49 protein-coding genes and 2 pseudogenes (2 of these 51 running past the window's edge) are annotated in these 57,671 nt (G+C 54.0%); 19 read left to right on the forward strand and 32 right to left on the reverse strand.

Translation table 11 applies throughout. The features are described 5' to 3' along the window. The 3 genes in view from opp4C to ACMHLI_RS18735 are tightly spaced (each overlapping or abutting the next) and all read left to right on the forward strand, a layout consistent with a single transcriptional unit that may run on beyond the window. A protein-coding gene (gene opp4C, locus ACMHLI_RS18725) for an oligopeptide ABC transporter permease (RefSeq protein ID WP_413530771.1) crosses the window boundary here: on the forward strand, positions 1 to 715 show its 3' portion. Its footprint begins 233 nt before the window's first position; 715 of the gene's 948 nt are visible here — the last part of the coding sequence; its start codon lies off the left edge, out of view; it ends in the stop codon at positions 713 to 715. Further along, positions 712 to 1,716, forward strand: coding sequence for an ABC transporter ATP-binding protein (locus ACMHLI_RS18730; protein WP_413530772.1), 1,005 nt, complete (start codon positions 712 to 714; stop codon positions 1,714 to 1,716). Before opp4C ends, ACMHLI_RS18730 begins: the two co-directional genes overlap by 4 nt. Further along, entirely contained in the window at positions 1,713 to 2,678 is a 966-nt protein-coding gene (locus tag ACMHLI_RS18735) for an ABC transporter ATP-binding protein (RefSeq protein ID WP_413530773.1), read from the forward strand. The genes ACMHLI_RS18730 and ACMHLI_RS18735 overlap by 4 nt, the downstream gene beginning before the upstream one ends. A gap of 28 nt (positions 2,679 to 2,706) precedes the next feature. Here the strand turns inward: ACMHLI_RS18735 and ACMHLI_RS18740 are convergent, their stop codons facing one another. After that, complete coding sequence (locus ACMHLI_RS18740; protein WP_413530774.1) at positions 2,707 to 3,678, reverse strand: LysR family transcriptional regulator; 972 nt, start codon at positions 3,676 to 3,678, stop codon at positions 2,707 to 2,709. A gap of 111 nt (positions 3,679 to 3,789) precedes the next feature. Between ACMHLI_RS18740 and ACMHLI_RS18745 the strand changes: the two genes are divergently transcribed. Next, a complete protein-coding gene (locus tag ACMHLI_RS18745; protein ID WP_413530775.1) occupies positions 3,790 to 4,662 on the forward strand; it encodes a fumarylacetoacetate hydrolase family protein in 873 nt (290 codons plus the stop codon). Positions 4,663 to 4,667: 5 nt separating this feature from the next. On the opposite strand, the gene ACMHLI_RS18750 is transcribed toward ACMHLI_RS18745, so the two are convergent. Then, on the reverse strand, positions 4,668 to 6,056 hold the full coding sequence (locus ACMHLI_RS18750; protein WP_413530828.1) for a PTS transporter subunit EIIC: 1,389 nt from the start codon (positions 6,054 to 6,056) through the stop codon (positions 4,668 to 4,670). 328 nt (positions 6,057 to 6,384) lie between these two features. On the opposite strand from ACMHLI_RS18750, the gene ACMHLI_RS18755 reads away from it, so the two are divergent. Further along, positions 6,385 to 7,584, forward strand: coding sequence for an enolase C-terminal domain-like protein (locus ACMHLI_RS18755; protein WP_413530776.1), 1,200 nt, complete (start codon positions 6,385 to 6,387; stop codon positions 7,582 to 7,584). On the opposite strand, the gene ACMHLI_RS18760 is transcribed toward ACMHLI_RS18755, so the two are convergent. Next, positions 7,581 to 8,291, reverse strand: a complete 711-nt coding sequence (locus ACMHLI_RS18760) for a GntR family transcriptional regulator (RefSeq protein WP_413530777.1) — start codon at positions 8,289 to 8,291, stop codon at positions 7,581 to 7,583. The genes ACMHLI_RS18755 and ACMHLI_RS18760 overlap by 4 nt on opposite strands. A 370-nt stretch (positions 8,292 to 8,661) precedes the next feature. Between ACMHLI_RS18760 and ACMHLI_RS18765 the strand changes: the two genes are divergently transcribed. Further along, positions 8,662 to 9,645, forward strand: a complete 984-nt coding sequence (locus tag ACMHLI_RS18765; protein WP_413530778.1) for a DUF1852 domain-containing protein — start codon at positions 8,662 to 8,664, stop codon at positions 9,643 to 9,645. Positions 9,646 to 9,671: 26 nt separating this feature from the next. Continuing rightward, entirely contained in the window at positions 9,672 to 10,703 is a 1,032-nt protein-coding gene (locus tag ACMHLI_RS18770) for a methionine synthase (RefSeq protein ID WP_413530779.1), read from the forward strand. Between the two features lie 229 nt (positions 10,704 to 10,932). Here ACMHLI_RS18770 and ACMHLI_RS18775 read toward each other — a convergent pair whose 3' ends face one another. The 16 genes from ACMHLI_RS18775 to ACMHLI_RS18850 form a co-directional block, all read right to left on the reverse strand. Beyond that, a complete protein-coding gene (locus tag ACMHLI_RS18775) occupies positions 10,933 to 11,862 on the reverse strand; it encodes a DMT family transporter (protein ID WP_413530780.1) in 930 nt (309 codons plus the stop codon). 64 nt (positions 11,863 to 11,926) lie between these two features. After that, positions 11,927 to 13,711 (reverse strand): ABC transporter permease subunit, encoded by a 1,785-nt coding sequence (locus tag ACMHLI_RS18780; RefSeq protein ID WP_413530781.1) that lies wholly within the window; start codon positions 13,709 to 13,711, stop codon positions 11,927 to 11,929. Next, positions 13,711 to 15,219: an ABC transporter substrate-binding protein gene (locus ACMHLI_RS18785; RefSeq protein WP_413530782.1), complete on the reverse strand. Its 1,509-nt coding sequence runs from the start codon at positions 15,217 to 15,219 to the stop codon at positions 13,711 to 13,713. The genes ACMHLI_RS18780 and ACMHLI_RS18785 overlap by 1 nt, the downstream gene beginning before the upstream one ends. A 13-nt stretch (positions 15,220 to 15,232) precedes the next feature. Further along, on the reverse strand, positions 15,233 to 16,471 hold the full coding sequence (locus ACMHLI_RS18790; RefSeq protein ID WP_413530783.1) for an MDR family MFS transporter: 1,239 nt from the start codon (positions 16,469 to 16,471) through the stop codon (positions 15,233 to 15,235). Positions 16,472 to 16,475: 4 nt separating this feature from the next. After that, positions 16,476 to 17,297, reverse strand: a complete 822-nt coding sequence (locus ACMHLI_RS18795; protein WP_413530784.1) for an ABC transporter ATP-binding protein — start codon at positions 17,295 to 17,297, stop codon at positions 16,476 to 16,478. Beyond that, positions 17,297 to 18,100: an ATP-binding cassette domain-containing protein gene (locus tag ACMHLI_RS18800; RefSeq protein ID WP_413530785.1), complete on the reverse strand. Its 804-nt coding sequence runs from the start codon at positions 18,098 to 18,100 to the stop codon at positions 17,297 to 17,299. Before ACMHLI_RS18800 ends, ACMHLI_RS18795 begins: the two co-directional genes overlap by 1 nt. Positions 18,101 to 18,300: 200 nt before the next feature. Continuing rightward, the gene (locus ACMHLI_RS18805) at positions 18,301 to 18,675 is read right to left on the reverse strand and encodes a methionine-R-sulfoxide reductase (RefSeq protein WP_413530786.1); all 375 of its coding nucleotides are present in this window, start codon (positions 18,673 to 18,675) and stop codon (positions 18,301 to 18,303) included. 107 nt (positions 18,676 to 18,782) lie between these two features. Next, a complete protein-coding gene (locus ACMHLI_RS18810) occupies positions 18,783 to 20,153 on the reverse strand; it encodes an efflux transporter outer membrane subunit (RefSeq protein ID WP_413530829.1) in 1,371 nt (456 codons plus the stop codon). 6 nt (positions 20,154 to 20,159) lie between these two features. Next, positions 20,160 to 23,270 (reverse strand): efflux RND transporter permease subunit, encoded by a 3,111-nt coding sequence (locus tag ACMHLI_RS18815; protein WP_413530787.1) that lies wholly within the window; start codon positions 23,268 to 23,270, stop codon positions 20,160 to 20,162. Then, a complete protein-coding gene (locus ACMHLI_RS18820) occupies positions 23,270 to 24,430 on the reverse strand; it encodes an efflux RND transporter periplasmic adaptor subunit (protein ID WP_413530788.1) in 1,161 nt (386 codons plus the stop codon). Before ACMHLI_RS18820 ends, ACMHLI_RS18815 begins: the two co-directional genes overlap by 1 nt. A gap of 147 nt (positions 24,431 to 24,577) precedes the next feature. Beyond that, a complete protein-coding gene (locus tag ACMHLI_RS18825; RefSeq protein WP_413530789.1) occupies positions 24,578 to 25,072 on the reverse strand; it encodes a PadR family transcriptional regulator in 495 nt (164 codons plus the stop codon). Between the two features lie 271 nt (positions 25,073 to 25,343). Beyond that, entirely contained in the window at positions 25,344 to 25,934 is a 591-nt protein-coding gene (locus ACMHLI_RS18830) for a membrane integrity-associated transporter subunit PqiC (protein WP_413530790.1), read from the reverse strand. After that, a complete protein-coding gene (locus ACMHLI_RS18835; RefSeq protein WP_413530791.1) occupies positions 25,931 to 27,526 on the reverse strand; it encodes an intermembrane transport protein PqiB in 1,596 nt (531 codons plus the stop codon). The genes ACMHLI_RS18830 and ACMHLI_RS18835 overlap by 4 nt, the downstream gene beginning before the upstream one ends. Further along, on the reverse strand, positions 27,519 to 28,142 hold the full coding sequence (locus ACMHLI_RS18840; protein ID WP_413530792.1) for a paraquat-inducible protein A: 624 nt from the start codon (positions 28,140 to 28,142) through the stop codon (positions 27,519 to 27,521). The genes ACMHLI_RS18835 and ACMHLI_RS18840 overlap by 8 nt, the downstream gene beginning before the upstream one ends. Next, positions 28,139 to 28,828 (reverse strand): paraquat-inducible protein A, encoded by a 690-nt coding sequence (locus tag ACMHLI_RS18845; protein ID WP_413530793.1) that lies wholly within the window; start codon positions 28,826 to 28,828, stop codon positions 28,139 to 28,141. The genes ACMHLI_RS18840 and ACMHLI_RS18845 overlap by 4 nt, the downstream gene beginning before the upstream one ends. After that, complete coding sequence (locus ACMHLI_RS18850; protein ID WP_413530794.1) at positions 28,770 to 29,432, reverse strand: DUF3313 domain-containing protein; 663 nt, start codon at positions 29,430 to 29,432, stop codon at positions 28,770 to 28,772. Before ACMHLI_RS18850 ends, ACMHLI_RS18845 begins: the two co-directional genes overlap by 59 nt. Positions 29,433 to 29,693: 261 nt before the next feature. On the opposite strand from ACMHLI_RS18850, the gene ACMHLI_RS18855 reads away from it, so the two are divergent. The 3 genes from ACMHLI_RS18855 (at position 29,694) to ACMHLI_RS18865 (ending at position 32,717) form a co-directional block, all read left to right on the forward strand. Continuing rightward, positions 29,694 to 30,812 (forward strand): ABC transporter substrate-binding protein, encoded by a 1,119-nt coding sequence (locus ACMHLI_RS18855; RefSeq protein ID WP_413530795.1) that lies wholly within the window; start codon positions 29,694 to 29,696, stop codon positions 30,810 to 30,812. Between the two features lie 73 nt (positions 30,813 to 30,885). Then, positions 30,886 to 31,938 (forward strand): FecCD family ABC transporter permease, encoded by a 1,053-nt coding sequence (locus ACMHLI_RS18860; protein ID WP_413530796.1) that lies wholly within the window; start codon positions 30,886 to 30,888, stop codon positions 31,936 to 31,938. After that, positions 31,935 to 32,717, forward strand: a complete 783-nt coding sequence (locus tag ACMHLI_RS18865; RefSeq protein ID WP_413530797.1) for an ABC transporter ATP-binding protein — start codon at positions 31,935 to 31,937, stop codon at positions 32,715 to 32,717. The genes ACMHLI_RS18860 and ACMHLI_RS18865 overlap by 4 nt, the downstream gene beginning before the upstream one ends. 37 nt (positions 32,718 to 32,754) lie before the next feature. On the opposite strand, the pseudogene ACMHLI_RS18870 reads toward ACMHLI_RS18865, so the two are convergent. The 4 genes and pseudogenes from ACMHLI_RS18870 to ACMHLI_RS18885 all read right to left on the reverse strand — a co-directional run. Continuing rightward, positions 32,755 to 32,958 (reverse strand): annotated as a pseudogene (locus tag ACMHLI_RS18870) (hypothetical protein); the annotation flags it as partial. A gap of 193 nt (positions 32,959 to 33,151) precedes the next feature. Then, positions 33,152 to 34,351, reverse strand: coding sequence for an MFS transporter (locus tag ACMHLI_RS18875; RefSeq protein WP_413530798.1), 1,200 nt, complete (start codon positions 34,349 to 34,351; stop codon positions 33,152 to 33,154). An 80-nt stretch (positions 34,352 to 34,431) separates the two neighbouring features. Then, a complete protein-coding gene (locus tag ACMHLI_RS18880) occupies positions 34,432 to 35,583 on the reverse strand; it encodes an MFS transporter (protein WP_413530799.1) in 1,152 nt (383 codons plus the stop codon). Positions 35,584 to 35,695: 112 nt separating this feature from the next. After that, on the reverse strand, positions 35,696 to 36,826 hold the full coding sequence (locus tag ACMHLI_RS18885) for an alkene reductase (RefSeq protein WP_413530800.1): 1,131 nt from the start codon (positions 36,824 to 36,826) through the stop codon (positions 35,696 to 35,698). A 180-nt stretch (positions 36,827 to 37,006) separates the two neighbouring features. Between ACMHLI_RS18885 and ACMHLI_RS18890 the strand changes: the two genes are divergently transcribed. Continuing rightward, positions 37,007 to 37,936, forward strand: coding sequence for a LysR substrate-binding domain-containing protein (locus ACMHLI_RS18890; protein ID WP_413530801.1), 930 nt, complete (start codon positions 37,007 to 37,009; stop codon positions 37,934 to 37,936). A gap of 138 nt (positions 37,937 to 38,074) precedes the next feature. Here the strand turns inward: ACMHLI_RS18890 and ACMHLI_RS18895 are convergent, their stop codons facing one another. After that, positions 38,075 to 39,571: a sugar porter family MFS transporter gene (locus ACMHLI_RS18895; protein ID WP_413530802.1), complete on the reverse strand. Its 1,497-nt coding sequence runs from the start codon at positions 39,569 to 39,571 to the stop codon at positions 38,075 to 38,077. A gap of 350 nt (positions 39,572 to 39,921) precedes the next feature. Between ACMHLI_RS18895 and fabV the strand changes: the two genes are divergently transcribed. Then, positions 39,922 to 41,118 (forward strand): enoyl-ACP reductase FabV, encoded by a 1,197-nt coding sequence (fabV, locus tag ACMHLI_RS18900; protein ID WP_413530803.1) that lies wholly within the window; start codon positions 39,922 to 39,924, stop codon positions 41,116 to 41,118. Positions 41,119 to 41,712: 594 nt separating this feature from the next. After that, positions 41,713 to 42,300, forward strand: coding sequence for a GNAT family N-acetyltransferase (locus ACMHLI_RS18905; protein WP_413530804.1), 588 nt, complete (start codon positions 41,713 to 41,715; stop codon positions 42,298 to 42,300). A 77-nt stretch (positions 42,301 to 42,377) separates the two neighbouring features. On the opposite strand, the gene ACMHLI_RS18910 is transcribed toward ACMHLI_RS18905, so the two are convergent. The 3 genes from ACMHLI_RS18910 to ACMHLI_RS18920 form a co-directional block, all read right to left on the reverse strand. Next, entirely contained in the window at positions 42,378 to 42,638 is a 261-nt protein-coding gene (locus ACMHLI_RS18910; RefSeq protein ID WP_413530830.1) for a helix-turn-helix domain-containing protein, read from the reverse strand. Between the two features lie 509 nt (positions 42,639 to 43,147). Further along, on the reverse strand, positions 43,148 to 43,453 hold the full coding sequence (locus tag ACMHLI_RS18915) for a DUF1471 domain-containing protein (RefSeq protein WP_413530805.1): 306 nt from the start codon (positions 43,451 to 43,453) through the stop codon (positions 43,148 to 43,150). 452 nt (positions 43,454 to 43,905) lie between these two features. Continuing rightward, the gene (locus ACMHLI_RS18920; RefSeq protein WP_413530806.1) at positions 43,906 to 45,180 is read right to left on the reverse strand and encodes a glycoside hydrolase family 10 protein; all 1,275 of its coding nucleotides are present in this window, start codon (positions 45,178 to 45,180) and stop codon (positions 43,906 to 43,908) included. Between the two features lie 169 nt (positions 45,181 to 45,349). Here ACMHLI_RS18920 and ACMHLI_RS18925 point away from each other — a divergent pair, with 169 nt between their 5' ends. The 3 genes from ACMHLI_RS18925 (at position 45,350) to ACMHLI_RS18935 (ending at position 48,884) form a co-directional block, all read left to right on the forward strand. Further along, positions 45,350 to 45,685, forward strand: coding sequence for a hypothetical protein (locus ACMHLI_RS18925; protein ID WP_413530807.1), 336 nt, complete (start codon positions 45,350 to 45,352; stop codon positions 45,683 to 45,685). A gap of 207 nt (positions 45,686 to 45,892) precedes the next feature. After that, complete coding sequence (locus ACMHLI_RS18930; RefSeq protein ID WP_413530808.1) at positions 45,893 to 47,545, forward strand: methyl-accepting chemotaxis protein; 1,653 nt, start codon at positions 45,893 to 45,895, stop codon at positions 47,543 to 47,545. Between the two features lie 19 nt (positions 47,546 to 47,564). Next, complete coding sequence (locus ACMHLI_RS18935) at positions 47,565 to 48,884, forward strand: ABC transporter substrate-binding protein (protein ID WP_413530809.1); 1,320 nt, start codon at positions 47,565 to 47,567, stop codon at positions 48,882 to 48,884. A 68-nt stretch (positions 48,885 to 48,952) separates the two neighbouring features. Here ACMHLI_RS18935 and ACMHLI_RS18940 read toward each other — a convergent pair whose 3' ends face one another. Then, positions 48,953 to 50,326 carry an aldehyde dehydrogenase family protein gene (locus ACMHLI_RS18940; RefSeq protein ID WP_413530810.1) on the reverse strand — a complete coding sequence of 458 codons (1,374 nt, stop codon included), beginning with the start codon at positions 50,324 to 50,326 and terminating at the stop codon, positions 48,953 to 48,955. Between the two features lie 101 nt (positions 50,327 to 50,427). Between ACMHLI_RS18940 and ptrR the strand changes: the two genes are divergently transcribed. Both ptrR and ACMHLI_RS18950 read left to right on the forward strand, forming a co-directional pair. Beyond that, the gene (ptrR, locus tag ACMHLI_RS18945) at positions 50,428 to 51,312 is read left to right on the forward strand and encodes a putrescine utilization regulator PtrR (protein WP_413530811.1); all 885 of its coding nucleotides are present in this window, start codon (positions 50,428 to 50,430) and stop codon (positions 51,310 to 51,312) included. 515 nt (positions 51,313 to 51,827) lie between these two features. Continuing rightward, the gene (locus ACMHLI_RS18950) at positions 51,828 to 52,241 is read left to right on the forward strand and encodes an H-NS family nucleoid-associated regulatory protein (RefSeq protein ID WP_112163934.1); all 414 of its coding nucleotides are present in this window, start codon (positions 51,828 to 51,830) and stop codon (positions 52,239 to 52,241) included. Positions 52,242 to 52,626: 385 nt separating this feature from the next. Here ACMHLI_RS18950 and panE read toward each other — a convergent pair whose 3' ends face one another. Next, positions 52,627 to 53,550, reverse strand: coding sequence for a 2-dehydropantoate 2-reductase (gene panE, locus ACMHLI_RS18955; protein ID WP_413530812.1), 924 nt, complete (start codon positions 53,548 to 53,550; stop codon positions 52,627 to 52,629). Positions 53,551 to 53,707: 157 nt separating this feature from the next. On the opposite strand from panE, the pseudogene ACMHLI_RS18960 reads away from it, so the two are divergent. After that, a pseudogene (locus ACMHLI_RS18960) lies at positions 53,708 to 54,165 on the forward strand (Fic family protein); the annotation flags it as partial. Positions 54,166 to 54,236: 71 nt separating this feature from the next. Here ACMHLI_RS18960 and ACMHLI_RS18965 read toward each other — a convergent pair. The 3 genes in view from ACMHLI_RS18965 to ACMHLI_RS18975 are tightly spaced (at most 44 nt apart) and all read right to left on the reverse strand, a layout consistent with a single transcriptional unit that may run on beyond the window. Next, positions 54,237 to 55,199, reverse strand: a complete 963-nt coding sequence (locus ACMHLI_RS18965; protein ID WP_413530831.1) for an ABC transporter permease — start codon at positions 55,197 to 55,199, stop codon at positions 54,237 to 54,239. Positions 55,200 to 55,243: 44 nt separating this feature from the next. Beyond that, positions 55,244 to 56,257, reverse strand: coding sequence for an ABC transporter permease (locus tag ACMHLI_RS18970; protein ID WP_413530813.1), 1,014 nt, complete (start codon positions 56,255 to 56,257; stop codon positions 55,244 to 55,246). Beyond that, positions 56,254 to 57,671, reverse strand: partial view of a sugar ABC transporter ATP-binding protein gene (locus ACMHLI_RS18975; RefSeq protein ID WP_413530814.1) — the 3' portion only. The gene runs 94 nt beyond the window's last position; the window shows 1,418 of its 1,512 coding nt (coding positions 95-1,512); its start codon lies off the right edge, out of view; the stop codon is at positions 56,254 to 56,256. The genes ACMHLI_RS18970 and ACMHLI_RS18975 overlap by 4 nt, the downstream gene beginning before the upstream one ends.

Below are 57,671 nucleotides of genomic sequence, written 5' to 3' on the forward strand. Positions count from 1 at the left end.
CAATGCGGAGCACTGGCTGGGGACGGATTTTCTCGGGCGTGACGTTTACACGCGTCTGCTGCTGGCGGGGCGCATCTCGCTGATCATTGGGCTGCTGACGATGTTGCTTTCGGTGTCACTCGGCTATCTGCTGGGCGCTGTGTCCGGCTATCTCGGCGGCGTGGCGGATAAAATCATTATGCGTTTTGCCGATCTGGTGATGACTATTCCGAGCCTGCCGTTACTGATTGTGATGGGCGCGATGCTGTCGGAACTGGATTTCTCGCCGGATTCACGGGTCTACATGGTGATTGTCATGCTTAGCTTGCTTGAGTGGCCGAAGCTGGCGCGTCTGGTTCGCGGCCAGATCCTGTCACTGCGCGAACGTGATTTTATGCTGGCAACGCAGGTGCTCGGCCTGTCATCGCGCCGTCGCTTGTTCGGCCATTTATTGCCGAATACGGTTCCGATTCTGGTGGTGATGGCCACGATGGCCGTCGCAAATGCCATCCTCAGCGAATCGGCGCTCAGCTATCTGGGTCTGGGTGTGGTGCCGCCGACGCCGTCGTGGGGAAATATGATGGACGCGGCCAATAGCCTGATCGACTTCCAGCGCCGTCCGTGGCTGTGGATGCCACCGGGTATCGCGATTTTCATCACCGTGGTAGCCATTAACGTACTGGGTGATGGCCTGCGTGATGCGCTCGATCCTAAAATGAAACGGAGCAAAAAATGACTCAGCCGTTGATCCGTTTCAATCAGCTTTCTCTCTCGTTTTCCAGCGATCAGGGGCGCGTGCGTGCGGTGCAGGACGTTACGTTCGACGTTAAGGCCGGGCAAATCGTCGGCATTGTTGGCGAATCTGGCTGCGGCAAAAGTGTCACCGCCATGTCGTTGATGGGGCTGTTACCGCCTCAGGCGGCGCGCATCGACGGCGGCGAAATCTTGTTTCAGGGGCGTGACCTGCTTAAATTGCGTCCGTCTCAAATGGCCGATTTACGCGGCAATCAGCTGGCGATGATCTTTCAGGAACCGATGACGGCGCTGAATCCGGTGCTGACGATTGGCGAACAGCTGGTCGAGCCGCTGATCCGCCATCGGGGTGAGTCACCGCGTTCGGCGTGGACGCTGGCGACGCAAATGATTACCGACGTCGGGCTGGCGCGCGCCGAAAGCCTGATGAAGAGTTATCCGCATCAGCTATCCGGCGGTATGTTGCAGCGCATCATGATAGCGATGGCGCTGAGCTGCAAACCGCAGCTGCTCATCGCTGACGAACCGACGACCGCGCTGGACGTCACCGTGCAGGCGCAGATCCTGCGTTTATTGCGCGAACAGGCACAGCGCCATCATATGGCGCTGATGCTGATCACCCATGATTTAGGTGTGATCGCGCAGATGGCCGACCACGTGGTGGTGATGTACGCCGGTAAAATCGTTGAGCAGGGCGCGACGGCTGAAGTGCTGCGTAACCCGTTGCATCCGTACACGCAGGGGCTGATTGCCTCCAGGCCGACGCCAGGCGAACGTCGCCGCCGGTTATATTCCATCCCCGGTCAGGTGCCTGATTTGGCCGCACTGCCGCCGTACTGCGCGTTCACCGATCGCTGTGACCGTGCGACAGACCGCTGCCGTCAGGGCATTCCGCCGCTGGAAGGACAGACGCGTCAGGCCGCGTGTTTTTACAGCGGACTGAGTCCGGCGAATAAAATGAAAAGCAGGGAGTTGCAGCCATGAGTGTGGAATATCTGATTCAAGTCGAGGGTCTGAAAAAACATTTTCCGATCCGCGATGGCCTCTTCGGGCAGAAAACCGGCCAGCTACGCGCGGTGGATGGCGTCAGCTTTAACATCCGCAAAGGCACGATCTTCGGCCTGGTGGGAGAATCCGGCAGTGGCAAAACCACCGTCGGGCGCACGTTGCTTGGCCTGTATGACAAAACGGCGGGCAGCGTGAGGTTTCGCGGCGAAGATCTGCAGCTGCTGAAACCCAAACAGCTGAAAGCGCTGCGGCCAAAAATCCAGCTGGTATTTCAGGATCCGTACAGTTCGCTGAACCCGCGGATCCGTATCGGTGATGCCATTGGCGAAGCCATGCTGGAACACAAGCTGTGTACGCGCGCGGCACTGCGCGACAAAGTGCTGGAGGTGATGAAGATCTGCGGTTTGTCGCCGCTGCATTACAATCGCTTTCCGCATGAGTTTTCTGGAGGTCAGCGCCAGCGTATCGGCATTGCGCGCGCGCTGATCCTGCAACCGGAATTTATTATTGCCGATGAACCCATTTCTGCGCTGGATGTGTCGATCCAGGCACAGATCATTAATCTGTTCTCGGATTTACGTGACGATCACGGTGTAACCTTTTTGTTCATCTCCCACGATCTGGGCGTGGTTGAGCATCTTTGTGATGATGTGGCGGTGATGTATCTCGGCCAGTTGGTGGAAACCGCCAGCCGTGACGCGCTGTTTCGCCAGCCTTTACATCCATACACGCAGGCGCTGCTGGCCGCGGTGCCGACCCTTGATCCTGACAGCGAACCGGCGGCAATGGTCAGCGGTGAAATTCCGGATCCCTCCAGACCGCCTGATGGATGCCGTTTTCACACCCGCTGTCCGCTGGCAACCGCACGCTGCCGTGCGGAAATTCCGGTGCTGCGTGAAGTTGAAAGCGGCCACCGCGTGGCCTGCCATCTGGTCTGATTCATTTTACCCCGCGCCGGTGAGGAGGTTATTCCTCCAATACCCGGCGGCTTTCCATCTGCATTTTCTTGCCGACGGCTTTAGTCACTTCGATCACTTTCTGCGTGGCGGGTGATAGAAATGCTCCTTCCAGCCACGTGATCCCTACGCGGCGCTCCATCACCAGCTGATCGTTATCGATGCGGATCAGACGCGAAATAAACTCTTCTTCCGCCAGAATATTTTCAGAGAGAAAACTCAGCAATCCGCTTTTGGCGATCAAACCGGGAACGGACGCCAGCGAGCTGATTTCTACTTTGACGTCCGGCGGCGGGCAGTGGTTCTCGTAAAAGATCCCGTCCAGCCACTGGCGCATCGATACGGTTTTAGCCGGTAAGATCCAGCCAAAGCGGCTGAGTTCGCGCAAAGACGTGGGTTTGCCGGCCAGCGGATGGTCACTGGAGGCGCAGACCACCACGCGGTCGGCGGTGACCGGAATCTGTACGACCGGGCTTTCGTAATTCACCAGCGGGCCAATAATAATATCTATCGCGTGGCGTTCCAGCAGGGTGAACAGTACGTCGTTCATGCCGATCTGAATTTCCAGCTTCATGTTCGGCACCTGCGACTGCAACATTTTGCAGATTTCCGGTAACAGGAACTGGGTAGACGAACCCGAAATACCCACGCGCACAATACCGCCCGCGCCGCTGCTTAGTTCGTTCATCACTTCGGTGATTTCATGATACGAACTTTGCAGCGCCAGACCGCGCTGATAAAGAATGCGACCCGCCTCGGTGAGCTCCAGCCCGCGACCTGCCCGTTTGAACAGTTTTATGCTGAGTTCTTTCTCCAGACGGGTGATAGATTTGGAAAGCGCGGGCTGAGTTATATTTAAATTTTGTGACGCAAGTCTCAAATTCATTATCTGCGCAGCCGTCACAAAGTAGTCCAGGTCTCTGTTATTTATCATGTATTCCTGAAATTCATCGGTTTGGTAAAAAAATATAGTAGAAGGCATGAGAGGCAGGGTCAATAATCTCGCGATCTTCGAGACCGCAGGCCATGTGTGGCCCTTTTTTGCGGCAAAGAATCCGCCTGTTTTAAGTAAAATAAGAATCTGAGTGCATCTATGAAAATTGTTAATTTCGTCATCAATAAAGAACACACAAAAAGTTTTGGCATCCTTAACGCTGACGGCATCGTCGACGTTGGCCTCCGCTCCGGATGCCGGGATATTAACGAATTCATGGCGCATCATCCGCTCGACTCATTGCAAGGCTACGTCGCACTGTCTGCCGATCTCCAGTTGAACGACATAAGTTTTCTGCCGGTCATTGACCGTCCAGGCAAAATCTTCGGCGTGGGCATGAACTACGCAGAAAAGCGTAAAGAATTTAACGAAACGAATCCGGCGCCAACGTTGTTTATCCGCTTTGCGGATTCTCAGGTAGGGCACAACGACATCGTGATTAAACCGGCATCGACGAATGAGTTTGATTACGAAGGCGAGCTGGCGATTATTATCGGGCGCACAGGCCGCAACATTTCAGCGGAAGATGCGCTTGATCATATCGCGGGCTACAGCTGTTATATGGATGGCTCGGTGCGTGACTGGCAGCATAAATGGTACACCGCCGGGAAAAACTGGCCGTCCACCGGCGCGTTTGGCCCGTGGCTGGTGACTGCGGATGAAGTGGGTGACCCGCAGAATCTGAAAATTAAAACCTGGCTGAATAACCGTCTGGTGCAGGACGACACCACCGCCAACATGATCCACACCATTCCGCAGATCATCGCTTATATCAGCACTTTTACTCAGCTTTCACCGGGCGATGTGATCATGACCGGTTCACCTGGAGGCGTAGGTAAAACCCGCGTTCCTCCGCTCTTCCTGCATCAGGATGACGTCATCGAAGTGGAAATTGAAAACATTGGCCGTCTGACCAACCGTATTCAGGATTCGGCGCTGACTGAGGTTATTCCGTCCCAGACAGCGGCCTGAACACATTAACGTATTTGATTTACCAGAGGCGCCGTCTGTTCGGTGCCTTTTCCTTTTACTACCATCAGATACGTCAGCGTAAATGACAGCCCCAGAGACAGCGTCACGCCCATCAGAACATAGATAAAGTACGGGCCAATGTAGGCGGGCAGGCTGAAAATGCTCGACAGAATATAGCCGTACAATCTCACCCCGAAGAACGCGATGAACGCCGACGCCACCGAGCTGCTGATGGTCGTCGCGATAAACGCTTTTTTGTAGCGCGTCAGTACGCCAAACAGCGCCGGTTCGGTGATCCCCAACAGCCCTGAAATCGCCGCCGAAAGTACCACGGATTTCTGTTCGCGAGTTTTGACGTGGAAGTAAATCGCAAAGGTTGAACCGGCAATCGCCATGTTGGCCATAAACATCATTGGCATCAGCATGTCCCAGCCCTGATCGGTGAAGTTTTGCAGCGCGATCGGCGTCATAGCGTGATGCATCCCGGTGAGGATCGCCACCGGCCGGATCGCCCCGACGATAAAGCCCGCAAACACGGCCGAAACGTCAAATAATCCCTGGATCCCGTACGCCAGCAGTTTACCGAGGTAAATCCCTGCCGGGCCGATAACCGTGAGTGAAACCAGCGCGGCAATAAACAACGTCAGGGTAGGTGTGAAAACGGTTTTCAGCACGTCCGGCATGATTTTATCCACCCAACGGTGGATGTAACTCAGCGCCAGTACCGAGAAAATTACCGGGATCACGCTGGCCGAATAGTTGAAGACCGAAACCGGCAGCACATCCATAAAATACAGCGCGGTCGGTGCGCCGGCGGTATGGCTGGCCAGCGCTTTGGCGGCGTCGATGAGCGTCGGGTACATCAGGCAGGCGGCAACCGCGGCGGCGAGATATTCGTTGGTCTTGAAAATCCTTGCGGCAGAGACTGCCAGAAAGAAGGGCAGGAAGTAGAAAACACCGCTGGCGATCAAATCAATGATCATCACCGTTTCGCTTTTTCCCGAAATGATTTTCAGCGCAATCAATCCGGCAAGTAACCCCTTGATCATCCCCGCACCTGCGATGGCCGGAACGATCGGCCCGAACACGCCGGAGACTGTGTCCATAAACAGCGAGACCAGGCTTTTGCGTCCTTTTGTGGAAACATTTCCTGTTGCTCCGGCGACCGGTTCCAGCTGTGACACGATAGCTTCGTACCACACATTGACCTTTGGGCCGATGATAATCTGTACCTGGCTGCTTTGGCTTTGTGCACCTAAAACGCCCGGCAGATTTTTAATCTCTTCCCACGCGACTTTATTTTCATCGGCTAAATCAAAACGCAGGCGCGTCATGCAATGCCAGACTTTATTTATATTTTCTGCACCGCCAACCAGTTTAATGACTGACTGCATTGTTTCTTTATTCACCCTGGAACTCCGTGACGAAAGGTTTTGTCAGATGGGAATGAAGTGTAATGACGCCCGTTTTTAAAAACAAACCAATAAAACCCGATCTCCATCACATAACATTACTGCAAAGCCACACTATCAGCGAGAAAAGTAAAATTGGTACGGTTTTAATGCGTTATTGGTGTCGCTTTCAGACCAAAATAAATTCATTAATTTAAGGTTTACAAGCAGGATGAAAATACGTTGAAATAACCTCAATACGAATATTCCTTTGCCATTTTCTTCTGCTGGCAAGTCAGACTTTCATCATGAAAAGTATTAAGGATTTCTCATGCAGCCTGTGCTGATTACTAATATTGAATGCCAGATTACGCGCCCGGATCGCCATAATTTAGTGGTGGTGAGAATTGAAACCGACGGCGGTGTTTTCGGGCTGGGCTGCGCGACGTTCCAGCAGCGCCCTCTTGCGGTCAAACTTATGGTCGATGAATATCTTAAGCCGTTGCTGGTTGGGCGCGATGCGAATCATATCGAAGATTTGTGGCAGATGATGATGGTCAACGCTTACTGGCGCAACGGCCCGGTAATTAACAACGCTATCGCAGGCATTGACATGGCGCTGTGGGATATTAAAGGCAAACTGGCGAATATGCCGTTGTATCATCTGTTTGGCGGTAAATCGAAAGATGCGGTGACCGCCTACAGCCACGCGGCCGGGGAAACGCTGGAAGAACTCTATGGGAAAGTGGACAGTCTTCTGGCCGAAGGTTACCGTCACATCCGCTGCCAGCTGGGCTTTTACGGCGGTAATGCACGTGATTTCCACAGCACGCGTGAACCGTCGGCAGGCGCGTATTACGACCAGGATCAATACATAGATAACACGCTGGCGATGTTCAAAGCGCTGCGTGAGAAATATGGCAATCAGTTCCACATTCTGCACGATGTTCACGAACGATTGTTCCCGCAGCAGGCGGTGCAGTTCGCCAAAGCCGTCGAGCAATATCGCCCTTACTTTATCGAAGATATTCTGCCGCCGGATCAAAACGAATGGCTGGCGCAGATCCGCAACCAGACCGCTGTTCCGCTGGCGACCGGCGAGCTGTTTAACAATCCGGCCGAGTGGAGAGATCTGATTATCAACCGCCGGATCGATTTCATCCGCTGCCACGTTTCGCAAATCGGCGGCATCACCCCGGCGCTGAAACTGGCGCATTTCTGCCAGAGTTTCGGCGTACGGCTGGCGTGGCATTGCCCGCCGGACATGACGCCCATCGGCGCTGCGGTGAATACGCATCTGAACGTCCATCTGCATAATGCTGCGATCCAGGAGTTTGTGGCCTATCCGGCGAATACGCAGCAGGTCTTCCCCGGCGCGCAGGCACCGGAGAACGGCTATTTTTATCCGAGTGAAGAGGTAGGGATCGGAGTAGGTTTTGACCAGTCGGCAGCGGATGAGTTTCCGGTGGTCTATCGCCCGCATGAATGGACGCAAAGCCGCCTGCCGAACGGCGTGATCCACACGCCTTAAGTCTGGCGGAAGGCCAGATTGTCCTGATTAAACGGGATGACGTAAGTGCAGGAATAATCGATATCTACGATATCGCTGAACGCATACACCCGTCCGCCCTGCAAAATGCCTCTGTTGGTAATGTGCATGGCGGCGATGCCTTTTTTGCAACCGAGCGTTTGCGCCTGCTCTTTACTGACCGTCACCGCCTGATAGCGGGTGAGGGAATGCGAAATCGCATAGCCTTTGCTCAGTACGTATTGCTGGATAGAATGCTCAATCGTTGTCTGATTCAGATCGGCAAACCCCTCTGCTGGCATGCGTGAGTATTCGATCTGCACATTGCGCTGATTAATGCGGCGCAAGCGGGTGAATGCCCAGATAAAATCGTCGCGGGTTAATCCGAAGACCTGCTGCTCTTCTTTGTCCGGCCGCCGTTTGTGCAGCTCGAGCATTTTGAAACTGATATCGGTGAATTTCTTTTCAGTGATCGAGTTGTATACCAGCGGATTACTGCTGACGCCCGGATTAATGTAAATCCCCGAGCCCTGTACGATCCGCACCGCCCCGATGCTCACCATTTTTTCCAGCGCCTTACGCACGGTGAAACGCGAAACCCCATACTCTTCTGCCAGCTGGCGTTCCGGCGGTAATTTTTCAGGGAGTGATCCGCTGTGCTGATAAATCTTGCTCAGCAGATCCTGAGCGATAAATTCACTTTTTTTCATCGGCGCTTCTGTGAAAACGGGCAAAAGAGTATTTGAACATGGGGGAGCGGGGAGGGCAAATCGCGGTTTTATCCCTTTTAGGGATTAAGAGCATCATCAATCCTCTTATTCATTGCTTTACTACAGGTGTTCAGTGAGTCACGCTGAACATCTCCCTGCCGCTATCCTGATCCTATACCCGATCATGAATATCGTTCATGTTCAGTGAAATTAAATCACTTTTCCTCAATCAACGACTCAGGCATAAATTGTACATCGTCGTTAACCTAATAAAACATGAAGACTGCTAAAAAACCAAAAAAACGGGGAAGCCCTGAAAAGCAACCAATAAAATCAGGTTTTATATCAGAAGTCGGGAAGTCAAATTACAATGAATAAAGAATTTACTTTTACTCTTAAGAGCATTCGTTTCGACGAAAATTATAACCCCTCGGAAAGTACGCGTATTACAACCAACTTTGCCAATCTGGCAAGGGGTGAGAAGCGCCAGGAAAACTTGCGTAACACCCTGGTGATGATTGATAACCGCTTCAATTCCCTGGCACATTGGGATAATCCGAAGGGTGATCGTTATTCAGTCGAACTGGAAATCATTACTGTTCAGTTGAATATTCACATTGAAGGAAAGGCCGATTCCTTCCCGGTGATTGAAATATTGAAAACCAATATTGTTGATAAGAAAACCAACGAACGCTTTGACGGCATTGTGGGAAATAACTTTTCCTCTTATGTACGAGATTTTGATTTTAGCGTATTACTGCCAGAGCACAATAAAAAACAAACTGAATTTAGCCTGCCGGACAATTTTGGCGAATTCCACGGTAATATATTCAAATGCTTCCTAAACTCAGATGTTTATAAAGACAATTTCAATAAAACACCGGTCATTTGTCTGAGTGTTTCAAGTAAAAACACCTATTATCGTACGGGCAATGAACATCCGGTATTGGGTATTGAATATCAGCAGGATGAACTTTCCCTGACTGATGAGTATTTCTCAAAAATGGGATTACGTGCCCGTTATTTCATGCCTGAAAATAGCGTCGCGCCTCTGGCTTTTTATTTTTCTGGCGACTTACTCAGTGATTACACTAATCTTGAGCTGATAAGTACCATCAGCACGATGGAGACTTTCCAAAAGATTTACCGACCTGAGATTTATAATGCTAATTCAGCAGCAGGAAAAGAGTATCAGCCAAGCCTGAATTTCCAGGATTATTCTTTAACGCGAATTGTTTATGATCGAGAGGAACGTAGCCAATTAGCTATTGAGCAGGGGAGGTTTACTGAGGAAAACTTCATCAAACCATACCAACGTGTTCTTGAACAGTGGACTGCTAATTCCGTTCTTTGATTAACAAAATTACAAGGTCATCCATAATGAAAAAGTTATTACCTACGTCGACGGCTGGCAGCTTACCTAAGCCTTCCTGGCTTGCGCAACCTGAAGTACTTTGGTCACCCTGGAAATTGCAAGATCAGGAATTAATTGACGGCAAAAAAGATGCCCTGCGTTTGTGCCTGGAAGATCAACAACAAGCCGGTATTGATATTGTCAGTGATGGCGAGCAAACGCGTCAGCATTTTGTCACTACGTTTATTGAGAATCTCAACGGCGTTGATTTCGAAAAACGTGAGACGGTTAAAATTCGTAATCGCTATGAAGCCAGTGTACCGACAGTCATTGGCCCGGTAAGTCGCCAAAAATCCGTTTTTGTTGAAGATGCCAAATTTTTACGCCAGCAAACCCGTCAACCTATTAAATGGGCTCTGCCAGGGCCGATGACGATGATTGATACGCTGTATGATAATCATTATAAAAGCCGCGAAAAGCTGGCCTGGGAATTTGCTAAAATTCTCAACGAAGAAGCCAAAGAATTAGAGGCCGTGGGTGTCGATATTATCCAGTTTGATGAGCCCGCATTTAATGTTTTCTTCGATGAGGTGAATGATTGGGGGATTGCCACGTTAGAGAGAGCCATTGAAGGGCTTAAATGTGAAACTGCGGTACACATTTGCTACGGCTATGGCATCAAAGCCAATACAGATTGGAAAAAAACGCTCGGGACAGAGTGGAGACAATACGAAGAGATTTTTCCAAAACTGCAAAAATCGAATATCGATATTATTTCACTGGAATGTCAAAACTCTCATGTTCCGATAGAGCTTCTGGAGCTTATTCGCGGGAAAAAGGTGATGGTGGGCGCCATTGACGTGGCGACTAATACCATCGAAACCCCAGAAGAAGTCGCGGCGACGCTTCGAAAAGCCCTGCAGTTTGTCGATGCCGACAAGCTCTATCCTTGCACCAACTGCGGGATGATCCCATTACCTCGTTCAGTTGCAAGAGGCAAGCTTGATGCGTTAAGCGCAGGGGCAGAAATCGTGCGAAAAGAACTCCTGGCTAAATAACTTCGCCAAAAGCGTTCACTAAACGAGAGTTCTGTCCGGGTTGAGCGACCAGACCGGTCGCCAACTATCCCCGGTTGAGCGATGAAAGATTTATAGAGATTCCATAATTTCCGCCAGCACATCCGCCGGTCTTTCTAGTAGCGCCAGATGCGTTCTGGCGTTCTTCAAACGTTTCACCTTAAAAATTCATGCGTCATTACGATGCGTTAATCGCTCTGCTCCTTCCGGCTCACCCGCGTCGCTTCGCCACCCACTGCTTCAACACGCTTTCGGCGCTGACCGTCAAAATGCCGAGCATAATAAGCAGGGCACCGATAATGAAATTCACCTTCAGTGGTTCGTGCAGGAAAACAACACCGGCGATAATGCCGAACACCGGTGTCATAAATGACAGGATCCCCAGTCTTGAGGCGTGATATCGGCGCATCAGGCTAAACCAGGCAAGATAGCTGGCGAAGGTAACGACCACGCTCTGAAACACCATGCTGGTGACCGACACCGGCGTGAGATGAAAGTGGGTCTGGCCAGTCAGCACCGCCAGCCCGCCGAGCAGCACGAAAGCGCCTGCCAGCTGATAGAACAGTGTCATGGTCGCGCTGCCTGAGGAAAGTTTACTGCGGCGCACCACAAGAGTAGTCATACCCCAGAATGCTCCGGCAAGCAGCCCGAAGAAATCGCCGAGCAGCATGTTGCTGGCCTGCGGTGAATTCGTGGCGTGACTGCCAAACAGAAACGCTACAATCACGCCAATGAACGTTACGCCCACGCCTGACCATTGCAGCCCGCTCAGCCTTTCTTCCGGTACCAGAAAATGCAGCCCCAGTGCGGCAAAGATTGGCGCGGTATACAGGAATACGGCCATGTGCGCCGCCGTGGTGAACCGCAGGCCTTCGGCGACAAACATAAACTCGATGGAAAACAGCAGGCCGACCAGCAAACCGGGGCCGATATTTTCGGCGCTGAAAGGAATTTTACGCTGGCGCACCAGCAACAAAATCAGTACCGCCAGTCCGGCGATGCCGGAGCGCAGCGCGACCTGCAATAACGGCGTGATGTCAGCGGCGGCACTTTTGATAGCCACCTGCTGCACGCCCCAGATTACACACAACACCACCATTACACTGCTGGCGAAGCCGTCCAGCGGTTTACGCGCATCCATTTCCTGTCACCCGTTAAAAAATCGAGCCGACAGCTTAGCGCGATTTAGCGATTCAGATAACGGTTCAATGTGCGGCGGCGGATTTTTTCCCTCTCAGGCTGCTCAGCGTGACCGCCATGACCGATAACACGCCCAGCGCGACGGCAGGAGCCAAGACGCTCCATCCGGCGCGTTCGATATAGGGCATCCCTTCAGCCAGAACGCGCCCCCATTCCGGCACAGGCGGCGGTGCGCCCAGCCCCAGAAAGCCGAGTGATGCCAGCGCCAGAGCGATGCCCGGCAGGCGTAACATGGCGTGGCGCAGTAAGGGGCCGGAGAGGGCAGGCAGCACATAAAATACCGTGCGGCGTAACGTCCCCGTGCCCACCACCGGCAGCATTTTCATATAAGGACGCGCCTGAATTTCTGCCACCAGCGCGGCGGTATGCGCGGCGAGCGGGGCCCAGCTGACGGCCGTAACTGCGATAATCGCACCGGTCGCGGTCGGGCCGCTGACCGCAGCGACCACTAATCCGGCGATCACCGGCGGTAGCGCGTTGGTCACTTCGATAGGACCGGTCATCGCCCGCGGGAAAGCACCGACGGCCATGCCAATAACCAGACACATTAACGATACGGCCAGCGCCTGTAAGCAGGTATTGAGCGTGCCGTGCGCGACGCGGGCAAGAAGGTCACGCCCCATCGCATCCGCCCCGAAAGGCAGCGCCAGCGACGGCGGCTGTAAACGCAGATACCCGGACGTCAGCGGGTCGCGCGGTAAACCGGCAATCACCATCGCCACCAGAATTGCCAGACACAGCAAAGGGATCCACGCCCGTTGTTTATGCGCTGGCGCGGCCTGCACCGGAACCGGCACAGCGCCGAGCGACAGCGCACGTCCAAGCAACAACCGTCGTGCGCCGCCTGCCAGCATGCCGGTGACGGACGCCAGCAGCAGCAGGATCAACACGCCGGTCTGCAACGCCGGTAAGTCACCGGCTGCGGCTGCGCCGAGCGTAGCGCGACCAAGACCGGGGATGGCGAACACTTTTTCTACCGCGACAGCACCACCTGTCAGCGCCACCAGCACCAGACCGGTTAACGGCATCACGCCCGGCAGTGCGCGCATGATGACCGCCAGCGCCGTGTGGCGGCGTTTGATGCCGAGCACGCTCCACGTCGTCAGCCAGCTTTCGTTAAACGTGCCGGTCAGTGCATCGGAATAAATACGTCCGAGGTAGCCGCCCGCAGGCAAACCCAGCGCCAGCGAGGGCAGCACGGCGTAATGCCAGCCGAGCCAGCCGTAGGGTGGAAAAAGCGACAGCCAGACCGCACCGACGATCAGCAACAGTGAAGCCAGTAAAAACTCTGGCAGCGCAGTCAGCAGCGCCGCCAGAAAACCCGCCGGACGCGGCGTACCGCCCTGCAATCCACGCTTAAGCGTTCCCGCACAGAGCAACAATGCAATGATCATCGCCACCAGCGCCGACGACGCCATCAGCGTCAGTGAAACTCCGGTTGCCCGTAACATGCCAGGCAACACTGGCATTCCCGATACCCACGATATCCCGGCATCACCGCGTAACAGACCGCTGAGCCAGTGTACAAGCGCGTGCCACGGCCCCTGATCCAGCCCGAGCGAGAGGCGGATCGCGTTCAGTGTCTCCGCCGTTGCTTCCTGATCGCCGGAGCGGGCACGAAGCAAAGACAGCGCCGGATCGGTGCCGGAAAGCCATGGCAGCAGGCCGATCAGCACCACAATCGCGGCCAGCGTCAGCAGGCGGGAGAGCAGTGGCAACAACGTCTTCGGCTGGCTCTGACGAAAACGGCTGACCCCCGCGCAGGTGCGGCAATACAGGGACTCACTCATCAGTCGGTCTCTTCCACGCGCTGTGTTGCGGCATTGATCAGCGTGCGTTCACGCGGATCACGCACGGCATCGCGCACATTAGCGGCTTCACCCTGAATGACGCGCTCGTGCAACATAGGAATGGCGGCATCGGTGGCGAGGATCAGGTTTTCAGCCTGCATAATGGCTTTGCGCCGTTCAACGCCGGCCGGAATGACCGACGCACGTTGCAGCGCCTGATCGATTTCCGGGCGGCAAAGCTGGGCGATGTTAAATGAGCCTTTACAGGAAAAATCGCTGTACAAATACGCTACCGGATCGCCGGAATCGAGCACTGTGGCGCGGGACAGAATAAAGGCGTCGAATTTACCCGCCAGCGCATCGGTCTCGATTTGTGAATATTCGCGCACCACCTGTTTGACGTTAAAACCGGCGGCGGTCAGCTGCTGCGCCAGATACACCGCCACTTCCGGCAGTTCGGCACGGTCGCTGAAGGTCGCCAGCGTGATGGTTTCACCCGCCGGTTTACGCGCGGTCACCGGCGCGCTCACCGGTTGTCGCAGCTGCGCCGCCCAGGGTAACGCCGGGCCGAGCAATCCCTGCGCCACGTCGGCGCGTTTTTCGTAGATGTTATCCACCAGCTGCTGACGGTTTATCGCATCACGTACGGCGGCACGCAGCGACGGATCCTGCATCACGCCAGACTTCGTATTCAGATACAGCGTATTGGTGCGTGGCATCGGCACTTCGTGGATTAAGCGTTGATCGAGCAACGGCGCCTGCGAAACCGGAATGGCTTCGACAATATCCGCCGTGCCGGTACGCAGAGCTGCGCCACGGGCGGTACCGTCCGGCACAAAACTGACGTCGATGCCGCTGGCTTTGGCGCTTTCACCCCAGTAGCCATCGAAACGTTCGAGGCGCGCGCTGCTGGTGCCGTTGACCTGCACCAGTTCGAACGGGCCGGAGCCGGTATGACGCGGATCTACCACGCCGCTGGCGCTGTAGGCTTTTTGTGATAACACCGCCAGCTGCGGGCTGGATAAACGCTGTGGCAGCAGCGGATCCGGCTGTGCCGTGGTGACGATCACCGCCCGTTCGCCGTCGGCAGCGGCGGTCAGTTGCACGCCATCCAGAATGCGAGGTTTGGGTGCCGCGTGCGCTGCAACGGTCAGCGCGTTCACGACAGTGGCCGCATCCAGCGCGGTGCCGTCGTGAAATTTAACATCAGGGCGCAGTTCGAACCGCCAACTGTTTTCACCGGTCTGCTGCCATTTTGTCGCCAGCGCCGGTTGCGCTTCACCGAGTTTATCGAGAACGACCAGCGTTTCTGCCGTACTCCAGCGCGAAAGTTTGAACGCATCATCGCTGAGCGGCGTCAGGCCTGATCGCGGCGGTTGTAACATCGCCAGACGCAGGCGCGCATCCCCGCTGTTTTTGGGGGTTTTATCGGCCTCGTTGAAGCAACCGGTCAGTAAAAGTGCAGCAGAAAGCAGCCCGGCCAGCGGGCTTATGCGTAACGGTGACATCAGAAATTCCTTGTCAGATTGCGGGAGGAGGCAGCTGGCGGCAGATTCGCCACATCGCCAGTGCACTTAAAAACGGGACGGCGGCCAGCGCCAGCCAGGGGATTACTGCGCCGGGCGACGGCACCAGCGCGTCATCAAGCAGGCCGCCGAGCAGGAAATTACCCGCCAGCACGGCAATCCCGCCCATAGAGGAGAGTGCACCGTAATGCGCGCCCAGATTATGTTGCCCGGCAAAGCGCGGTATGAGATCCATTCCCACCGGCACAATCAGCATCTGGCCGACGGTCAGTAGCGTGATCAGCAGCACCGACGGCAGCAGGCGCAGCCAGCCTTCCGGCGGCACCGTCCACGCAAACAGCGCGACAGCGGCGAAGGCTGAAGAGAGCATCAGAAACCCTGCAGGCAGGATGATTCGCGCACCAGTCCGGCGGGAGAAACGCGCCAGTGGCATTTGCAGTACGATCACCAGAACTGACGCCAGCACAAACAGCGGCCCGAGATCCTGCTCGCTGCCGCCTGAACGGCGCAGTTCTACCGGCAACGCCAGATACAGCTGGTTGTAGCTGAACAGATAAGCACTGTAAGCCACGATAAAGGCCACAAAGCGCGGCTGACGGAAGGTCTGCCACCACGGGACAATTTTCAGCTCAGCAGCACGTTTCGGCGCTGCGGGCAGGGTGAAGAACAAGGCCACCAGCGCCACCAGGAACAGGCCGGAACCGGCCAGCGCCACCGGCTGAAAACCGTAGCCGGACAGCAGCGATCCGAGCAGCGGCCCGAGCACTGCGCCCAGCTCTGCACACACGGCTGACAGCGCGAACCACTCGGCGCGGCTGCGCTTTCCCGCTTTCTCGCTGTGCGTCCCGGCCTGCGCCAGCAACGCCTCGATAGAGGGCGAAAACAATGCGCCGCCGATGCCGGTCAGACAGGCCCCGATAATCACCGGCGTCAGCGTGTCAGAAAGCCCGAGCAGCAGATACCCGGCGATACGCACCACGCAGCCGCACAGAATCACCTTCCGCGCACCGAAGCGATCGGACAACGCGCCGCCAACCAAAAACATCCCCTGCTGTGAAAAAGTACGCAGCCCGAGCACCAGCCCGATCGCCCAGCCTGAGAGCAGCATGTCATCGCGCAGGAAGATGGCGAGAAACGGCACGACCGCGTAAAAGCCAATGTTAAATACCAGATTACTGCCGAGCAGCAACGGCGGCCAGGGTGCGCCAGTGCGCGAAAAAGTGCGGGTAAACATCCGGTTATCCGTGAGCGGTCAAAGGTAAATGAGGGATCGCCTGCAACAGCTGGCGGGTATGCGGGTGGTGCGGTAAACGCAGAATATCTTGTGTTGCGCGGTCTTCGATAATCTGGCCAGCGTGCATGACCAGCAGCCGCTCGCACAGCCCGGTGATCATCGAGATATCGTGCGTCACCATCAGCAACCCCATGCCGTTTTGCTGCGTCACCTGCTGCAACAGCTGCTTGATTTGCGCGCGCAGTGGCAGATCCAGCCCGCTGACCGGCTCATCGGCAATCAGAAATTCAGGGGAAATCGCCAGCGCACGGGCGATCGCTACGCGCTGCGCCTGGCCGCCGGACAATGCGCCCGCTTTGCGGTGCAGCAGCGTTTCACACAGCCCGACCTGCGTCAGAACTTCACGCACGCGCGACAATATTTCGCCGTGATAGCCGAGGCGTTTGAGCGGCTCCGCCAGGATCTGGCTGATGGTGTGATTCGGCGGCAGTGAACCGGCCGGATCCTGCGGAATATATTGCACGCGGCGACGGTACCCGCGCAGCGAACGCGCGGAGCCGGGGCGAATTTGCACGCCGTCGCAGAACACCTCGCCGCTGTCCGGTGCGTCCATCGCCAGCAGAATTTTGAGCAGTGACGATTTTCCACAGCCGGACGCCCCCACCAGTGCGATGCGTTCATGGCGACCAACACTGAGCGACAAACGCGAGAACAGCATATTAGGCTCCACCGGTGCCCGCCAGAAAGCGCGTGGCAGTGAGAGATGGCGGCTGACGTTGTGAAGGTGCAGAAATGGTTCGGTAACCAGATGCAGGGAAGATGACATCAGACCGCCACTGCGCAAAGAGATGAAATTTGCTGAGGCAGTGCGGCCTCTTTAGCCGCGTGAACCAGACGCTGAGTGTAAGGATGCTGCGGATGCGACAGTAACTGCGCCATGCTGGCGGATTCAACCAGCCGGCCATTTTCCATCACCAGCGCATGCTGGCAAAGCTGCGCAGCGACCGTGATGTCATGGGTGATAAACAGCAGTGCGCGAGCTTCACAGGCCTCGCGCATTACGTCGATGACTCTTTGCTGGGTCAGTACATCGAGTGCGGTAGTCGGCTCATCAGCGACCAAAAGGGAAGAGGATGACTGCATTGCCAGCGCGATACATAAACGCTGGCGCTGGCCGCCGGAAAGCTCCGCCGGATAACGGGCCGCAAAGCGTGGAATATCGCCGAGCCCGACGGCCTCCAGCATGGCCGCGATTTCATCCTCGCAGGCAGCGGGCAGGGCGAGACGCAATTGTTTACCGAGCGTCATTAGCGGATTCAGTGCGGTGGAAGAATCCTGAAACACCGTCGCCACGCGGCCTGCATGAGGCCGCATAATCGGATGTTTCCCGCAGACTTCCACACCGTTGACACGAATGCTGCCACTGAGGCGCACACCCGCTGGCGGCGTACCGGTGATGGTTTTGGCGGTCAGGGATTTGCCGCACCCGGAAGCGCCGAGCAGACAAACGCGCTCGCCCGCATGGATGCGAAAGCTGACGTCCGAGAGGCGCTTTTCACCGGCGATCCATAACGTCAGCCCCTCTACCGCCAGAACCGGTGGGCACTTTTTCGCCTTTTCTGCTGTCATTCCCTTCAACCCGCTCATCGCCTTTGAATACATGATATGTGATAACATAACAAAATGTATCAATTTGATGCAAAAGGTTTTGTGATTTTTATTCTCACCGGGAATGTGCGCAGACATAACAGGGTCTTTATTTAAGCCTTATTTCAGCAGGATTCTTAAGACAAAAAATGTCCGAAACAGCGTTCTGTCAGAATCAGCGCTTATTCTGCTTTATGATAATTGCCTTGCTCGTCGGCGCTTTCAAAAATCATTGAGACGGAATTGACGCAGTGACGCAGATTCTTCTCAGTTAAATATTCGCCCTCAAAAACATGCCCCAAATGCGCTTTACAGTTGGCACAAACGATTTCCGTCCTGCGGCCATCGGCATCCGGTACACGTTCTACCGCACCCGGAATTTCATCGTCGAAAGCAGGCCATCCGCAATGGGATTCGAATTTGTGTTCTGAGGAATAGAGCGGCGCAGAGCATCTTTTGCAGACATAACGGCCTGGCGAAAAATGGTCGTTATACTCGCCGGTATTCGGGCGTTCTGTCCCTTTGTTTTCGATGACAAAACGTTCAAAATCATTCAATTCTCTGTTCATTATAATTGCTCCAGGCAGGTGACATTGCAGCGATAGTGTATCTCTATATTGTGGCTATAGAGTATAGCTGCAAGTGCCTTCCTGCCTGCGACGTCTTACTTCACGCCACCCCCCAGCGACTGCCACAGCGTAATCCGGTTTTCAAAATCGGTCTGTTGCAGGGCGATCAAATCCAGCTGTGCCGACCACAATGAACGCTGATTAGTCAGCACCGTCAGGTAATCACCGGCTCCGGCTTGATAGCTGCGAAGGGAAATATCGTAGCTGCTTTGCGCGGCAGCGACGTATTGCTGTTGTGCATCCATTTGCTCATCCAGCGTTGCGCGGCGTGCGAGGGCGTTGGAGACGTCTTTGAAGGCGCTTTGAATGGCTTTTTCATAGGCGGCGATCAGCCCCTTTTTCTCCGCTTCGGCATAACGTAACTGCGCGGTGTTGCTGCCGCCGGTGAACAGCGGCAGGGAAAGGCTCGGGGCGAATGACCACACATTGGCGCCGTGGCTGAACAGGTTCGAGAGCGAGCTGCTGCCGACGCCTGCGCTGGCGGTCAGCGACAGCGACGGGAAGAAGTTCGCCCGCGCGGCACCGATATCCGCATTGGCGCTTTTCAGGTTGTGCTCGGCTTCCTGCACGTCCGGGCGGCGCAATAATACCGAGGAGGACACCCCGGCAGGCACCAGCGCGATGGCCTGCGGTGACAGTGATTCGAGCGTACCCGGCAGCAGATTTTGCGGCACGGTGTCGCCGACCAACAGGTTCAGCGCATTGATGTCCTGCGCGACCAGTGTCTGATAGCTGGCGACGCTGGCGCGCGCCTGCTGATAAATCGCCATCGAGGAGCTGACGTCCGGCCCGGAGGCTACGCCTTCTTTTTGCCGCAGTTGCGTGATACGCAGGGAATCGGCGGCGCTGGTCATGGTGTCCTGCGCCAGTTTCAGATTGCTGTTATCCGCAGCCAGCGTGATCCACGCGGTGCTGGTTTCGGCAATCAGCGTCAGACGGGTGTTCAGGGCGGTGGATTCGCTCGCCAGCCAGGTCTCTTTCGCCGCCTGACTTAGACTGCGGTTGCGGCCAAATAAATCAATTTCAAAGCTGCTCACCGCGCCATCTGCAGTAGCGCTGCTGCTGACGCCCGCATCCTGCGTCCGGCTGCGGGTTTGCGACAGCTCGGCATCCACGGTGGGGAACAGGCTGGCGCGCTGCTCGCCGTACAGGGCGCGGGCGGATTCGATGTCAGCAATCGCTTCCTGCAAATCACGGTTGCTGGTCAGCGCCCGTTCGACCACGTTGTTGAGGCGTGCGTCGGTCATGATGTGCTGCCAGTCGGTCAGCACGGCACTGGCGTCTGCCGGGGTTCCCTGCGCCGCCCACACGGACGGCACCGGGGCGGCGGGGCGCTGATAATCGGGATCCAGCGAAATACAGCCTGCCAGCAGCATGGACAACGAAAGAATACTCAGACGAAAAATCATGTCTTACTCCTGCGCGTCTTTGTGGCGGGTGAATACTTTTTTCACCAGCACGAAGAACAGCGGAACAAAGAAAATAGCCAGCAGGGTGGCGGTAAGCGTGCCCCCAATGATGCCGGTCCCGATTGCGATGCGGCTGTTGGCGCCTGCGCCGGTGGCAATCGCCAGCGGCATCACCCCGGCGATAAACGCCAGCGAGGTCATCAAAATCGGTCTCAAACGGGTGCGGGCGGCGGAAACAGCGGCGGCGGTCAGCGTACTGCCCTGTTTAAGCGCGGCTTCGGCGAATTCGACGATCAGAATGGCGTTTTTCGACGAAAGCCCGATGGTGGTCAGCAGCGCCACCTGGAAATACACATCGTTATTCAGGCCGCGGAACGACGCCGCCAGTGAGGCACCGAGCAGGCCGAGCGGAATAACCAGAATGACCGAGAACGGCACCGACCAGCTTTCGTACAGCGCGGCTAAGCACAGGAACACCACCAGAATCGAGATGGCATACAGGCTCAGCGCCTGGCCGCTGGCGAGCTTTTCCTGCAACGATAATCCGCTCCACGCCCACGTCGAACCTGCGGGCAGCTGATCCGCCAGCGCCTCCATTTTTGCCATGGCAGCACCTGAGCTGTAGCCGTCAGTGTTTTCGCCCTGAATCTCAAACGAGGTAGAACCGTTGTAGCGCGACAGGCTTTCCGGGCCATAGCTCCAGCGGGTGGTGGCGAAGGCGGAGAACGGCGTCATGCTGGTGCCATCGCTGCTGCGCACAAACCATTTATTCAGGTCTGCCGGTTTAGAACGGAACTGAGTGTCGCCCTGAATGTAGACTTCCTTGACCCGTCCGCGATCGATGAAATCGTTGACGTAGGTACCGCCCCACGCGCTGCTCAGGGTGGCGGTGACGTCACTGAGCGATAACCCGAGCGCCACGGCTTTATTGTTGTCGATATCCACCTGTAGCTGTGGCATTTGCGGTAAGTCGTTGGCGCGCACCGACTGGAGTTCCGGGCTTTTACCCGCCAGCGCCAGCAGTTCGGTGCGCAGTTTCATCAGTTCGTCACGGCTGGTGCCGCCGGTGGACATCAGTTCAAAGGTGAAACCGTTACTCTGGCCGAGGCCGTCTACCGCCGGTGGCGTCATGGCGATGACTTTTGCATCCCGGATAACCGATAAATCCCGCATCGCGCGCCCGGCGATGGATTGCGCGGTATTGGTGCTGCCCGGTCGGTCGTCCCAGTTTTTCAGCGAGACGAACGCCATACCGGCGTTCTGGCCGCTGCCGCTGAAGTTAAACCCGGTGATGGTGAAGATAACGTTGGTATTGTCTTTCTCTTTATCGAGGAACCACTGTGTCACACGGTCGTTCACCGCTTCGGTACGGTTGGCCGTCGCGCCGGCAGGCAGGGTGTATTGCACCATGATTTCGCCCTGATCTTCGGTTGGCAGAAAACTGCCGGGCAGGCTGTACATGACGAACGCCATTACCGCTGACATGGAGCCGTACAGCAGCACCATCGCCACCGGGCGGCGCAGGCCATGCATCACGCCATTCTCATAGCGGTTTTCAGTGCGGGAATAGAGGCGGTTGAAGCCGCCGAAGAAGCCGGTTTTGGCCTGCGGTTTATGACGCAGAAACGCGCCGCACAGTGCCGGAGTTAACGTCAGCGCTACCACCACCGAGAGGATCATCGCGGAGATAATGGTGACGGAGAACTGGCGGTAGATAACGCCGGTCGAGCCGCCGAAGAAAGCCATCGGCAGGAAGACGGCGGAGAGGACCAGCGCAATCGCCACCAGCGCGCCGGAAATTTCACCCATCGATTTTTCGGTGGCTTCGCGGGCGGAAAGCCCTTCCTCATGCATTATTCGCTCAACGTTTTCCACCACCACAATGGCGTCATCCACCAGCAGCCCGATGGCCAGCACCATGGCGAACAGCGTCAGGGTGTTGATCGAATACCCGAACAGCGCGAGCACGCCGAAGGTGCCGAGCAGAACGACGGGCACCGCCAGCGCCGGGATCAACGTGGCACGTATATTCTGCATAAACAGGTACATCACCACGATCACCAGCACGATGGCTTCGACCAGCGTTTTGATCACGTCCTGAACGGAGATTTTGATGAAGTCAGTGCTGTCTTTCGGATACGCCACGTCATAGCCTTTCGGCATGCTGCGCTGGTATTCGGCAATGGTATTTTTTACCAGCGTCGCCGTATCGAGTGCGTTGGCTCCGGGTGCCAGCATCACGGCGACACCTGCCGCCGGATGGCCGTTCAGCTGTGAAGACGCGGTGTAATCTTCGCTGCCCATCTCGACACGGGCGATGTCGCTGATGCGCACAACCGCGCCGCCGGTATTGCTCTTAACGATAATATTGCGAAACTGCTCCGGGGTTTGCAGACGTGACTGTGCCCGCACGGTGGCGGTCAGCTGCTGCGTGTCTGAAGAGGGCAGTCCGCCGATTTTACCGGCTGAAATCTGCACGTTCTGCGCTTCAATCGCACTTTGCACGTCGGACGGCATCAGGTCATAGGCCGCCAGTTTGGTCGGATCCATCCAGATGCGCATGGCGTATTCCGCCCCGAACACTTGCAGACTGCCGACGCCGCTGACGCGCGCCAGCGGATCCTGCATGTTACTCACCAGCCAGTCGGCGATGTCCGAACTGGTGGCTTTGTCGGTTTTATCGTACACCGCCATGATCAGCAGGAAGCTGGATTGCGATTTAGTGACGGTCACGCCCGCTTCCTGCACTTCCGTCGGCAGGCGTGACTCGGCCTGCTGCACTTTATTCTGCACCTGTACCTGCGCGGTATCCGCGTTAGTGCCTTGCTGGAAGGTGACGGTGATATCCACAGAGCCGTCCGAGCTGCTGCTTGAACTAAAATACAGCAGGTTATCGAGACCGGTAAGCTGCTGCTCGATGACCTGCGTGACGCTGTTTTCAAGGGTTTCGGCGGAAGCGCCGGTATAGGTAGCTTTGATTTTAACCGACGGCGGCGCGACGTCCGGATACTGCGCCACAGGCAGCGTGCGGATCGCCATCACACCGGCCATCATGATCAGAATAGAAATCACCCACGCGAACACCGGGCGGCGTACAAAGAAGCGTGAAAACATCAGGCTGCTCCTTCAATGCTTTGGGTGGTGTTGTCATTCACGACGGCGGGTTGTACTTCTACCGGTGTGACGGTGTCACCGGCGGCTACTTTATCGTTGCCTTCTACCAGTATGCGATCCCCGGCCTGCAGGCCTTTGGTAATTACCCAAAAGGTGCCGGTCGCTTCACCGGTTTCCACATGGCGCTGTTCAACTTTGTTTTCTGCCGTGACGACCAGCGCGGTGGCTTCGCCTTTCGCGTCGCGGGTAATGCCCTGCTGCGGTGCCAGAATCGCATTTTCGACTACACCTTCATCGACCGCAGCACGAATAAACATACCGGGTAATAACACGTGTTTCGGATTCGGGAACACGGCGCGCAGGGTGACAGAACCTGTGGCTTCATCGACGGCCACTTCGGTCAGCTCCAGACGTCCTTTTTCGGCATATATCGAGCCGTCTTCCAGCGTCAGCGTGACGCCGAGCGTATCGCTGTTGGTCGCCAGCGCGCGTTTGCGCAGGCTCAGTAAATCGGCACTGGATCGGGTGAGATCGACATACATCGAATCGAGATTTCGCACGGTGGCGAGCGCGGTGTCCTGCGAGGCGGAAACCAGCGCGCCTGGTGTGACAGAAGAGATGCCAATGCGTCCGTCAATGGGGGAGGTGACGCGCGTCCAGTCGAGATTGATTCTGGCGGTTTCCAGCGAGGCGGCTTTTTCATCGACGCTGGCACGGTCTTCCGCACACGCGGATTGCGCATCATCGGCGTCCTGCTGCGACACACCTTGCTGTTTCACCAGCGTGGCGTAGCGCTTCGCTTTCTGACAGTCGGAAATCACCAGTGCTTTGGCGCTTTTCAACGCAGCGGCGGCCTGATCGTAGGTGGCTTTATAAGATGACGGATCAATCTGATACAGCGCCTGACCGGCCCTGACGATATCGCCTTCGGTAAACAGCCGTTTCTGAATAATCCCACCCACCTGCGGCCGCACATCGGCAGTCAGCGTGGCGGTGGTGCGCCCGGTTAATTCGCTGACCAGATTAAACGGCCGGGCTTTAAGCGTGACAATGCCCACGTCGGTGGGGGCCGGGGCTTGCTGAACCGTCGGCGAATTATCGCAACCGCTCAGCCCGAGAATAACGAACAGGCAGGTGAGTTTTATGGGTCTTATTGGCATGATGGTTTTCCGTCAGTCTGAAACAGGCATGAAAATCCCGGTGACCGCATTATAAATATAATGCGGAAATATAAAGGGCAGATTGCGTAAGGCTTTAATTAAGCAGGGTAAATAGTGAGGTTTGGCGAAACTAACTCACCATTACTATTATAATTTTTTTATTTTATCTGTAGCTTCGTTAATAATATTTATGATTTTAACCAGTTTTTCATCAGACGGTTTTTCATTATATTTCTTCGTCCGTAACGTTATTTTAAAGTTCTCGATGGCATATATAATTTCTGGCGGCGGTGGCGGATTCGTTTCCATCACACGGGTTTTTATTTTCTCTTCGACGACGCGAATTTCCTTCCTTCTCGCGGCCAGATATTCAGATCCGGCAGGCGTCATGGAAAACTGTTTTTTGCCGCCGTCGATTTCCGCTACGCTGGCGTAGCCTTCTTCGACAATCAGCGACAAGATCGGGTAGATCACGCCGGGGCTGGGGATGTAGGCCCCCATCGAATAGCCCTCAATGGTTTTAATGATCTCATAGCCGTGCGCCGGATTTATCTGGATCAGATGCAATACAAACAACGTCAGTTCCTGACGCGTGAGCAGTTTGCTTTTGCGGCGTGCTGCCGGTTCGGACGTTTTCATCATTTTCCCTTTTCCCTTCATCGGCTACGGCCTCAAGATATATCTTGTGAGCGTTGAGGGTCAAGCCTGCGGCGGGGCGTAAATGTTGCGTAAGAATAGTGTTAATCTATTGTTTTAAAACAACTAAAATTTCATTCTTGCAGATTGAATCGATAACGCCTGACAAAACTTAACATTCTGCTCCCGCCATTATCTGTCTGAATTGCAATATAAAATCAATTCATCACGGAGGTGACGGTTTCGTTATGTAAGCATTGCGAAAAAGCGCCATTTGTCAGCTGCACTGACGGGTTTTAATGCTGTTCGCAATGTCTGAAGCCACGTCGCGCATCAGCGCCTGCTGAGTGGCGACCAGTCCGGGATACCCTGCCTGCGACATTTTCTGATGCTGCGTACGGCAGGTGAGTAGCTGTTCTTCTGCTGAACCCGCCTCGAAACTTAGCCGCCAGGTCACGGCAATGCTGGCGCGGTTGCCCGGCCACGCATCAAATTGTTGAACCGCCACGCTGATGCCCACCACCGGTTTGTCCTGCGGCGGCGTCAGCCCGCTGACCTCGACGGTATTCAGTGAGCGTTCCAGCTGGCCGGTGAGCGCGCTGCGCATTTCCTCTGGCAGCGGCGATGCCCACAGGGCGTTATCCGAGATAAAGGTTTCGCCGTTGCTTTTGCGCGTCACCAATTGCGGCTGATTCAGCTGTCCCGGTACCGTCACCGGATGCATGCGGATCACAAAGGGTGCTGCGGCGGCGGCGGGCGGCGTACTGTCGCCATTCACCAGCGTGTAATAGTGCGGCGGCGTGGACGTTGCACATCCGCTTAACAGCAGCAGGGCACCGGCGATGTTCAGGGCAGTGTTCAGTTTCATGGTTTTTCCTTCGGATCATTCTGTCTGCCGGTCAGCAGCGCCTGCGGCTGACGCGTCAGTAAACCGGTGAGCGTGCGCAGGGAATAGAGCGTGCGCTGAAATTCGGCCAGCGTTTGTAAGAGCGGCGAATCCGCCGCCAGCAGCTCTTGTGCGCCGTTCATCGTCTGATCCAACTGGCGCAGGGTTTGCGTGGTCTGCGGTAAGACCTGCCCGTTGACCTGAATCAGTGTCTGATTGAGAGTCCCCAGCGTGGCGTTGAGATTATTGCCGATCGATTCAATGGGCATTTTCGATACTTTGCCAATCAAGGTCGCGACCTGCTCCTGTAAATGATCGAACCCGCCGTTTAGCGTTGGAATGCGCAAAGGCCGCGCGCTGAGATCGAAAGGCACCGGCGCGGCGTTGGGGACAAAATCGAGCGAAATGTACAGCTGACCGGTCAGCAGGTTGCCGGTGCGCGCCTGTGCCCGCAGTCCGTGCTGCACCAGGTCACGCAGGAAGACGGCGGCCTGTTTTTCGCCATCTTTTTCAGGCTTGGGTAATTTCTCCAGCACGCGGCCTAAGCGGTTCGGGTACACCTCAATGGTGACCACCGAAATAAACCGCGAGCCTGACGGATCAAAATCCAGATCGATGGCCGTGACTTTGCCGAGCTTCACGCTGGAAAATTCCACCGGCGCGCCGGTTTGCATTCCGCGCAGCGACTGCTGAAAACGCAGCTGAAGAATTTGCGGTGTACCGTCCTGCGGTGCCATCGCCGAAAGTTGATCGTCGGCCAGCCGGAAAACGCTGTGATTGGTGGAAGATTTTGCGGTCTCTGAATCGGGAGGATTTGCGAACGCAATACCCCCGGCAATGACCGAGGCCATGGTCTGCGTTTTCAGCTGCAATCCTTCTGAATTGAGCGACAAATCGACGCCGCTGGCATTCCAGAAACGGGTGGATGGCGTGACAAACCGGTCGTAGGGCGCATCAATGAAAATATTGACACTCACCCCTTTACCGTCCGGGCGCAGCGCGTAAGACGATACGCGGCCAACCGGGATCCGCCGGTAATACACCGCCGAGCCGATATCCAGCGAGCCGAGATCGTCGGCCACCACTTCAAACTGTTTGCCTGGCATGCCGTTTATCACCGTCGGCGGCGATTCCAGCCCGGTAAACGTGGTGCCGGATTGCTTTGATGTGCCGGTGTCGAGGCTAATGTATGCGCCCGACAGCAGAGTATCGATCCCTGAAATACCGCCCATGCCAACGCGCGGACGCACCACCCAGAAACGGGTGTCGGCTTTCGCCAGATTATCAGCATTTTTCATCAGCGAGACGGTGACCAGCACGCGCTGGCTGTCCGGGCTTAAGACGATAGACTTCACCAGTCCGACGGTGACATCTTTGTATTTCACTTCGGTTTTACCGGCCTGTAATCCGCTGGCCGTCTGAAAGGTAATAGAAACTTCCGGCCCTGATGAAGCCCACAGCTGAAACAAGAGAAACAGGCCGATTAACGCAGCGGCAGCGGGCACCAGCCAGATCAGCGAAGGGCGCAGCCGGCGCGGGATAACCTCCGGCGGCGGTGGATCATAGTCACTCATTCTTATTATTTTCCCAAAGCAAACGTGGGTCGAACTTCATTGCTGCCAGCAGGGTGAACATCACCACGGCCCCAAAAAAGACAATGCCGATGCGCGGCTCGGCGGTACTAAATCCGGGGAACTGCACCAGCGCGGCGATCAGCGCCACCACCATCACATCCAACATTGACCAGTAACCGATATGTTCGGTCAGGCGAAACAGACGCGATCGCCGGACGCGTCCTGAGGTATCTCGTCGTTTTGTGGCGATCAGCAGCCAGCCGAGAATGCCAAACTTGGCGCAGGGCACCACCACGCTGGCGGTGAAAATCACCATCGCGATGCCATAAGAGCCTGATGACCAGAATCCGGCGATGCCGCCGAGAATGGTGCTTTCGCTGCCACGCCCGCCGACGCTGTTGTACATCACCGGTAATACATTGGCGGGCAGATACAGCAACAGGCCGGTCAGCAGCAGCGCCCAGGTTTGCGTCAGGCTGTCCGGCAGACGCGGATGCAGCGGCGCATGACATCGCGGGCAGGGCAACGCATGCACACCGCCGACGTGTTCACAGGCCAGCCCGCAAACGTGGCAGCGCACCAGCCCCTGAGATAAGGCCTGTCCCGCAATTGTCATCCGTGCTTCCCCTTTACGGTTTTCAGCATCCACAACGGGTGAAAATCCTGATGATTGATCACCGGCAATAGCAGGCATAAACCGAGCAATGCCCAGGTGCCGGGACCGGTGGTGATATTTACCAGCCCGGAGAGTTTGATGGCGGCGATGAGAATGCTGAGCAGCGCCACTTCCGCCATGCTCCACGGTGCGAGCCCGGCCAGCAGACGCATCGCGGGCGCAAACCCCGGCGCAGCTTTTCTCCGGCAGGCGTGAAACAGTACCCAACTCAGCAGCAGGATTTGCAGGCACGGACAGACGATAATCAGCAGCGCCAGCGGAATGGCCAGCGGCGAGGCATAGCTGTGCGCCAGCGCCATCGCGGTTTCGGCTAACGTCGTCGCCTGCGACTGGCCGTGGAACTGGATCTCCAGCACAGGAAACAGGTTGGCGATGATAAAAAACAGCGCCGCTGTCACCGTCAGGGCGAACCATTGTTCCAGACTCAGCCAGCTTCCCCGGTACAGCACAGCCCGACAACGCTGACACTGCGCCGCCTCGCCGGGCCGCACAGATTTTCGGCTATAGAGGCTGTCGCAGTGTTTGCAAATGACCTGCTGCGGATAGATTTTCATCGACTGTTCCTGCTTATTGAAGCTGGTCTTGCAGCTGTTCAGCGCCTTTGTCGAGGCCGGTTTCTGCTGCACTCAGCGCACCCCAGCTCGCGCCAATATTGAGCGAGTTCGGGTATTGCTTCGAGATGTACGCCTTCAGCAGCTGGTTGGATGGGGCATCATAAATTTCCACCGCATAACTCACCGAGCCGGTAAATGAGCCCTGTTTGCCACGCACGGATTGCACGATGTTGTAAGGACCGCCCATGAGATCAAAACGGGAGAACGTCCCGAGCACCGGTGTGGTGGTTTCGGCACCGGTGAGGGTCAGGCGAATGCGCAAGGTGCCGGGCGTGATTACGTTGGTCAGCGGAAAACGCTCGCCAACGTTCTTGCCGAACGTCTGTTGCATGTAGGTCGCCAGCGCCTGTTTCTGTTCAGGCGAGACGTCGTCGAACTGCGCGTCCGCGCCCTGATAAATCACCACCGGATCGAGGATCGCGCGGGAATATTTATTCCAGTCGGTCGGGGCGCTGAAGCTGTAAGCAATGTGACCGGAATCATCCTGAGTATCAGGTTTCATCTGGGTAGAAGAAGTGACCCCGGTGTAGGGCACAGGCTGGGTACCCGCGCACCCGGTGAGAAAAGCCAAAGAAATCAGAGCCGCCAGAGAATAGCCGTTTGTTAACGCAGACATTCGTCATACACCTTCTGTGAATAATCGTAGCGGGACGTCGGTTTACTTTTTCATCAAAACCGTACGGTACAGTATATTTATGAGTGATGACCCAAGTGATGTCAAGAAAATGTACACGTCGGTACAGTTATCAAAAGATTTCAGCGCGGAACGTGTTAAATATGTTGAAATGAAATGTGTATTTGTGTAAATAAAAGTGTCAAACATAATTGATAATCATTTTCATTTAATTGTTCTACTTATCCTGGGAAACTGACTTTCATGGCTGCACATACCTTTACTCTGCGCTCGCTTGCCTGCGCGTTGTCCTTTGCCACGCTGGCGCTCAGTGCGTCTGCTGAGGCAGAAATCAAAACGATCACCGATGTTATTGGCCGTCAGGTAAACGTTGATCTGCCTGCGAAACGTGTCGTGGTGGGCTTTTACTTTGAAGATTACATGTCGGTCGGCGGCGAAAAAGCCTATGACTCGGTAGTCGGTATCTCACGCGAAGCGTGGGAAGGCTGGGTACCGGCTAACTGGGAAATGCACGTCGCGCATCGCCCTTCACTGAAAAACATTTCCGACGTGGGAGAAGTTGAAGCACAAAGTTTCTCGGTCGAGAAATTGCTCAGCTTGAATCCGGATTTGCTGGTGCTGGCTGACTGGCAGTTTAAGGCGCTGGGGCTGGATGTGGAACGTATTGAGAAGCAGGGCATTCCGGTGGTGGTGATCGATTACAACGCACAAACCGTGGAACGCCATGTGGCCTCGACCCGCGTGCTGGGTACGTTGACCGGGCAAGAAGCGCGTGCGAAAGAAATGGCCGATCTGTATGCGTCATCGTTGAAAGACGTCTCTGAACGCATTGCCGCTTCCGGCAAAGCGAAGTCAAAAGTGTATGTAGAATTTGGCAACAAAGGCCCGGAAGAATATTCCTTCACCTATGGCAAAAATATGTGGGGCGCTATGGCGACCGCGGCGGGCGGCGACAACATTGCTGCGCCGTTCGTTGAGTGGTGGGGGCCGATTAACCCTGAGCAGGTACTGGCCTCTAAGCCTGACGTGATCTTCATTTCTGGCCGTGAGAACAATAAGAATTCATCTGCGCTGCCGATGGGCGTGGGCATCAGCAAAGCCGATGCGCGTGAAAAACTGAAAGGTTTTGAGAATCGTCGCGGTTGGGCGGAGTTACCTGCGGTCAAAAACGGTCAGTTATACGGTGTTTATCAGGGCGCATCCCGCACGATTTCTGATTTCGCGATGGTGCAGTACATGGCGAAACAGCTTTATCCGGCGCAGTTTAAAGATATGGATCCGCTGGCGAACTACCTTAATTTCTACAAAAAATATCTCCCTGTGACGCCACAAGGCACGTTTGTGGTTGGTCTGAAAGACTGATTCTGATTTTGTGTCGTACAGAAAAGCGCTGCCTCTGAGCAGCGCTTCTTTCGTTTTTTGAAAGGGGATTTTGATGACTATTTCTGCCGACCGTAGTGAGGCGATTATCGCTCATCGCTCGCGGGAACGTAAGCGCTGGCGCTACGTGCTGTTATTTCTGCTGATTACTGCCGTGAGTCTGGTATTCGATATCGCCACCGGCCCGTCGATGTTGTCGCCTTCTGAAGTCATCCGCTCACTGACCGGCTTCGGCGAACGCGCGGCGATGACCGACGCCATTGTGCGTGAATTCCGCTTACCCATGGCGCTGATGGCACTGGTGGTGGGCGCCGCACTGGGCGCGGGGGGCGCGCAGATGCAGACATTGCTGAACAACCCGATGGCCAGCCCGTATACGCTCGGCATGGCAGCGGCGGCCGGTTTCGGGGCGGCGCTGAGCCTGGCGTTTGGCGGATTCGGCCTGCACCCGATGATTTCCGTGCCGATTGGCGCGTTTATCTTTTCAATGTTTGCCGCGCTGTTTCTCTTCATGCTGGCCTCAATACGCACGGTCAGAACCGAGACCATCATTCTTGGCGGCATTGCGCCGCTGTTTCTTTTCCAGTCGCTGCTGTCATTGATTCAGTTTTTGTCATCGCCAGAGCTCTCACAGCAGATTCTTTTTTGGCTGTTCGGCAGCCTGACCAAAGCGACATGGCCGACGCTGGCGCTGACCGCAGTAGTCACGCTGGTGTGCTGCCTGATGCTGATGGCGGATTCATGGAAACTGGCGGCACTGCGCATGGGAGAAATGCGGGCGCTGAGCCTTGGCGTCAACGTTCGGCAGCTGCGGATGAAAATTCTGATTATCGTGGCGGTGATGACGGCGACGGCGACCAGCTTCGTCGGTGTCATCGGTTTTATCGGACTGGTCGCACCGCACATTGCCCGCATGGTGGTGGGCGAAGATCAGCGTTTCTCCCTGCCGATGTCGGTGCTGGCTGGAGCGCTGATGCTTTCAGCGGCGTCGGTGTTGTCGAAATCGATCGTTCCCGGCGCGTTATTCCCGGTGGGTATTGTGACGGCGATTGTCGGCGTGCCGTTCTTGCTTTGGCTGATCTTTGCGCCGCGCCGGAGAACCTTATGATTGAGCTTGTAAACGTCGGTATTCACCGGCAGGGGCGCAGCATTCTCGGCGGAGTTAGTACGCAACTGGATGCGGGTAAAATTCACGTCATTATCGGCCCGAACGGCACGGGAAAAACCACGCTGCTGAACGCCATGTTTGGTGAACTGGCGTTGGCAGAAGGGCAGATAAAGTTTGGCGATCAACACTTATTGCCGGGGAAAGTGCGTGGTAAATTGCTACATGGCTGGCGCGACACAATTGCCTATCTGCCGCAGGACACCACTGCCGATATCGATCTGACGGCGTTGGAAGTGGTGGTGCTCGGTCGGCTTGGTAAGCTTTCATTGCACATTGACGATGATACGCTGGATGCCGCGATGCAGCGGCTTGAACAGGCGGGCATCGCGCATCTGGCTGGCCGTGAAATTGCTTCGCTGAGCGGCGGGCAGCGGCAGATGGTGTTATTTGCACAGGTGATGATGCGCGAACCGAAAGCGATGTTGCTGGACGAACCGGTCAGCGCGCTGGATCTGAAGCATCAAATTTCATTACTGAATCTGGTACGACGTGAAACCCGCTCACGGGGTTGGGTCACGGTGATCGTGCTGCACGATCTCAATCTGGCCTGTCAGTATGCCGATAACTTACTGGTGGTCGCACAGGGCAAAATTCAGGCAGCGGGCACGCCGCGTGAGGTCATCACAGCAGAACTGATCGCCCAAACCTATGGCGTTGAAGTGGAGGTGTTGCAGGACCGTCTGGGCAATCCGGTGATTCAGCCGGTAAGCGGAGGGTAAGGGGGCCACCTGGACAAACGGAAAACATCCTACGCCAAGCCTGTTTTTTGTACAGGCTACTATTCACTGAGCGTAATGCGCGGTATTTATCCTGTACCAGTTTGAGGTTTGTTCTCCAGAGATAATCCCCGTTCAGGTTGATATGTACCCATCCCAGCAGTGGCAGATGGGTAATCAGTTGCTCATTAATCGGGATCTCTTTCCCTCTCAAAGAATCTTTGACTCTTTCTATTCTCAGGGTTAAAGCGGCAAATACATCGCCGGATAATGATATTTATCCGGTGAATTGATCTGTTTAAAAGATCTTATTCCCCCTGCCAAACCAATAAAACTTTATATACACAATGTCGAAGGGGCTGCGAAAGTATTTTCTTTCACTTGTTGATGCAGCCTCCTGAAACTCCTGTCAGTCAATGTTGTTATCGGGAAAATGACTAAGCACTCAGTGTTGGCTTCGTTCGGGAATGTCCGAATGAAATTCCAAAAGCAAGCAGGCCAGCCACCGCAGCAAAACTAAATAACCCAGTGCTGCCAGCGTGCGACCAGAGAAGACTTCCCATTACTGCCCCAAGAGCCATACCGACCATAGCCCCCGTCATCAACAGGCCATTTGTTCTGCTCCGCGAATCCTGTCCAATACCAGTTACAATAATCTGATGTGAAACAAGCCCGGCTTGTGCGCCAAGATCAAACAGCACGGCTCCAACAATCAACGCCCAGATACTGGGTGGCAGAGCCAGTAACCCGACAAAGGATAAAATGACCAGAATGCAGCCAAAACGTATCACCGGAAGCGGACCCTTTCTGTCGGTGTATTTACCAAAAACTGGGGCCGCTAATGCACCCGCGGCTCCGGCAATACCAAAACTCCCCGCAACAGCAGGCCCGAAATGAAAAGGTTCAGCAGTCAGTACGAAAGCCAGACAAGACCAGAATGCACCCAGTGTTGCGCCAAGGCATGCCTGTGTCATGACGGAAATCCGCAGAACACGATGTGTTCGCCAAAGAGTCCATAAGCTGGACATCAGGCGACTGTATTTCTGGTGCTCGCCCGTGTGCCTTTGCTCAGGGAGCATAAATCTGACAATAACCAGAACAATGAGCATTAAAAACGATGCCAGATACTGCATTTCACGCCAGCCCAGGAGCTGGGAGATCCACCCACCCAGCGTTCGGGACAGCAAGATGCCCGTCAGAAGACCGGTCGTTACTATTCCCACCAGATGGCCACGTTTATTGTCGGGTGCCAGCTGTGCGGCGATCGGGATAAAATCCTGTCCAATGCTACCCAGCAATCCGACCACCATACTTGCGATCACCAACAGCATGAACGAATGTGCGCTTGCGGCCATGGTCAATGCTGCAAGAAGGAGTATTGCTTTCACTGTAACGAGTTTTCGCCGGGGAAGAATATCGCCTAAAGGAGCCAGAAGTAACATACCCAGCCCGTAACAAATTTGAGTCGCGGCAGCAAGCCACCCTGCTGCATCCGGGCTGACACCAAACTCATTCTGGATCAGGGAAAGACCCGGTTGAAGGTAATAGACATTGGCAACGCCTAATCCTGAGCAGACAGCGAGACAAAAGAAAAGCCATATCGACGGGTTTGCTTTTACTTCTGATGAGGAAATCATAAAGCCTCTCTTTCACTAATAAGGGCGAAAAATTGCGTAAACATGATATGTATTGTTTCGATTGCTGAAATATCATCCAGTTATACAGTTACAGTGGATTTTCTACCCGCGACGATAAATAAGAATGCCAGTACGGAAAAAATGATACTGCTCAGTACAAGAGAATGCGTTCCAAAGCGGGAGATAAACCACCCACCTGCCAGCGAGCCAATAGTTATTCCTAAGTTAGAAAAAGAGATATACAGGCTGTTGGCAAATTCCGGGGCTCGGCTTGCTTCACGCATTAACCACGTCTGACTAATTAGTAATCCTGAGGAATGAAAAGCACCCCATATAACAATCAGTCCACACATGAGCATGGCGGAATGTCCGTACTCCCAGACGAGGAGAAAAATCAGGATATAAAATAATGGATACAACAATGTTGTTCTGACAGTATTTTTCTGTAAAAAAACACTAAATATAAAGTTACCTATCAGCCCAAATACACCAAATGCCACCAGCATAGCGCTGATATAATTATTATTCAGGTGGGTAATGGCTGACAGATAATCTGCTATATAGCTGAAACTTGAGAACATGGCAGAGAAAACAAAAGTCACCATCATGAGGGCAAGCCAGACCGTCTTGCTTCGTAAGATACTTAACTGGCTCGAGAAAGAGAGACGGTTGGTTGTCGGCATCGATGGCACGTAAAAAAGAATACCCAACAGTGCAACAAAACACGCCGCTGCTGAGAACAGAAAAGCGGCACTGAGGCTGAGGTTCTCTGCAATCAGGGTGCTAAGAGGAACGCCTATTACCAGGCCGACTGCAACACCGGCGAAGACTTTCGCTGCCGCGCCAGCACTTTTCTCTTTGGGAACCGAACGGGTTGCTGTTACCAGGGCGACAGCAAAGAAAACAGCGTGGAACAGTGCAGGAATAATTCTGAATACAATCATCAGATTTAATGCATCCGTCACTGCGTACATTAAATTAGAAAATACAAATACAGCGAGTATAGAGACCAGAACTTTTTTCTTATCAAACCCTGAAAGCAACAGAGTAATGAAGGGACCAGAAATAGCCACAACAATGGCATAGATGCTGACCAGAAAACCGACCTGCGTGGGGGTTACATGCAACGTCTTCACAAGTTCAGGGAGTAAACCGATTATTCCTAACTCTGTCGTAATAACCCCAAATACGGCCAGTGACAGTGCGAGAAGCAATAATTTATTATTTTGCATGGCGATTTTTTTGTAACCCGTTTATATAAGAAATGGATTTTTAGCGAATGAAATCCCTCACCAGAATTGATGTGTTGAAGAATTTCATTGAAACTGAATGTTCTTTTATGACTTACAAAGAATTATAAGGAGGGTAGTCAATATAACCTGTTGCATACTGTCCGTAAAAGGTATCCCAATCCGCATCAGCGATAGGCCAGTGGTTTTTTAATCTGGCGACGAGATCTGGATTACTGATATAAGGAACACCAAACGCAGCAAGATCAATGATATTGTTATTCACCATATCTTCAGCAATAGTCCGTGTCAGACCTCCTGCCAGTATTAGTGCAGTATCTGGTAAGAAACGTTTGAACGTTTCCAGCAGTGCAAAGAAATTGTCAGGATTGCTCTGCTCAGAACCATTATCTATACGTTTAAATCCGGTCTGATTCATAATGTGGACATATGCTAGCTTGCGTTGGCCGATAGCTTTAACAAGTGCTGAATAGGTTTCATCGATCTCATCATACAGTGGCATATCAAAAAGTTGACCATAGGGTGAAAGGCGGATAGCTGTGCGTTCTGCACCAATAGCACTCGATATGGTATCAATGACTTCGGTAGTAAAGCGCAGTCGATCCTTCAGGGATTTTGCTGAGTATCGATCTGTACGGTCATTGACCACGGGGTTAAGGAACTGCTCATGTAGATAGCCATTTGCACCGTGAATTTCCACGCCGTCAAAGCCGGCTTTAATGGCATTCTCTGCGGCTCTCGCAAACTGTCTGATGACATCCTCTACCTCACCGGTGGTTAACTGGCGGGGGGCCGCAGCTGGAACCAGACCAGGTTTACCATTCTGGTCATATCCATACGCCATTGCGCCTTTGGCGGATTTTGATGTTGCGCTTACTGGCTGGGCATTATCGAACTGGATGGAGGGATGAGAAACGCGGCCGACATGCCATAGCTGAGCAAAAATTTTACTGCCAACGGCATGAACGGAATCTGTCGTCAGACGCCAGCCTGCAATCTGAGCATCGGTATAAATCCCCGGATTGAACAGATAGCCCTGACCCTGGCGGGAAACGGGCGTACCTTCACTGACAATCAGACCGGCTGTCGCACGTTGTGTGTAATACAGTGCGGTCTGTTCATTCGCAATGTCATTGACTGCGCGAGCACGTGTCATCGGTGCCATTACGATGCGGTTCTGCAACATCGCACCAGAAAGATTAAACGGTTCAAATAACGTTTTCATGTTGTGTCCATATGCCAGAAGTTAATATCAATGCATCTCATAAAAGGTGCTCACTGTAGATGTCAGCAAGTTTATAAGGTTGCAGTAATAGTAACAATGACATGATATTGCATATCACTATTGCTATTATTGCATTCATAAATCATGCTCAGATCTTTATGAGATTTTGTGGGGTCGACAATGGACTTAAAAGGCTTACGTTACTTTTTAAAAGCAGCGGAAACCGGCAGTTTTCTTGAAACCGCGCGGATATTCAACACGCCAGCATCCTCCGTATCGCGGTATATCTCTTCACTGGAGAAGGATCTCGGCCATCAGATGTTCTACCGAAGCACCCGGGCAATAAGATTGACTGAGGAAGGTGCGCGTTTCAGGTTGCAGGCCAACGAAGCGCTTGAATTGCTGGACAGTGCCGTTGGTGAACTTGCCCTCAGAGATGAACAAATCCACGGCCAACTCAGTATAAATGCGCCGGAAGCTTTGGGCCGACTGCATGTTGCCGGTGTGCTAAATAAACTACAGGAGCGGTATCCTGATCTGTCCGTTGAGCTGACACTGACTGATACCTACATCGATCCGGTACGTGAAGGCGCAGATATCACTATTCGGGTTGGCCCGCTAATTGACTCAGGGCTTATTGGCAAAGTAATCGCATCGCAGCGCTATATTCTGGCCGCCAGTCCTGCTTATCTCGACAGATATGGTGTACCCGCCCGTCCATTGGATTTACTGAGGCATAACTGCCTGCTTTATCGCGGTGTAAGAGGAACACAAAGGTGGTTCTTCCGGCGAAATCAGGATCAGGAATTGAAACAATATGATGTGTCGGGAACGCTGCGCAGTAACAACTCAGAAAGCCTGGTCTCTGCTGCTCTTGCCGCGCGAGGAATTGTGCTTTTACCGACCTGGATGTTTCAACCTGAGAGTTTTGCTGAGAATCAGCTTGTGAGCATCTTGCCGGAATGGCAGATGTCCGCCACGGTTCAGGAATCATTTATACAAATTCTTTCTCCAGAAAACCGTTTGCGATCAAGGAAGGTCCGTGAGGTTTCCAGTTTTTTTGTGAACGAATTTGGGACACCACCGTACTGGGATCAGTGGTTCAGCTAAGCGTTTATGAGATGAATACTATTGATATCCGCGCAAAAAATAGTCTTAGGGTAGGATATTTCCCGTTTACCAGACGGACCCCGGTAAGAGAGGGCTTCACGGCGGTGGCAGAGCGCGCATCCTTGCGCTGCAAATCCCTTAACTGCCCGACTGTTGCGGGGCAGGGTCATCCTGTAAGTTCTTTTTAAAATGTTTTTCGATCTGTTCCAGCGTTTTGCCCTGGGTTTCGGGGGCAAAAATGATGGCGAATATCCCGCCGCCGACGCCGATGGCGGCGAAGGTGAAGAAGGACATCGTCAGCCCGAAGGTTTCCAGTAGTATCGGGAACATGAACGCTATCGAGAAGTTGGTCATCTGCATGGCGAAGACTGAAACGCCGTTAGCCATACCACGGATGCGCATCGGGAACATTTCCGACAGCAGCAGCCAGGTGACCGGCGACAGCGCGCCCTGCTGGAAGCACAGGAAGATCAGCATCCCGCCTAGCACCAGATAACTGCGCACCAGGTCAGGGTGGCCGTTCACCGTCTCAGGCATCAGCCAGGTGACCAGACCGATAGCCAGCAGCGTACAAGTACACCCGATTTGTCCGGTCAGCAACAGCGGACGGCGACCAAAACGGCTAAGCAACATGATCCCGACAAATGTCATGATGACCGAAATCACACCGTTGGCGATGGTGGCGAGCAGGGCGGCATTGGTGCTCAGACCGGTCGCCTGCAACATCGTTGGCGCATAGAACATGATGGTATTCACACCGGACAACTGCTGAAGCATGGCGATACCAATTCCCAGCGCGACCAGGCGTTTCATCCACACGGAAATCGTTTTCTGGCGGCGGCTGTGCTTTTCACTTTTCGAATCCATCGATTTGCGGATTTCGCCCAGCTCTTTCTCGACGCGGCCTGATTTACGCGTGCGCTCCAGCACATCGCGTGCTTCACGATAGCGGCCATGCATGGCGTACCAGCGCGGCGTATCCGGCAGGAACAGCATTCCCACCCACAGGATCACCGCCGGAACACAGGCAACGCCGAGCATCCAGCGCCAGGTGGTTTCGCCGCCCCAGACTTCGTTTATCGCCGCGTTACTGGTGTATGCGATCAACTGCCCTGAGACGATCATCAGCTCCTGTAACGTAACAAATTGCCACCGGCGGTTAGACGGCACAATTTCGGCGATATAGATCGGCACAATCGCCGCCGCGCCGCCCACCGCCAGCCCCAGGATGAAGCGGAACATGATCATCAGCTCGACGTTCGGCGCCATGGCGCAGCCCAGCGAGCCCATCATGAAAATCAGCGCCATCGCGAGGATGATTTTTTTACGTCCGAAGCGGTCAGCGAAACGCCCGGCAAAGATGGCGCCTACTGCTGAACCGAGGATCAGGAAACTGGTGACCATCCCGGTGGTTAACGATGTCAGATGCAGGTCGTGCTTCATGAACAGCAGCGCACCGGCAATCACGCCGGTATCGTAGCCAAACAGCAAGCCCCCTAATGTCGCAATAAAGGCAATTACTTTCACCAGCGGCTCGGTCGACTGCGGTGCTTTCGCCGCGTCGTTCCCGGTACCGCTGTTTAATTTCTCAGTCACAAATACTCCCTGGATTTCGTTATTGTTGTGGTTTTTCATGTGACGCAGATCACACAACAGGTAAATCTAATGCAAGATTGGGATTTTGGTAGGCGAGGGGGGAAATTAATTGCCGGAAAAGCGGTGACTGCGGGTTTTACGGACAAGTCCTACTCAAACGGGGCTGGCAGGCGCGGGAAGTTTACCGCATCACGCTCTGGCGCGGAGAACTGGGTTACACTTCAGGGGATATCTTTTTGGCTCATTTTTTATCCTTTCGGCAGAAAATCAGCGTGATTTCGCGTCAGAGATGTCTGTTTACGCAAGGATAAAGCGTCAGGTTTTGCCTGAAACGGCGCAAACCTATATTCTATCGGCCAATTTACTGAGACAGTTGCAATGAGGTCTATATGATTATCAAACCACGCATCCGTGGCTTTATCTGTGTTACTGCCCATCCTGAAGGTTGTAAGGCAAACGTTAAAGAGCAGATCGATTACGTGACCCGTCAGGGCAAAATCGACGGCGGTCCGAAGAAAGTCCTGGTGATCGGCTCCTCTACCGGCTACGGCCTTGCTGCACGTATCTCCGCTGCTTTCGGCTCCGACGCTGCCACACTGGGCATTTTCTTTGAGCGTGCGGGCGACGAATCCAAAACCGCGACGGCTGGCTGGTACAACTCTGCCGCCTTCGAAGAATTCGCTGAAGAGAAAGGCCTGTATGCAAAAAGCATCAACGGCGACGCGTTCTCTGATGAAGTGAAGCAAAAAACCATCGAGCTGATTAAACAGGATCTGGGTCAGGTTGATCTGGTGGTTTATAGCCTGGCTGCGCCGCGCCGTACCCATCCGAAAACCGGCGAAGTGTTCAACTCCACGCTCAAACCGATCGGCAAGCAGGTCACCATTCGCGGCCTGAACACCGATAAAGAAACCATCAACGAAACTACGCTGGAACCGGCTTCTCCTGAAGAAATCGCGGGTACTGTCGCGGTTATGGGTGGCGAAGACTGGCAGATGTGGATCGACGATCTGAAAGCCGCCGGTGTGCTGGCTGATGGCGCGAAAACCACTGCGTTCACCTATCTGGGCGAAGAAATCACGCAGGACATCTACTGGAACGGCTCTATCGGCGAAGCGAAAAAGGATCTGGACAAACGCGTTCTGGACATCCGCAGCTCACTGGCTGAAAAAGGCGGCGACGCGCGCGTTTCCGTGCTGAAAGCCGTCGTGACTCAGGCGAGCTCCGCTATTCCAGTAATGCCGCTGTACCTTTCCCTGCTGTTCAAAGTGATGAAAGAGAACGGCACGCACGAAGGGTGTATCGAACAGGTTTACGGTCTGTACAAAGACAGCCTGTACGGCACTTCTCCGTTGCTGGATAAAGAAGGCCGCCTGCGTGCTGACCTGAAAGAAATCACGCCAGAAGTACAGGGCGAAGTCGGCAAACTGTGGGATACCGTCACCAATGAAACGCTGGCCGAACTGACGGATTTCGTCGGTTACAAAAGCGAGTTCATGCGTCTGTTCGGTTTTGGTCTGGACGGCGTCGATTATGCCGCTGACACCAATCCTGATGTGAAAATCAAAAATCTGGTTCAGATGTAATTTGAATTTCAGGTAGCGGATTGATGAAAACCCACTCCCTCCGAAAGGTGGGGGTGGGTTTTTTTTACAGATTTCACTGTCAAATAAATCGCCGGGTTCAGCCAGCACGACCGGACATATTCACCTGAATTTTTCTGGTGAATAGCATCTTCTTTTAAAGAAACGTATAATAATTCATTCCCCACACAAGTATAATATATTTGTATTAATAACGGTTATTTATATTAATTACTGATGATATGGGTCTGAGGTTGAATTGACAATCTCGGAGAAATTCTGTTTTCAAAATCCGTAATACTCATTTAAGAATAGCTAAATAACGCAGGTCGATTATCCTAATTCATTGATAACTCATTTTTAGTGAATGAAAAATAATAAGTAAAATATAATTAAAATTCAAGGTATTAACGACGGATGAGATAATGCAAGCAGGTTATCTGACTCTCAAATAGCGCTGGTGGATCTTTCTGGAAGCGGAAAACTATTATCCCGGCGTTATAATTTGAATAATATTTATGAAAATAATACATCGAGAGTATCCATAAGCAATGCAGTAATTATTTGTCTCGAAGCAACTAAAGGTAAAAACCAATCATGCGATTTATAGAAAGAAATCCACGCGGTGCGAAAGCGCTCACTTTATTTTTACATGAAGATAGAGAGCAACCGCCTGAAGATGATCAATATGCAATGAATTTTTCGTTAATCACGCAGGACAGAAATAGTGTTGCGGACGGGCGTTGTTCCGTCGACAGTGAATCAGAAAGCGAAACTTTTTTACACATCTCTGCAATTTATGTCGAAGGTCATACCAATACACCAACCAAGCAGAATCCCAATCAGTACGCTGGATTGGGGCAAATCTTGGTTTTTGCCGCGGTTAAATTTGGATTTGAACATAATGTCAGATTGGCAAGACTTGCACCGCTTGATGGAAGTGAAGGATTCTATTTAAAAATGGGTCTTCATCCCGAGGTGAGAGGCAAACCCAACAGAATGACTGCCAGAGACTCTGTATCGCAGTCTCACAATGGGAAGTTAAACCCTGACTGGGTGCGTGGGTTTGAAAAATCATCATTTCTCAATCACGATTTTCGAGGCCCAACCTGGACTGGCAGCATTCCCGATATTTATCGGCGTTTGCGAGCAAATATTCTGAGCTCATGGTTAATTGTTGAATGAGTCGGGAAAAGCGGACTGAAGGCTGGAGACCACATTTCCATCGTTGATAAAAGGGCGCTCCTGCGCCCCTTATCAACCTAAACCCTGTTCGCCGCACGCGGATTGCGTTGCATCAGCTCATGGGTAAAGGGATGGAAATACCGGCTTGGCCAGATGACGCTCGGATGAATTCCCAGCGCCTGACCAATAATGATTTCACCCTTCGGCCAGGGTCTTGCGAGCGCATTCGACAGCGTCGAGGAGCTCAGACCGGCGGCGCGGGAAACGGCGGCCAGCGTTGTGCCTTTCTTGCGTAATGCGGCAATGATATCGGCCTGATGCCAGTCGTGATTATTCATCATGAAGTGCTCCTGTTTTTGAATGTGCAGGAACATCGGTGCAGAAGGGCAGAAAAGTCGGGCTATGTGATAGTTTCATCGTTTTACTCTCTGGTTTGTTAATGTAACCACCACAAGAGCTGCGAAACTCAATATTGGTGGTAGCTCAGACAAGGTTCGCAGTACCGGTACAAACCAGAAACCCGGCCAACCCGAAGGTTGCCCCGCCTGAGCCACCATTGAAAATGCAAACACGAGATCTGTGTTTAACAGGTACAACGAGGCTCAACACATAATTATCACATATGTGTTTCTGGTTTAGTATTCAGGCTGCGAAACCCGGCTGCGGATTTTGCCGCTGCGGGCGCACTATAGCGTAATACAGGGAGGTAAACCAACAGGCTACATGCGGAATTGAGGTTTGCTTTCCAGAGAAAGTGTATGCGTTGCATTGGGTTACATTGAAAGAAACCACTCCCGCTGAAAAGTGAGAGTGGTTTTTTGTATTTCGTTACGGCTAAGCTGAAACATCAGTCATAAGCCGCTTTCTGATTGATATGGTAGAAGGTCGCGGTGGCGGCCATGACGTGCTGATCTTCTTTGCCCGGTTTGTGCGATTCCACATTGGTAATGTGATAACCGGCAGCCCCTGCATCTAACGCTTTTTTAACAAATGCGTTGTTGAGTTCTTCCATGGAGGTTGCCCAGGAAACCGTGGTCACGCCGACGGCTTGCAGCGAGGCGATTTCACGATGCGATAATCCTGTGCGAACCAAAACAGGCGTAACCGTCTTGGGGTAGAATATGGATATGATATCGTTCACTAAGTTTTTCATGGATTTACCCCTCATCAGGTCAAGTTCTACATCGGAGTGTCAGAGAATGCTGTAAATAAACGAGACTGATGGCCAATCTGATTTATTCACCGGCACCGTTCCAATAGACACCCATTTTTGTTTCGACCTTTAGCTTTAATTGCTAATTAGTTGTTAAGAAAACTTCCGCCATAATTAACGCAGTTTTTCATGAAGATATTTGCAGTTGGTTACAAGTCAGGTGTTTTTGACATGCGTATATCTGCGCCCAAATTTTATTGGATAACGTCTCTAAAATGCCGTGTCATGAATACAAAAGCCGCCTCAGGAAACCAAGGCGGCTTTTTTGTTTTACACAGAACTCGTGGGGGCTTTCCCGTGGTCATGGTTTAGTCTGCTTATGAGAAATCCCGGTTGAATATAACCAGATTGCAGTAAGGGCAGACAAATTTGTAAATGCCTGGTTTATCCGATCAGCTTCCCCAGCGGCTTTTCAAATAATGTACTGCCTGCTGGGTCTGCGGCTGATTCAGATAGTTTTCACGAAACAGAATGGTGCCGTTAATTTGCGGGACGGATTCATTCATATCGAGCTGCTTTTTCAGCTCCGGAACGCCGCCGTTCACCATCCAGTCCGGTTCATTTTTTGACGGCTCGCCAACTTTATACAGCGCAATCCCGATATACAGACGTGTGTGAGTGGGTTTCACCACTTCCGCCCACCAATGGGCTAATACGTCATAACGGGCGGCCTGACGCGAGAAGGGCCAGTAGAGCTGCGGGGCGATGTAATCGAGCAGGCCTTGCTGCACCCAACGGCGGGTATCGGCATAAGATTCATCGTAAGCCGCCGCGCCGCGCGTATCAGAACCCGCCGGATCGTGTGAGGCATTTCGCCACACGCCCGCCGGGCTGACGCCAAATTCGACGTCTGGTTTTATCTGCTTAATGGTGCGCGAAACCTGCTCGATCAGCTGCTGAGTGTTGTGGCGTCGCCAGTCAGCTTTGGATGCAAATCCCTTCCCATATCTCTGAAACGTCAGGTTGTCATTGAGGCTGGATCCCGGAGATTCGGTATAAAAATAGTCATCGAACTGAACGCCGTCAACGGGATAATGCGCGACGACTTCGGCGACGATACTGGTGATCCAGTCCCGTGCTTCGGGAATTCCGGGGTCGAGCACAAAGCGATCGCTGGCGGTGCGGATCCAGTCACGATGCAGCACAAATACGCTGGCCGGATTCAGTGTCAGCGTGTTGTTTAGCTCGGCAACGGTAGAAGGTTTGGTATTGACGGAGACGCGATACGGGTTAAACCACGCGTGGACTTTCATACCGCGCTTATGCGCTTCATCAAGCATAAATTGCAACGGATCGTAGCCCGGATCCTCACCGATTTTGCCGGTCATCATATCGGACCACGGCAGGATTTTTGATGCCCAGAGCGCAGTGCCGTCAGGCTTCACCTGAAAGAACACGGTGTTGATGCCGAGTGTCTTTAGCTTGTCCAGCTTGTCGGTCAGTGCTTTCTTTTGCAGGCTGATGCGCAGGGCAGGGCTGCTGACATTCACCGACGAGACCGGCGGCCAGTCGAGGCGCGACACGGTGGTCAGCCAGACGCCGCGCACCGGTTCCTTACCGAGCGCAGATTTTCCCGGCGGGGGTTCTATACTGACTGGAGGTCGTGGGGTCACCAGCGATTTCGGCGGTTTGGACGAACAACTGGCCAGCATCATCGCGGCAGCCATCAGTGCGGCACCGGTCTTGACGATTCTTAGATGAGGAAATTTGAGAGAGCAGACGATGGTAGACTCCGATTCTGTAAGTGTGTCGCTCGAAAAGAGCCATTCTCGTAGTATTGGGCACAAAGTCAATGTGTTAGAGGGTTAGCCGCTCACGCTTAAACGGAGATCAAAAATGCTCAGAAAGAAAAGCAATGCCAGACTTGACGAAGACATCTGCGTGCATATCTTCACTGCGTCGGCGGGAATGGTGGGCGTGTGCATCACGGTAATCGGTATTTTTCAGGTGATCACTACCCTCAGGCGCGAAGGCACATTGGGCGATGATCTGCTCGCCATCAACGCCATTTTGTATCTGGCTACCACGATTTTATCCTACTGGGCATTGAGAACCCGCAATCAGCGCCGCAATCTGCTGCTGGAAAAAGTTATCGATATTCTGTTTCTCGTCGCGCTCACCTTTACCACAGTGGTCGCCGGAGTGATTACCTGGGCGATGACCTTTACCTGAAAGCGGCAGGATAACATCCCGCAATAAGCCAAATAATCAACGCCTGGCGCCGCCAACGCCGCGATAACGCGCGCGTCCTATATGATTGAAATGACGCCTAAACTTTCTCCAGCCTTTGCCGATAAACCGTTCAAAGGGCGATCACCACTTTGCCATCCGACGCTGACGCCTTCCTGTGAGATCATTGCTGTTGTCTGAGGAATCGATATGGGATTTACCATCAAGAGCCGGTTGATTGGCATCGTTGGGTTGTTGTGCATTTTGCTGACCGTCGCCGCGCTGTGGGCGATTTTAGGGCTTCGCGCTGCCGATCAGCGCGCGATATCGACCTATCGCACCGAATTATTGCCTTTACAGCATTCCGCGAAATTATACCGTCTGGCGCAAATGCAGTCGGCGACACTGTTTGAATCGCTGCGCTATTGGACCGATCCGGCTGAAGTCGATCAACGTGTGGCGCAAATCAATGCTTACGGCCAGCAGATTATTGCCGAACGTAAAGCCTATCAGGCGACATTTGCCGTTCCGGGCAGCGAAACGCTGCGTGCGACATTCCTTAACGATCTCAATGATTATCAGGCCGCGATAGTCGATGCAGGCAAACTGGTGGCGAGTGGTAACCCGTCCGGGGCGCTGGTGATGATCGAAACCCGGCTGAAAAATGGCAGTAAGGCGTTGCAGCAGGATATCGACGGGCTGGACAACCTGATGCGCCAGCACGCTGAACGCAACTATGCAGAAAGTTCGCAGGCTTACGTCACTATGCGTAACAGTATGGCCGCGATCCTGGCGGTCGGTTTGCTGGTCGCCGTTATTGCGGGCTGGTTGCTGGTGCGTTCGATCACCGGCGCGGTGCGTCGTGCGCGGCGTCTGGCGGAGTCGATTTCAGCGGGTGGGTTGAATCACCGGCTGGGGGCGATCCCGCAAGATGAAATGGGCGAACTGATGCAGGCGCTGGCAAATATGGATGCACGGCTGAGCGGCATTGTCCGTGAAGTCGGAGAAAGTGCGCTGGCGCTGAGCAGCGCAGCCGGGCAGATGGCCGACGGCAATAACGATTTATCTTCCCGCACCCATGCGCAGGCCAGCTCGCTGGAACAGACTGCCGCGAGCATGGAGCAGATGACCGCGACGGTGAAATTCAACGCCGATAACGCTGCGCAGGCCAGCCAGCTTGCGCAAACCGTGCGTGAACAGGCGCAGCAGAGCAGCAACATTCTGACCGACGCCGTCACCGCAATGCGCGATATCGAAGAATCCAGCAAGAAAATTGCTGACATCAACCGTGTCATTGACGAAATCGCCTTCCAGACCAACTTACTGGCGCTTAACGCCGCAGTAGAAGCCGCCCGCGCAGGTGAACAGGGGCGTGGTTTTGCCGTTGTAGCGTCAGAAGTGCGTCAGCTGGCGCAGCGTTCTGCCAGGGCGGCGCAGGAAATCAAATCCCTGATCCAAACCAGCGTCAGCAAAGTGGATGCGGGCAGTAAACTGGTGTTGCGATCCGGCGAAACCTTGCAGGAAATCAACGGCGGCATGACGAAGATGGTTGAATACGTCGCGGAAATCGCCGTCGCCAGCCGTCAGCAATCGAGCGGGATCGATCAGGTCAACGTCGCCATTGTTCAGATGGACAGTGCGACCCAGCAAAATGCCGCCCTGGTTGAAGAAGCCAGCGCTGCCAGCCAGACGGTAAATGAACACGCAGCACGACTGGTTGAGAAAATGTCGTTCTTCCATTTGCGACCCAATCCACCGTCTCATCCGGGTTCTCCTGCCGAAGTTAATCGCGGGCAGGGCGTTCTTGAACCGCTGACCGCGCTGAACGCCCCTGTACGTCAACCACGTCTGGCGAATGCCTGATCTGAGAAGGAGCACCACCATGTCAGGTCTTTTTCACAGACGGATCCTCAGTGTGCTGCTGCCGCTGGCGTTTTGGGCCAGTGCGCAGGCGCAAACCGTGGTTAAAATCGCCACCATCGCCAACGGTGATATGACGATCATGCAGCAGATGTCCGGCGAGTTCGAAAAAACGCACCCGGACATCAAACTCGAATGGCATGTCATGGATGACGGCGAACTGCGCAGGCAGGTGCTGAGCGACATGAACAGCGGGCAGGCGAACTTTGATGTGATCACCGTCGGCACTTATGAAGCGCCGCTGTGGGGCAAAAAGGGCTGGCTGCAACCGCTGAACAATTTGCCTGCCGATTACCACGTTGATGACTTGCTCAGGCCGATCCGCAGTGCGCTGTCGTGGAACGGCACGCTGTACGCTTTGCCGTTTTACGGTGAAAGCAGCATGACCTATTACCGCAAAGATCTGTTTGCCGCCAAACATTTGGCGATGCCCACCAATCCGACGTGGGATGATGTCAAATCTTACGCTGCGGCGCTTACGGACAAATCGCAGGGTGTTTACGGTTTATGCCTGCGCGGGCTGGCCGGCTGGGGGGATAACGTTGCCTTTATCACCACGATGGCGAACGCCTACGGCGCGGAATGGTTCGATCAGGACTGGCATCCGCGTCTGGACAGCGACGAGTGGCGAGCGGTGCTGACCGATTACGTGCAGATGATGCATAATTACGGCCCGCCGGATGCCAAATCAAACAGCTTCGGACAAAATCTCAAGCTGTTCTCGCAGGGCAAATGCGCGATGTGGATCGACAGCACCGTCGCCGCCGGTATGGTCATCAATCCGCAGATTTCCCGCGTGGCCGATAAAGTCGGGTTCGCACCTGCCCCGACTGCGATTTCCACCAACGGATCGCACTGGCTGTGGGCATGGGCGCTGGCAGTTCCGCAGCACGCCAGCCATAAAGATCAGGCGCAGCAATTTATCACCTGGGCGACGTCGCAGGCGTATATTCAGGACGTGGCGAAAACGGTTGGCTGGGGCGCAATCCCGCCGGGCAGCCGCTATTCTTCTTATGCGCAGGTGAAATACCAGAAACTGGCGCCTTACGCTGAGGGTGTGAAACAGGCGGTTGAAACCGCGACGCCGGAGACGCCGACACTCTACCCGGTGCCCTATCAGGGCGTGCAGTACGTGAGTATTCCGGGCTTTGATCAGATGGGGGACGCGGTGGGGAAAAACATCTCGGATTTGCTGGAAGGCAAAAAAACCATTGATGAAACGCTGAACGCCAATCAGCAGGTCGTGACAACCCTTTACGCCGCCACGGCGCAGGGTAATTAGTGATGGGATTACAAAATCACAGGATGTAATAATCCTGTGATTTGCATTCTAGATTAAGTAGTTGGCGTCTACTTGCGACCAGTCCACACCGTTTGCACGTTACAGAATTCGCGCAGTCCGAAGTGTGACAGCTCACGGCCATAGCCACTTTTCTTCACGCCACCAAACGCGACACGCGGATCTGATGCACTGTAACCGTTGATAAAGACGCCGCCGGTGTCCAGTTCGTCCGTCATCTCTTTCGCCAGTTCCATATCGGCCGTGTAAATTGTCGCGCTCAGCCCGAAATCGCTGTCATTTGCCAGCTCAACCGCATGTGACGCATCACGCGCCACGGTAATCGCAGCAACCGGGCCAAACAATTCCTGACGGAATGCGGTCATTTCTGGTGTCACGTTACCCAACACGGTCGGCGCGTAGAAATTGCCTTTACCTGCGATTTTCTCACCGCCGAGCAGCAGCGTGGCACCCTGCGCCAGACTGTCCTGGACCTGTTGATCAAGCTCATCACGCAAATCGAAACGCGCCATCGGGCCAATGTAGGTGGTGTCATTCAGCGGATTGCCCATCACCAATTCCTGGGTGGCGGCAACAAATCTCGCCGTGAAGTCTTCCAGCACGCCTTCTTCAACGATCATGCGTTTGGCGGCGGCGCACACCTGCCCGGTATTCTGATAACGGCCTGCAACGGCGGCGGTCACCGCGTCATCCAGATTAGCGTCATTGAGCACGATGAACGGATCTGAACCGCCCAGTTCCAGTACGCATTTTTTCACCGATTTTCCTGCCAGTTCGGCGATCGCGGCACCTGCCCGCACGCTGCCGGTCACGGTCACTGCGGTGACGCGGCTGTCGGCGATCAGTTCTGCCACTGCGGGTGTATCGACATTAATCACGCCAAATACACCCGCCGGGAATCCGGCTCTCAGCGCAGCCCGTTTGACCAGATACGTGGTGCCCATCACGTTGGGTGCAGGTTTGAGCAGGAAAGTATTCCCTGCCAGCATGGCAGGAACCGCGCCACGCAGGATCTGCCAGACCGGAAAATTCCACGGCATGACAGCCAGAATCATCCCGGATGGGCGATAGTGAATATGTGCTTCACCGTTATCGACCTGTGTGGGTTCCGGTGCCAGCATTGCCGGGCCATTTTTGGCGTACCACTCGCAAAGACCTGCGGATTTCTCGACTTCGGCCCGTGCCTGCCTGACCGGTTTACCCATTTCGAGAGCAATCGTACGGGCAATTTCCTCACTGGCATCACGCAGTTCGGCAGCCAGCTGAATCAGGCGGTTTGCACGTTGGTTAATATCCACCTTGCGCCAGTGTTTAAATGCGGTGCTGCCCTGCGCCACGGTGGCTTCGAGCGCCAGTGCGGAATCGTAAGGGTAAACGGCGATGCGTTCGCCGTTAAACGGGTTCAGTGAGATGGCCTGAGTCATTTTGTTTTCCTCTTTGAGAACGTTGGAAACAGGATAGCGACTTGCACGACTCAATAAAAATGAATAAAAATAAGCTTTCCTTTCACATTTTGAGAATGGCCATGAATTTGTCACAACTGGAGATGTTCCGTGCCGTCGCGCAGACAGGCAGTATCAGCGCCGCTGCGCAACTCGTTCATCGCGTGCCGTCGAATCTCACAACGCGCATCAAACAGCTGGAGGCCGAACTGGGCGTCGAATTGTTCATCCGCGAGAATCAGCGCCTGCGTTTGTCACCGGCCGGGCGCAATTTCCTCAGTTACAACAACCGCATTCTCGATCTGGTGGAAGAAGCGCGGGCATCGGTTTCCGGCGATGAGCCGCAAGGCGTTTTCACGCTGGGCGCGCTGGAAAGTACGGCTGCGGTGCGCATTCCGCCGCTGCTGACGCGATATCATCAAAAGTTCAGCAAAGTGGAGCTGGCGTTAAGCACCGGCCCTTCCGGTGAATTGCTGGAGAAAGTCCTGGAGGGTGAGCTGGAAGCGACCTTCGTCGATGGCCCGGTAGTGCATCCGGTGCTTGACGGTGTGCCGGTATATCAGGAGGAAATGGTAATTGTCGCGCCGCTACATCATGTGCCGGTCACGCGGGGACAGGAGGTGAACGGGGAAATTGTCTACGCGTTTCGTTCCAACTGCTCCTATCGCCGACATTTTGAAAGCTGGTTCAGGGAGGATGACGCGGCACCTGGAAAAATCTATGAAATGGAGTCCTATCATGGAATGCTGGCTTGCGTGATTGCCGGTGGCGGGCTGGCGCTGATGCCGCGCAGTATGCTGGAAAGTATGCCGGGCAGCAGTACGGTCAGCATCTGGCCGCTGGCGGATCATTACCGGTATCTGATGACCTGGCTGATATGGCGGCGGGGAACATTAACGCGAAATCTGTCTGAGTTTGTCGCGATGGCGTCGGAAGCGAAAATCAGCTCTCCGCCACCTGCAAAATGATTTGCCAGTCAAGCGCCAGCTTAAAAGCAAGGCAGGCGGTAAAGACGAAAAAAATGGTTTTGTACATGGGGTAATAATGGCTCTTTGGTGATGATCGTCACATTCTACGGTGGGGGATGTTAAATCTTCCAGCAGATTTTTCGGATTCCTGCACCTTTTGAATACATAAAAGGTATTGCGACCCTTTCTTTACAAAAACGCGGAGTATATAAGCAACATAATATCGTGATATCGTGTTAATCCTTCACGCAGCGATACTATTAAAAGTATGAGTAAAAATTTCACTTATCGTCACAAACGAGAGTACCGATAGCCTGGCTGTTATCCTTCCGGCTTAATCATCGATAAGAAATTTCTACGGGAAAAAGTATTACCGGTTAATACAAAGAAAGAAACAGAAAAATAATTGCGTAACAAGCTGTAATATTACGCTGCTGCAATTGATATAGTTATTTCTTTGTGTAGAATCAGACGCACTTTCAAAAAAATTAATCTCTCATACTGGCAGGAACATCATGGACAACGCATTAAACGTTTTGAATAATATCCGTACACTTCGCGCGCAGGCTCGTGAAATGCCACTGGAAACTCTTGAAGAAATCCTCGAGAAGTTAACAGCGATTGTTGAAGAATCTCGCGAAAATGTGAAAGCAGTCAGCGCACAACAGCAAGAACGCAACGAGAAACTCTCCAAATATCGCAAAATGCTGGAAGAAGATGGCATTGATATCGACGATCTGGTGACCCATCAGGGCGCGAAAGAAACCACCAAAACCAAGTCCAAACGCCAGCCACGTCCTGCTATCTATGAATACAAAGACACTAACGGCGAGCACAAAACCTGGACAGGTCAGGGCCGTACCCCATCAGCCATCAAAGCAGCGATGGATGCGGGTGCAACTCTGGAAAGTTTCCTGATCGCACGTTAATAATACGACCGTATTACTGATGTTCCTGAGATTTCCTGTTTTGTTAACACAAAGCAGGAAATCGCGAAAGACAATATTATTCTCTCCCTCTTCGCATTATTTTCAGTATGTTTAGTAACCCAAATAATAAATTTTCCTTACGATCCGCGATCCTTGAAGATCTCTTTAACGCCCCCAACTCCATTTTTGGCAGGAAAACCACCCTCAGTGCTTTGGCTCACTCTTACCCGAGCGGATATTCTTACATGCATATTAAGCCGAAGTGGCTGATCTTTTGCATACCCCACATGGCGTGGTTTATTCACCCAATAATTAATTCACGTTATTAAGTTATTAAGAAATGCATCCGGGGAATAGCCCGCTTCGTTAACGGGCATCATAAAAGTTAAGCGGGTTTGCGTGCCTGCTGATAAACACAAAGATGGGTATATGCCGCCTGCAGCAGCGGGACATTTATTCCCACACGAATTGCACGCTCAACCAGATCGCCGACGATCTGATCGGCTTCCACCGCATTGCCCTGCGTCATATCGCGATACATTGAGGATGTCTGCGTCGAGGACTTGTCGGTCACCGCTTCCCTGGTTTTTGCCACAGCAGCCGCGCGCTCCGCGTAGCCAAAGGCTTTCATGGTGGTGAGCGCCTCATTCACAATGCCCAGAGCAAACTCTTTGCCGCCTGGCGCAGAGGCCACCTGACCGATATTGCCGCGCAGGGTGCAGGTAATTGCGCCGACGCTTGAAAGCAGCAGCCACTTCTCCCACAGATCGCTGATGATCGTTTCGGAAAGGAATGCCTCGAAGCCGGCATTTTGAAACACCTGATCGACACGCTGAATACGTTCGCTCTTGTCGCCGTTGAGTTCACCGTAAAAAATCTGGTGCATGGGCGTCATCTGATGAATATGGCCGTTTGCATCAAGCGTCGCGTTAATCTTACATAAGCCACCGATCAGCGCATGTTCGCCGAAACGCAGGCTCAACGTCTCCATATGTTTCATGCCATTAAGAACGGGCAGGATCATCGTTTGTTCACCGACCACCGGTGCAATGTCTTTCATCGCAGCTTCCAGCCCGAAGCTTTTCACCGTCAGCAGGATCAGGTCATAAGAGCCGGTAAGTTGTGAAGCCTGTAATACCGTCGGCTGAAAATGGAAATCCCCGTGCGGACTGTGCACCGTCAGCCCGTTTTCCCGCACCGCCAGTGCGCGCTTTTCACGCAGCAAAAACGTCACGTCCTGGCCTGCCTGCGCCAGTCGCGCACCAAAATACCCGCCAGTTGCCCCGGCGCCCACCACTAATATCCGCATGCGTTATCCTTTTGTATCAAAACTTTCAGAAACCCCGTGTCTGATTAAACTACGGGAGGAGGGCGGCAGGGATCAAGTGACTGTGATGAAAGATGGATTTTTGATGATTTTGACGCGTGATACTATGCCCCATCATGATTTCATCAAGGAGCACTGAATGGCAGGTTATCAGCCACCGTACAGTATCACGCCGCACATTCTCAACCGGGTGGTGGACGTCGGCGAATTGCTGGGGCGTTGGGCTGCACATACGGAACAGTCATCTGTATTGCTGCGAAAGGAAAACCGCATCCGTACGATTCAGGCTTCACTGGCCATCGAACACAACAGCCTGTCAACGCAGCAGGTGACGGCCATTATGAGTTTGAATTTATTCATCCGTTTGCTGACGGCAACGGCAGGATGGGACGTTTGTGGCAGACCCTGATCCTCAGCCAGTGGCGTTCAGAGCTCGCCTGGCTTCCGGTGGAAACGCTGATCCACAATCAGCAGCAGGATTACTACCGTGTGCTTGGAGAATGCGATCGCGCCAGTGACTGCACGGCGTTTATCAGTTTTATGCTTGATAAATTGGCTGAGGCGTTGCGTGAAGGTATCGAAACCCAATCTTCGTACTGAATGTAAAAATTCAAAAGTGGCTGTCTTGTAGGGGAAACCCGCCCAAAGGCCGGGCTCCCCTGATCCGCTTATTTCCCCCGCGCCAGCACCCGGCGGTACAGCACCGGCAATGAAATCACCACGATCAGCATCACACCGACAATCACCGACATCACAATACCCGGCACGTTGAGCAGGCTGAGGCCGAAGGTCAGCAGCCCCATCAGGAACGCGGCGATAATCACCCCGGTCATGCTACCGGAGCCGCCGAGTACGCTGACACCCCCGAGCACGGCCATGGTGATCACGCTCAGCTCCCAGCCGAGCGCCAGCGTTGGACGTGTGCTGCCAAGACGTGAGGTTAGCAGCACTGCCGCCAGCCCGGACATCAGGCCGACCAGCACGAACAGCGTCAGGTTGTGGCGTTTGACGTTAATCCCCGAATACCACGCCGCGACCGGATTATTACCGATGGCGTAGGTCCGGCGGCCGAAATTAGTTTTGTGCAGCAGGAAGTAAAATACTGCGCCCAGCACCACAAACAGCGCGAATTCAAACGACAGCGGGCCCCAGACGTAACCCTGACCGAACCAGGCGAAACTGGCCGGATAATGGTTCAGCGACTGATCGCCGAGCAGTACATATGTCAGCCCGCGAAACAGGCTCATAGTACCGATAGTGATGACGATGGACGACAGATTCAGACGCGTCACCAGCAGCCCGTTCACCAGCCCGCAAAGTAAACCGACGCTGAGCCCGACACCCACTAACGCAGGCGTCGGTAAACCGGCCTGTGCGCAAAAGCCCATGACAGTTGAGCTCAGCGCCATGGTAGACGCGACCGACAAGTCGATTTCACGGGCGATAATCAGCATCGCCATCGGCAGCACGATAATGGCTTTTTCGGTGAAGTTGAACGTTGCGTCCGACAGATTCCATATATTGAGGAAATACGGTGAGGCGAGCGCGTTCACCACGAACACCAGCAGCGTCACGACCAGCAAAAATCCTTCCCAGCACAAAAAGCGGCGGAAGAACGGCGTCACCGCCATCGTCCCGCTTTCCCGCGAAGCGTGGCGAGACGTTAAGGTTTTAGTCATGATCTTGCTCCGCTTTCAGGTTGCGCAGAATGGACGGGTGCAGAATGGCGTAAAATCAGCCGTCCCTTACGTTTGTTAGCGCGTTCGTTGAGGATCACCGCAATGACAATCACGCCGCCGGAAATTGCCATCTGCCAGAAAGGCGAGACTTCGATCACCGGTAATGCATTGTTGATGACGCCTAGGAACAGCGCGCCGAGCAGGCAGCCCACCACCGAACCGATGCCGCCCATGGTACTGATCCCGCCGATAACGCACGCGGCGACAATCTGTAATTCAAAGCCGTTGGCGACGTCCACGTAGGCGACCGCAAAGCGCGAAATCCACAGATAACCGCAGAAACCGGCCAGCGCGCCGGAGAGGCAGAAGCTGATGAACTGCATTTTTCCGGCGTTGATGCCGGTGTAATATGCCGCCGTCGCGTTGCCGCCCGCAGTGTACAGCGCCCGTCCGGTGCGGCTGTAACGCAGGAAATACGCCACCAGTATCAGCGCGGCAATTCCGCACCAGCCTAACAGTGGCAGGCCGATAAAGGTCGCACGCGGCAAACTGAGAAAGTCAGGACTCATCTGATGGGCGTTGATCCAGCCGCCGTTAGAGAGCAGGAAAATGATGCCGCGATAAATACTCATGGTGCCGAGCGTGACCACAATCGGCGGGATGCCGATTTTCCACACCAGCAGCCCGTTTATCGCCCCCATTACCAGCCCGAGCACCGTCGCCAGTACCACCAGCGCCCAAACCGGCACATCAGGATGATGGAAATTGATCAGTGCAACGATCATGCCGGTCAGCGCCAGATTCGCTGCCATCGAAAGATCGATACCTTTGGTCAGCAGCACCATCATCTGGCCGAGCGCCAGAATGATCAGAATCGAGGTGTCATTGAACATTTCCAGCAAATTGCCGACGCCGATAAACTCCGGTGAACGTGCGCCGACGCCAAATACCATCAGCACAATCACCACCGCCAGCAACAGCTCGCGGTACTTGAGCAGATTTTTGATCATGCTGCCTCCTCGCCCGCACCGCTGGCGGCACTGACAATCATTTCGGCGCTGGCTTCGCCGGCCTTGAATTCTGCCACCATCAGCCCTTCGTGCATCACAATGATCCTGTCCGCCATGCCCATGACTTCAGGCAGTTCGGAAGACACCATAATCACAGCCAGCCCGCGTCCGACCAGCTCGGACATAAACTGATGCACCGCAGCTTTCGAGCCGATATCAATGCCTTTGGTCGGTTCATCCAGAATGATGATGTCCGGCCTGGTCGCCAGCCATTTAGCGATCACCACCTTTTGCTGGTTACCGCCTGAAAGCGTGCCAACCGCCTGTTTCCAGCTCGATGCCTTTACCTGCAAACGTTTGGCGTAGTCATCGGCCAGTGCCCACTCTTTTTTATCGTTGAGCACACCGCGCGGATTCAGCTGGCTGAGCTGCGGCAGGCTGATGTTCTGGCTGATCGGCAAATCAATGATCGCGCCCTGTTTTTGCCGCTCTTCCGGAACATAGACAATGCCCGCGCGGATCGCCTGCGAAGGGCGCGTGAAATGGTGTTCTTTGCCATGGATAAGAATTTTGCCACCGCCCGGCTGCGTGACGCCAAACAACGCCTGCATCAGTTCGGTCCGGCCTGCGCCGACCAGCCCATAGAAGCCAAGAATTTCACCTTTGCGCAGTGAGAAATTGATCCCGGCGAATTCGGTCGGATGGCTGAGGTTCTGCACTTCCAGCACCGTTTCGCCTGGTTCGCAGTTCACTTTCGGATACGCCTGACTCACTTCGCGCCCGACCATCATCGTCACCATGGTTTGCTCGGTGATGTCGCTGATTTTGCCGGAACCGACGTAGCTGCCGTCACGCAGCACGGTGTAGTAATCGGAAATTGCGAAGATTTCGTCGAACTTATGCGAAATAAACAGGATGGCTTTTCCCTCGTGTTTCAGGCGCTCGACTATCTGGTAAAATTCGGTAATTTCATGCTGCGACAGTGCGGCCGTAGGTTCGTCCAGAATGACCACCTGCGCGTCGAATGACAGCGCACGGGCAATCGCCACCATGTGGCGCTGTGCAATGCTCAGGTCTTTCAGGGTGGCGTGTGGATCGATATTCACTTCCAGCCGCGTCAGGATGTCGCGCGCCTGTTGATGCATCGCCGGCCAGTTCAGGCGTTTGAATATCCCGGAATAAATATAGTGGCCGACGAAGATATTTTCGGTGACAGAAAGCTCGTCAAACAGCACGGTTTCCTGATGAATCGCGGTGATCCCGACTTTGTGCGCAGATTCGGGGTTGGGCAATTTAATGGGAATGGCTTTATAGCGCAGTTCGCCTTCTTCCGGCTGATAAATGCCGGTCATGACTTTGACCAGCGTCGATTTTCCTGCGCCGTTTTCGCCAATCAGGGCGGTGACTTTTCCCG

It is taken from the genome of Rahnella inusitata (assembly GCF_965118895.1).
GTDB lineage: Bacteria > Pseudomonadota > Gammaproteobacteria > Enterobacterales > Enterobacteriaceae > Rahnella > Rahnella inusitata_A.

Excerpts from the sequence above, each read along its gene's own strand:
- ACMHLI_RS18730 (WP_413530772.1), top strand. The coding sequence starts at position 712 with ATGACTCAGCCGTTGATCCGTTTCAATCAGCTTTCTCTCTCGTTTTCC.
- ACMHLI_RS18735 (WP_413530773.1), top strand. The coding sequence starts at position 1,713 with ATGAGTGTGGAATATCTGATTCAAGTCGAGGGTCTGAAAAAACATTTT.
- ACMHLI_RS18740 (WP_413530774.1), bottom strand. The coding sequence starts at position 3,678 with ATGCCTTCTACTATATTTTTTTACCAAACCGATGAATTTCAGGAATAC.
- ACMHLI_RS18745 (WP_413530775.1), top strand. The coding sequence starts at position 3,790 with ATGAAAATTGTTAATTTCGTCATCAATAAAGAACACACAAAAAGTTTT.
- ACMHLI_RS18750 (WP_413530828.1), bottom strand. The coding sequence starts at position 6,056 with ATGCAGTCAGTCATTAAACTGGTTGGCGGTGCAGAAAATATAAATAAA.
- ACMHLI_RS18755 (WP_413530776.1), top strand. The coding sequence starts at position 6,385 with ATGCAGCCTGTGCTGATTACTAATATTGAATGCCAGATTACGCGCCCG.
- ACMHLI_RS18760 (WP_413530777.1), bottom strand. The coding sequence starts at position 8,291 with ATGAAAAAAAGTGAATTTATCGCTCAGGATCTGCTGAGCAAGATTTAT.
- ACMHLI_RS18765 (WP_413530778.1), top strand. The coding sequence starts at position 8,662 with ATGAATAAAGAATTTACTTTTACTCTTAAGAGCATTCGTTTCGACGAA.
- ACMHLI_RS18770 (WP_413530779.1), top strand. The coding sequence starts at position 9,672 with ATGAAAAAGTTATTACCTACGTCGACGGCTGGCAGCTTACCTAAGCCT.
- ACMHLI_RS18775 (WP_413530780.1), bottom strand. The coding sequence starts at position 11,862 with ATGGATGCGCGTAAACCGCTGGACGGCTTCGCCAGCAGTGTAATGGTG.
- ACMHLI_RS18780 (WP_413530781.1), bottom strand. The coding sequence starts at position 13,711 with ATGAGTGAGTCCCTGTATTGCCGCACCTGCGCGGGGGTCAGCCGTTTT.
- ACMHLI_RS18785 (WP_413530782.1), bottom strand. The coding sequence starts at position 15,219 with ATGTCACCGTTACGCATAAGCCCGCTGGCCGGGCTGCTTTCTGCTGCA.
- ACMHLI_RS18790 (WP_413530783.1), bottom strand. The coding sequence starts at position 16,471 with ATGTTTACCCGCACTTTTTCGCGCACTGGCGCACCCTGGCCGCCGTTG.
- ACMHLI_RS18795 (WP_413530784.1), bottom strand. The coding sequence starts at position 17,297 with ATGTCATCTTCCCTGCATCTGGTTACCGAACCATTTCTGCACCTTCAC.
- ACMHLI_RS18800 (WP_413530785.1), bottom strand. The coding sequence starts at position 18,100 with ATGACAGCAGAAAAGGCGAAAAAGTGCCCACCGGTTCTGGCGGTAGAG.
- ACMHLI_RS18815 (WP_413530787.1), bottom strand. The coding sequence starts at position 23,270 with ATGTTTTCACGCTTCTTTGTACGCCGCCCGGTGTTCGCGTGGGTGATT.
- ACMHLI_RS18820 (WP_413530788.1), bottom strand. The coding sequence starts at position 24,430 with ATGCCAATAAGACCCATAAAACTCACCTGCCTGTTCGTTATTCTCGGG.
- ACMHLI_RS18825 (WP_413530789.1), bottom strand. The coding sequence starts at position 25,072 with ATGATGAAAACGTCCGAACCGGCAGCACGCCGCAAAAGCAAACTGCTC.
- ACMHLI_RS18830 (WP_413530790.1), bottom strand. The coding sequence starts at position 25,934 with ATGAAACTGAACACTGCCCTGAACATCGCCGGTGCCCTGCTGCTGTTA.
- ACMHLI_RS18835 (WP_413530791.1), bottom strand. The coding sequence starts at position 27,526 with ATGAGTGACTATGATCCACCGCCGCCGGAGGTTATCCCGCGCCGGCTG.
- ACMHLI_RS18840 (WP_413530792.1), bottom strand. The coding sequence starts at position 28,142 with ATGACAATTGCGGGACAGGCCTTATCTCAGGGGCTGGTGCGCTGCCAC.
- ACMHLI_RS18850 (WP_413530794.1), bottom strand. The coding sequence starts at position 29,432 with ATGTCTGCGTTAACAAACGGCTATTCTCTGGCGGCTCTGATTTCTTTG.
- ACMHLI_RS18855 (WP_413530795.1), top strand. The coding sequence starts at position 29,694 with ATGGCTGCACATACCTTTACTCTGCGCTCGCTTGCCTGCGCGTTGTCC.
- ACMHLI_RS18860 (WP_413530796.1), top strand. The coding sequence starts at position 30,886 with ATGACTATTTCTGCCGACCGTAGTGAGGCGATTATCGCTCATCGCTCG.
- ACMHLI_RS18865 (WP_413530797.1), top strand. The coding sequence starts at position 31,935 with ATGATTGAGCTTGTAAACGTCGGTATTCACCGGCAGGGGCGCAGCATT.
- ACMHLI_RS18875 (WP_413530798.1), bottom strand. The coding sequence starts at position 34,351 with ATGATTTCCTCATCAGAAGTAAAAGCAAACCCGTCGATATGGCTTTTC.
- ACMHLI_RS18880 (WP_413530799.1), bottom strand. The coding sequence starts at position 35,583 with ATGCAAAATAATAAATTATTGCTTCTCGCACTGTCACTGGCCGTATTT.
- ACMHLI_RS18885 (WP_413530800.1), bottom strand. The coding sequence starts at position 36,826 with ATGAAAACGTTATTTGAACCGTTTAATCTTTCTGGTGCGATGTTGCAG.
- ACMHLI_RS18890 (WP_413530801.1), top strand. The coding sequence starts at position 37,007 with ATGGACTTAAAAGGCTTACGTTACTTTTTAAAAGCAGCGGAAACCGGC.
- ACMHLI_RS18895 (WP_413530802.1), bottom strand. The coding sequence starts at position 39,571 with ATGAAAAACCACAACAATAACGAAATCCAGGGAGTATTTGTGACTGAG.
- fabV (WP_413530803.1), top strand. The coding sequence starts at position 39,922 with ATGATTATCAAACCACGCATCCGTGGCTTTATCTGTGTTACTGCCCAT.
- ACMHLI_RS18905 (WP_413530804.1), top strand. The coding sequence starts at position 41,713 with ATGCGATTTATAGAAAGAAATCCACGCGGTGCGAAAGCGCTCACTTTA.
- ACMHLI_RS18910 (WP_413530830.1), bottom strand. The coding sequence starts at position 42,638 with ATGAATAATCACGACTGGCATCAGGCCGATATCATTGCCGCATTACGC.
- ACMHLI_RS18915 (WP_413530805.1), bottom strand. The coding sequence starts at position 43,453 with ATGAAAAACTTAGTGAACGATATCATATCCATATTCTACCCCAAGACG.
- ACMHLI_RS18920 (WP_413530806.1), bottom strand. The coding sequence starts at position 45,180 with ATGGCTGCCGCGATGATGCTGGCCAGTTGTTCGTCCAAACCGCCGAAA.
- ACMHLI_RS18925 (WP_413530807.1), top strand. The coding sequence starts at position 45,350 with ATGCTCAGAAAGAAAAGCAATGCCAGACTTGACGAAGACATCTGCGTG.
- ACMHLI_RS18930 (WP_413530808.1), top strand. The coding sequence starts at position 45,893 with ATGGGATTTACCATCAAGAGCCGGTTGATTGGCATCGTTGGGTTGTTG.
- ACMHLI_RS18935 (WP_413530809.1), top strand. The coding sequence starts at position 47,565 with ATGTCAGGTCTTTTTCACAGACGGATCCTCAGTGTGCTGCTGCCGCTG.
- ACMHLI_RS18940 (WP_413530810.1), bottom strand. The coding sequence starts at position 50,326 with ATGACTCAGGCCATCTCACTGAACCCGTTTAACGGCGAACGCATCGCC.
- ptrR (WP_413530811.1), top strand. The coding sequence starts at position 50,428 with ATGAATTTGTCACAACTGGAGATGTTCCGTGCCGTCGCGCAGACAGGC.
- ACMHLI_RS18950 (WP_112163934.1), top strand. The coding sequence starts at position 51,828 with ATGGACAACGCATTAAACGTTTTGAATAATATCCGTACACTTCGCGCG.
- panE (WP_413530812.1), bottom strand. The coding sequence starts at position 53,550 with ATGCGGATATTAGTGGTGGGCGCCGGGGCAACTGGCGGGTATTTTGGT.
- ACMHLI_RS18965 (WP_413530831.1), bottom strand. The coding sequence starts at position 55,199 with ATGGCGGTGACGCCGTTCTTCCGCCGCTTTTTGTGCTGGGAAGGATTT.
- ACMHLI_RS18970 (WP_413530813.1), bottom strand. The coding sequence starts at position 56,257 with ATGATCAAAAATCTGCTCAAGTACCGCGAGCTGTTGCTGGCGGTGGTG.